Below are 57671 nucleotides of genomic sequence, written 5' to 3'. Positions count from 1 at the left end.
CGTATGCCACCATGATTGAGTAAAACCATATCAATAGTTTGCTTAGTTCTTTTTTCAAAAACTGGATTGCACATTTCAAAAACGGCATCAGCCATAAAGTTACCAATAGCTGTATTAAGTTCTCCATCATTTTTAGAATAGGTGTCTGCAGCAAATGCTATTACACTGTCTAAATCTTTGTTGACGCTTTCACGATAGGGTTTAATGTAAGCTTCAATTTTAGCATTAGTTTTTAAGCTGTCAGTAATGGCATTTCTCTTGCCAATGATTTTATCAAGTGAATAATCTTGTTTGCAGGCTGTTATAAAAACTGCCATTACAAACATTAAAAAAAGTCTATTTCTCATCTAATAACTTATGATATCTTAACAACAAAGTGAATACACTTTTGTTAAATTTGCACAAAGGTTAAAGATAAATGATTTTAAAAGCATTTAAGGAAAAATCAAATCAAAAATATATTAACAAAACGCTATCTAATCGTAGTGTTGAGGTTAGCTTAGATAAAATTAAGTCTGTAGGTGTGCTTTTAAATGATTCAGAATATTGTAATTACGAAGACATTGAAGCTTTTATTGATAGCTTGGGAATCGTATCTGCAAAACGTAGTTTCTATACGTTTTCAAAACAAAATCCTGAAAATCATAATCAATGGGATGCAGTTTATGGACCAAAAGATTTTGGATGGAACGGGAAACTTAAAAATATAGATTTGCAAAATTTCACAGATACTAAGTTTGATGTCTTAATCTGTTATTTTTTAGCAGAAGAGAATGAATTAAAGCAAATTGCAGCCATGTCTAAGGCAAATTTTAAAGTAGGCATTTCTAATAGAGATGAGCGACTTTATGATTTAATTATTGAGGTAAAGCCAAAAGATTTTGAGATTTTTAAACTAGAACTAAAAAAATATTTAACCATACTAAATAAAATATAATGACCAAGTTTGTAGGTACAGGTGTCGCTTTAATTACACCATTTAAAAAAGATTTGTCTGTCGATTACGATGCTCTAAGTAGACTAGTGGAGCATAATATTTCTAATGGTGTTGAGTATCTGGTTATTAGTGGTACTACAGGAGAGAGTGCAACTATAAACAAAGAAGAAAAAACTGCAATAACTGCACACATAGTTAAAGTTAATAACGGTCGCGTACCTTTGGTTTTAGGTATTGGAGGAAATAATACCCAGACTGTTATTGAGGAAATAAACACTACAGATTTATCCCAGATAGATGCCATTCTTTCTGTATCTCCATATTACAGTAAACCTACCCAAGAGGGGCTTTATCAGCATTTTAAGGCAATTTCAAATGTTTCACCTAGACCAATTATATTATATAATGTTCCAGGTAGAACTTCAAAAAATATGTTGCCAGAAACGACATTGCGTTTGGCTCGAGATTTTGAGAATATTATAGCAGTTAAAGAAGCAGGTAATGATATAGGTCAATACTTAGAATTATTGAGAGATAAGCCAGAAGATTTTCATATCATCTCTGGAGATGATGATTTGGCATTAGCAGTAGCTTTAGCAGGAGGCTCTGGAGTTATTTCAGTAATAGGTCAAGCCTTAGCAAAAGAATTTTCAGAAATGATTAGGCAAGGTATTGCAGGTAATGCAAAAGAAGCCTATAAAACTCATTTTGATTTGATAACAATTACTAATCTTATTTTTTCTGAAAATAATCCAGCAGGTATTAAGTCTGTTCTTAGTGCTTTAAATATAAGTGATTCTTATGTGAGATTACCTTTAGTTGAAGCTTCGGAAAGCTTGAAAAAGTCAATTGAAAATGAACTAAAACGATTAGGGAAACGTTAAACTTCTTGTAAAGTCAATCATAGACTTAAATAACCCTGTATTTTAGAGTAAATTTTTGTTTTTAAAATCCGTTATTAATGCATACTTTTGCACACTGTTTTAAATTTATGAGAAGAGCATTTTTTATTTTAGTATCTGTTTTGGTTTTAACCTCTTGCAACGATTTTCAGAAAGCAATGAAATCTGAAGATATTGCTTTAAAATTCAAACTAGGCGAAGAACTGTATGAAGCTGGGAAGTTTAAAAAAGCCAATAGACTTTTTGAACAAATTGTGCCTAAGTATAGAGGTAAGCCTCAAGCAGAGAAGCTCATGTACATGCACGCTAAGTGTTTTTATGAAGAAGAACAGTATTACCTATCTTCATATAGATTTGAGCAATTTGTTAACTCATACCCTAAAAGTGAAAAAGCTGAAGAAGCAGCTTTTTTATCTGTAAAAAGTTATTATGAAGAGTCACCAATTTATTCTAAAGACAAGGAAGAAACAGTTAAGGCTATAGAAAAAATTCAGCTTTTTGTGAATAATTACCCAGATTCGAAATATCTTCCTGAAGCTAATAAATTAGTCAAAGAATTAGATTTTAAGCTTGAGAAAAAAGCATTTGAGATAGCTAAGCAATACAATAGAATTTACGATTATAAAGCATCAATAAAGTCATTTAATAATTTTTTATTAGACTTTCCAGGAACATCTTTAAGAGAAGATGCCTTATATTACAAGTTTAATTCAGAGTATAACTTGGCAATATTAAGTATTGAAGACCTTAAGCTAGAGCGTATTAAAACTGCGCTAGCTGATTATAATATGCTTGTAAAAGCTTACCCTAAGACAAAATATCTAGACGAAGCAAGTAAAATGAAAGCTGAGTTAGAAGATGTAAAAAAAGAAGAGATTTAAAGTTAATCATTATAAAAATGGATTTAAAAAAGACAGACGCACCGGTAACAACTTTAACTTACAACAGAAACGAAATAGATGCTCCTACAGACAATATCTATGAAGCTATTTCTGTGATAGCTAAACGTGCTGAGCAAATTAACACGGATATTAGAAGAGAATTAGTTGATAAACTTGAAGAGTTTGCTACATACAATGACAGTTTAGAAGAAATATTTGAAAACAAGGAACAAATAGAAGTTTCTAAATTTTACGAAAAATTACCTAAGCCACATGCATTAGCAGTTAAAGAGTGGTTAGAAGATAAGATTTACCACAGAAATACTGAGGACGATACTCAGGAATAAAAATTAAATGTCTATTCTTAAAGACAAAAATATTTTACTAGGTGTAACTGCAGGAATTGCAGCATATAAAACAGCACATTTAGTAAGACAATTCATAAAAGCAGGTGCCAATATCAAAGTAGTGATGACGCCTGCTTCTAAGGATTTTATAACGCCACTTACACTTTCTACACTTTCTAAAAACCCAGTTTATTCATCTTTTACTAATGAAGATGATGATAATACCATGTGGAATAACCATGTAGAATTGGGACTATGGGCAGATTTATTTGTTATAGCACCGGCAACTGCAAATACAATGTCTAAAATGGCAAATGGCACTTGCGATAATTTATTACTGGCAACATACTTATCAGCAAAATGTCCTGTCTATTTTGCTCCAGCTATGGACTTAGACATGTATAAACATGAATCAACAAAAATATCTTTTGATAAACTTAACTCGTTTGGTAATATCATAATACCTGCTACAAGTGGAGAATTAGCAAGCGGTTTAGTAGGTGAAGGGCGTATGGCAGAACCTGAGGATATTGTAGCTTTTATTGAAGCTGATATTTTAGATAAACTTCCTCTCAAAGGCAAAAAAGTTATAGTTACTGCAGGACCAACATATGAAGCATTAGACCCTGTAAGATTTATTGGGAATCATTCTAGTGGAAAAATGGGTTTTGAGATTGCTAATGCTGCTGCAAATTTAGGCGCTGAGGTAATTTTAGTTTCTGGTCCGACACATCAAAAAACATCTCATAGTTTAGTTAAAGTGCACCCAGTTGTAAGTGCGCAAGAGATGTATGATGAAGTGCATAAGCATTACAAAGGGGCAGATATTGCTATTTTATCTGCAGCTGTTGCGGATTATAGACCAAAAGAAATAGCAGATAAGAAAATAAAAAAGTCTGATTCTACGTTTACTATTGAATTAGAAAAAACAAAAGATATTCTTAAATCTCTTGGACAACAAAAAGACCAACAATTTCTGGTAGGTTTTGCTCTAGAGACTAACAATGAGTTAGAACACGCAAAAGGAAAACTAGAGTCTAAAAATTTAGATTTAATAGTCCTAAATTCTCTTAGAGATAAAGGAGCCGGTTTTGGAGTATCCACAAATAAAGTTACATTTATAACCAAATCTAATGAGGTTATAGAAAACGAACTTAAATCTAAAGCTGAGGTAGCTAAAGATTTAATGTATCAAATTTTAAAGCAAGTCAATGCGTAAATACTATTTTATACTTTTTCTTTTTGTTTCTGCTGTAACAATGGCTCAAGAGCTTAATTGCACAGTTACAGTTGTAGCACAACAAACCGGTAATGATAATAATCAAGTCTTTAAGACTTTAGAGCGCCAGTTAACGGAATTTGTAAATAATACGCAATGGACAAATAAAAATTTTAAAGTCCAAGAGCGCATAGATTGTAGTATGGTTATTAACGTACAAAACTATAATAATGACACTTTCTCTACAACGCTACAAGTACAGACTTCAAGACCAATTTATGGCTCTACTTACAGTACGCCAGTTTATACATTTAATGATAAAGAGTTTGGGTTTCAATATTTAGAATTTCAGAACTTAGTTTTTAATCCAAACCAGTTCGAATCTAATTTAATTTCGGTATTAACATTTCATATATATATGATTTTGGGTATGGATGCAGATACATTTACGCCAAACGGTGGTGATGAATATTACAGACAAGCGCAAACAATTGCTAATTATTCTCAGCAAGGAAATTCTAGAGGATGGAAACTAGAGGATGGTTTACAGTCTCGTTTTGCGTTAATTGATAATATTCTATCTCCAACGTATAAAGAGTTTAGAAGTTCCATGTATAAATATCATAGAGAAGGTTTGGATTTAATGCAAAAAGAAGTTAGAGGTAGTAAGTCGGCTATAGCAGAGTCATTAATAGATTTGCAAAAAATGCATTCTCGCAGACCAAATTCTTTTTTAATGCGAGTTTTTTTCGACTCTAAAGCTAATGAAGTGGCAAGTATTTTTGGTGGTGGTCCGAGCGTAAATATTACCAAATTAGTAGATGTACTTAATAGGATAGCTCCAATCCACGGTTCTAAATGGAGTAAAATTAAATTCTAAATTATTCTATACCCTTATTTTATTTTATAGTATACAAAGTGTAGCTTTGTATATAATCAATTCTTGCATTTGTGTTAACGACTTTACGTATTAAAAATTATGCTTTAATCGATGAGTTAGAAATCTCTTTTAACAATGGGTTTTCTATTATCACTGGCGAAACAGGTGCAGGTAAATCAATTTTATTAGGAGGATTATCACTTGTGCTAGGAAAAAGAGCTGACTTAAGTCAAATTAAAGACAGTTCTAGCAAATGTATTATAGAAGCAGTTTTTGATATTGCTAATTATGATTTAGAAACGGTTTTTGGTCAAGAAGATTTAGATTACGACCCGCAAACTATCATTAGAAGAGAAATATTACCTTCTGGAAAGTCTAGAGCATTTGTCAATGACACACCAGTAAATTTAGATAGCTTAACAAATTTAAGCAGTTATATTTTAGATATTCATTCACAGCACCAAACACTTCAGTTGACGAATGACTCGTTTCAGTTTAAGGTGATAGATGCCTTAGCTAACAATACAGATTTACTCAAAGATTACTTAGTTCAATTAAAAAAGCATAAGATATTAGAGCAACAATTACTTGATTTAGAAACTTCTCTAAGTGTATCAAAGAAAGAGTACGATTATAATATGTTTTTGTTAAATGAATTGGTTGAAGCACAACCTGAAGGGATAGATCTAAAAGATTTAGAAGCTACTTACGAACAGTTAAGTAATGTTGAAACTATCCAAGAGGCTATAGGTTATTCAAAATCTCTTTTAGAATCTGAAGACATAGGTATCATTGACCGAATAAAAGAAGTAAAGCGCAAGCTTAATACTATTTCAAGCTTCGGAAAACAATATAATTCTATTGAAGAACGTGTAGAGAGTGTTGTTATTGAGATGGATGATTTAGTATCAGAATTAGACAACCTACAAGATCAATTATCAACAGATCCAAAAGAGCTTCAGTTGGTAAGTGACAAATTACAATCTATAAATAATCTGATACAAAAACACTCGGTATTTGATGTTTCAGAATTAATAAAACTAAAAGAAGAGCTAGAAGTTAAAGTCAACAAATCCGAAAATTTAGATACTGATATTTTAGATAAAAAATCAGAAATTAAAGCTTCAGAAAAAGAACTCAATACAATTGCATCTAAGATTCATAAGAATCGATTAGCTGTAGTCCCAAAATTTAAATCAAACCTTGAAGGCATTTTGATGCAATTAGGCATGCCTAATGCCAAATTTAATATAGAATTTACGGAAACAGATAAATTTTTGATTAATGGTAAGGATGAGTTGCAGTTTTTGTTTATGGCAAACAAAGGCAGCCAGTTTACTGAGTTGAAAAAATCAGCATCTGGTGGGGAATTATCTCGCATAATGTTGGCCATTAAGTCTATATTGGCAAATTATGTAAAACTCCCAACTATTATGTTTGATGAAATTGATACTGGAGTTTCTGGGGAAGTGTCTAATAAAATGGGAGATATAATGAAAAGCATGAGTAAAAATATGCAAGTGTTTTCAATTACACATTTACCTCAAGTAGCCTCAAAAGGTAACTGGCATTATAAGGTTTATAAAACAGAAAAAGATAATGCTACGCATACAGATATGAAGCGCCTAACACAAGATGATCGAGTGGTAGAATTAGCGCAAATGTTGAGTGGCGCACACATTACAGAATCTGCTATAGCACATGCAAAACAATTATTGAATTAATACTATATTTGAATTATTATTTAGACCGCAAACAACTAACATAAACAATTATGTCTTATAATTTATTAAAAGGAAAAAAAGGAATCATTTTTGGGGCTTTAGACCCTAATTCTATAGCATGGAAAACTGCAGAACGTGTTCATGAAGAAGGCGGAGAGTTTGTTTTAACTAATGCGCCTATAGCAATGCGTATGGGGCAGATTAATGACTTGGCAGAAAAAACAGGTTCGCAAATTATTCCTGCAGATGCAACATCAGAAGAAGATTTGCAAAATCTTGTCGAAAAATCTATGGAGATCCTCGGTGGTAAAATTGACTTTGTATTACATTCTATTGGCATGTCAGTTAATGTCAGAAAAGGAAGGGCATATACAGACCAGAAATATGATTGGACTCAAAAAGGGACTGATGTTTCTGCTATGTCTTTTCACAAAGTGATGTCATCACTTTACAAAGCAGATGCTATGAACGAGTGGGGAAGTATAGTCGCTTTAACCTATATGGCTGCACAACGTGTATTTCCTGATTATAATGATATGGCAGATAATAAAGCGTATTTAGAAAGTATAGCACGTAGTTTTGGATACTTTTTTGGACGTGATAAAAAAGTTAGAGTTAATACCATTTCGCAATCACCTACACCAACAACAGCTGGTCAAGGTGTAAAAGGCTTTGATGGCTTTATTTCTTACGCTGAAAAAATGTCTCCTCTTGGTAACGCTACAGCTTTAGATTGTGCTAATTATACAGTAACACTCTTTAGTGATTTAACTAAGCGTGTAACATTACAAAACCTATATAATGATGGTGGATTTAGCAACATGGGTGTTAGTGATGCCGTGATGGATGCCTTCGTTGAAAAAGAATAGAAGAGCAATTGTTGTGTCTTTAAGGCAGATACAATTTGTAAATTATTTTAATTTAAAAGCCACTGAAACAGGTGGCTTTTTTATACACAATACTTACATTTGTTGATATGGAACCATTGCGTTATTCTTTTATAATTCCTGTCTATAATAGACCAAAAGAAATCGAAGAACTTTTAGAGAGTTTTTCGAAGCTTAAAGGATCTATTAGTTTCGAAATAGTAATAGTAGAGGATGGATCTACGCAAACTTCGGAACATGTTATTTCTGATTATAATGACAAATTAAATATTTCATATTTTTTTAAGAAGAATTCTGGACCTGGAGATTCTCGTAATTATGGGATGAAATATGCTAAAGGCAACTATTATATTATACTTGACTCAGATGTAATACTTCCAGAAAATTACCTTATTGAAACAGATAATTTTTTGAATAATAAATTTTATCATTGTTTTGGCGGTCCAGATGCAGCGCATAGTACATTTAGCAATTTGCAAAAATCTATAAATTTTGCAATGACATCTTTTATTACCACTGGCGGCATTCGTGGAGGGAGCGAGGCTTTAGAGGATTTTCAGCCGAGAAGTTTTAATATGGGATTATCTAAAGAAGCTTTTATAGCTACAGGAGGATTTGGCAAAGTTCATCCAGGAGAAGATCCAGATCTAGTCTTAAGACTTAAAGCTTTAAATTATAAAACAACCTTATTAAAAAATGCCTATGTCTACCATAAAAGACGAATCTCATGGCGTAAATTTTACAAGCAGGTAAATAAATTTGGGCAGGTAAGACCAATTTTAAATAAGTGGCACCCAAGTTCTAAAAAAATCACTTATTGGTTCCCTACGATTTTTACATTAGGGATTTTATTATCGACTCTATTACTGTTTTTACATATATACATTCCAATTTACGTATATGGCTTTTATTTTTTACTGGTTTTAATACTTTCTACAGTATCTAATAAGAACATTTGGGTTGGTTTCCAATCTTTATTAGCCGTTTGTGTCCAGTTTTTTGGATATGGCTATGGGTTTTTAATCTCTACTATAAAACTAAAGGTATTAAAAGGAAAACCAGAGAAGATTTTTCCTAAATTGTTTTTTAAATGAAAAAGCTAATCTCAAAAAAAACGTTTAGTACCCTAAAAAAGAGAAATATTAAGTTATTTGGTTTTTTTTTAGTCGCAGCATTTTTGTTTTTAATGCTTACAAAATTTTCTGAATCTTACACGCAAGTAGTTTATCTTAATCTAAAGCTTACTAATTTAGAAGATGAGATAGTTATATTAAATGATTCTTCTAACATTGCAGAAGTTACAGTAAAAGCAAAAGGTTTTAATCTTTTAAAATATTTGTTTAGTAGTACAGTATCTCTAGATATAGATGCTCAAACTGAAGTTTTTAAAAAAGACAAATCATTGTTTTGGGATGTTAGTAATAACAGATACAGGCTTATACAAGAATTTGGCAATACTGCAGACATATTAAGTGTCAAGCCAGATACAGTTGAATTTCATTACGATGTCCTTTCTTCAAAAAATGTCCCATTAATATTAGATAATGATATAACTTATGCTGAGGGATACGATGTCGTTGGGCAGTTAGAATTATCTCAAGATTCAGTTAAAGTAATAGGCTCTAAGCAAGTTATTGATTCTATTAAAGAAATTGTTACTGAACCGATTGTGCTTGCAGATATAAATAAAGATATAGACGCATCTATTGCTTTGTTAAATAATAATGGCAATAAGATTAGCTTAGTACCAGACAAAATAAAAATTAATGGTGTAGTAAAGCGTTTCACTGAAGGAAAACTAAATATACCAGTTAAATTGGTTAATGTGCCATTAGGAAAAAAGATAAATTATTTCCCTAAAAATGTTGATGTCGTTTACTATGTTGATTTAGATAATTATAATATAGTAAAGCCCCAAAATTTTGAAGTTATATGCGATTTCAAGGAGTTTAAAGATGAAAGTAAGCGCTACTTAGATTTAAAATTAACAAAAACACCGCTTTTTGTAAAACGTGCTCGTACTTTGCAGAACAGGATAGAATTCATTATTTCGGATTAATGCAAGAGTCAAAAGAACATATAATTGTAGGTATTACTGGTGGTATAGGTAGCGGAAAAACAACGATTTCAAAATATTTCGAAAAATTTGGCATACCTACTTATCACGCAGATAAAGAAGCAAAAGCTTTAATGAACCGTTCAAAGGTTATTAAGAGGAAACTTGTTGCATTATTTGGAGAAAAGGCTTACCAAGAAAATAAGCTTAATAGAGCGTTTTTACGTCAGCAAATATTTAAGGATAAAGCACTTTTAAAACAAATGAATAGTATTGTGCATCCAAAAGTTGGTGCTCACTTCAAGAGATGGGTGAGAAAACAAAAAGCACCATATATACTAAAAGAAGTCGCTATAATTTTTGAAAATAATTTACAAGCTCAATACGATTACATCATAACGGTAGTAGCTGATGAAGAAGAACGAATAAAAAGGGTAACTAAAAGGGATAATACATCCCGTGATACTGTAAAAGCTATTATTAACAATCAACTTTCTGATCAAGAAAAAATTAAAAATTCCGACTTTGTTATCCATAATAACAGTTTAGAAGAAGCAAAACTTCAAGCTATAACTATACACGAGCAACTTCTAGCAACAATCAAATAAGTCAAATTTTAACATTTGTGTTAATGTAAGGTTAAACACAATTTATGCTAAATGTTAAAATGTTAAATTTGAACCGATGAACAAAAAGCTTTTCGTGTTATTGGTGGTATTAATGAGCTTATCACTCATTGGTATAATTTTCGTTCAGTCATTTTTTATTAATAAGAGTTTAGAGAATGAGCGTCAACAGTTTACATTAAATGTAAAACGATCGTTGAGCTTTGTTTCAAAGTCTATTGAAGATATAGAGTTTAGAAATTATTTCGAAAAAATTCAGCCCTATCTTCAGGACTCTAAAGAGCCTGACTCTACGCTTATTCAACGTTTATTTGTAGCGTTAGAGGATGAAGAAAATGACCAAACAATTGTTCACCAAAATATAATATTAGAAGAGCGTTTTAAAATACCATCATTGTTCTTTGAAATAGATGCAGATAGCATGAGCGTTAGTAAATTAACTAGCGAACGTGTTACGGAAGTATATAGTAATAGTGCGTTAGATAGAGGTTCTACAACACCTTTAAAGCAGTATAGGCAAGTTAATAGTATGCCTACAGATGCTCAAAAATTTTTGCAAAAAGAAACTTTTAAAGAGCTGATGTCTGTTTACGATTATCCTATAAACAAAAGGATTGGTCCTGAAATTGTTGAAATGCTACTAAAAAAAAATCTTAAAAATGAAGGTGTTGACATAGATTTTGAATATGCCATATATGATCAAGATCTCTCTACACAAATAAGGAGTGACAATTTCGATAAAACGGTTAGCTCATATGGCGTTCCAATATTTCTAGATAATAACAATGAAAGTACGTTTAATTTATGGGTGGATTTTCCTGAACGTAATAAGTTTTTGATTTCTTCTATTCTTTGGATGATAGTTTTATCAATCATTTTTACAAGTGTAATCATAGTAGCTTATACAAGTGCTATATATCAATTAATAAAGCAACGTCAAATATCACAGATTAAGACAGATTTTATTAATAACATGACACATGAGTTTAAAACGCCTATTGCAACAATAAATTTAGCTTTAGATTCTATCAAAAATCCTAAAATTATTGGTGATAAAGAAAAGGTGTTGCGATACTTAGGTATGATAAAAGACGAGAATAAACGTATGCATGCTCAGGTAGAAAATGTCCTCAGAATATCTAAGCTTGAAAAAAATGAACTCAATATTAGTAAGGAACGCTTAAAGCTTCACGACATAGTTGAAGATGCAATGACGCATGTACAATTAATTGTCGAAGATAGAAAAGGTTACATAAAACTGCATCTTGATGCTGCAAAATCATCAGTTTTGGCAAATGAAACACATTTTACTAATGTGATTGTGAATGTTTTTGATAATGCCATAAAGTATTCTAATGATGCGCCCAAAATAGATGTTTTTACAGAAAATATTGGAAACAATGTTCTCTTGAAAATTTCAGATCAAGGTAGCGGCATGTCAAAGCAAGTACAGAAACGCGTGTTTGAAAAATTTTATAGAGAACACACAGGGAATGTGCACAATGTAAAAGGTCACGGTTTAGGCCTTGCCTATGTAAAACGAATAATAGAAGACCATCAAGGTCATATATCAGTAGAAAGTGAAAAAGGAAAGGGAAGTACCTTTATAATAAGACTCCCATTAATATCATAAGACTATGGAAGAACAAAATAAAAAAATACTGCTAGTAGAGGACGATCCAAATTTCGGAACAGTTCTTAAAGACTATTTAATCATGAACGACTTTGATGTTGTCCATGCTAAGAACGGTATGGAAGGCTTTGAAAAGTTTAAAAAAGACGATTATGACCTTTGTATCCTAGACGTAATGATGCCTTACAAAGATGGTTTTACATTAGCTAAAGAAATTCGTGAAAAAAATACGGACGTACCAATTGTTTTCCTAACGGCTAAGGCTATGAAAGAAGATGTGCTTAAAGGTTATAAAGTAGGAGCAGACGATTATTTAAATAAGCCTTTTGATAGTGAAGTCTTATTAATGAAGATAAAAGCAATCATGCAGCGTAAAGCTACTGATAGTGTTGCAGATAGCAAACAGTTTGAGTTTGTTATTGGTAGATTCCATTTAAACTCTAAGCTACGTTTCTTATCTTTTGATGGTGGTGACCCAGAAAAATTATCACCTAAAGAAAATGAATTATTAAGATTATTGGCACTTCATGAAAATGATTTAATGCCTAGAGAATTAGCATTAACAAAAATATGGAGAGATGATAATTACTTCACGTCTCGTAGTATGGATGTATATATCGCTAAATTACGTAAGTACTTAAAATTAGACCCAAATGTAGAAATTTTAAACATTCATGGAGAAGGTTTCCGTTTGGTTATAAATAAATAATTTTTACAGTGTTAATTAAAAAACCAGCTATTTTGCTGGTTTTTTTATGCTGTTTTCTATGTGCTCTATGACTTTATTTACATGTGTTTGATAATCAAACCATGCAATACTTTCATCTTTTCTGTACCAAGTCAGTTGTCGTTTTGCAAACCGTCTTGTATTTTTCTTAATTTCTGATACAGCAAAATCTAAAGTCCATTCGCCTTCAAAATATTTGAATAATTCTTTATAGCCTACTGTATTTAATGCATTTAAATCTTTATGTTTTTGCAAAGCTTTGGCTTCATTTAGCAAACCATTCTCTAGCATAATATCTACACGTTGATTTATTCTATTATAAATAGTTTCTCTATCTGCCTTAATACCAATACTAATAGTTTCAAAAGGTCTCTTCCGTTTAGAGTTAGACAAAAAGCTTGAATAGGGTTTACCAGTACCTAAACAGATTTCCAAAGCTCTGATTAGTCGTTGAGGATTATCTATGGCAATGGTTTCATAACTTTTTTTGTCTAAAATTTTTAGTTGTTGTTGTAGGCTATTTATACCTTCAGTTTGGAGTTTTTTATTTAGACTTTGTCTTATATCTATTGCAACTTCTGGAAACTCGTCAAGCCCATTAATAAGAGCATTAGAATATAAAGCAGAGCCACCAACCATAATTACAACATCATGTTTTTTGAATAGTTGCTCTAATAATCTCATTGCATCTTTCTCAAATTGACCTACATTGTAGATGTCATTGATTGATATATGCTGAATAAAATGATGTTTTGCACTGCTTAGTTCTTCTTCACTTGGAACTGCAGTACCAATGGTCATTTCTTTAAAAAATTGCCTAGAATCTGAAGAAATAATTTCAGTATTAAAACAATAAGCAAGTTTAATACTAAGTGCTGTTTTGCCAATGCCAGTAGGGCCAACAATTGAGATAAGAGTTTTAGATCTCATGTAAAGAATTTCCACAATTATGACAAAACTGCGCTTCATCACGATGATTGCTTGCTAAACAATTTGAACATGATTGTGTATTAGTTTGCACGTCATTTTTATTTACTTTTGTCATTTCTGAAGATACAATCCCTGTTGGAACAGCGATTATTCCATAACCCATAATCATAATTATTGAAGCTATAAACTGCCCTAAAGGTGTAATAGGAGCAATATCTCCATAACCAACGGTAGTTAATGTTACTATAGCCCAATAAACACTTCTAGGTATGCTTGTAAATCCACTCTCTTTACTTTCTACAAGATACATTACAGTACCAAGAATAATACACAAAATGACAACAAAAGATAAGAAAACTGCAATTTTTGCACGACTTGTTTTAAGAGCTCTAACAAAGTTTGTAGATGCGCCTATATATCTAGTTAACTTTAATATTCTAAAAACTCTTAATAGTCTTAAAGCTCTGAATGCAACTAATGAGTGAGAACCAACAAATAGTAATGACAGGTATTTTGGTATAGTGGATAACAAATCTATTATGCCATAAAAGCTAGTAATATACTTCAGAGGCTTTTTTACACTTATAATTCTTGCGATATATTCTAAAGAAAAAAGTATGGTAATTATCCATTCAGAAGTATCAAGGAAAAAATGATATTTATTATCAATCCATTCAACACTCTCGAGCATCACCAATACAATACTAGCAATAATTGCCACAAGCAAAACAACATCAAATAGTTTTCCTGAGTGCGTATCCGCTTCATAAATTATTTCATGAAGTTTAGATCGCCAATTATGTTTAGTTGATGATTCCACGATTTAAATGTACAAAAAGAAAGTTTACTGTTTCTCTAATACAATAACTGTATTGTTTTGAATTTCAACAATTTTACTCAAAAAGTTTTTTAAGTATTCATAATACTCAATTTCATATATAGCTTTATTCAGAGAAATTTTTAAAAAAACAGAAAGCTTATTTAAATTTTTTGAACATGAAAAAGTAGCTATTCCAGTTTTATTAGGTAATGCAAAAGTCATATTTTTAGGCACTTCTACTACTTTTAATTTATCCTTTAAATCTATCTCAATTAGATATAAATAAGACTGTTTGTAACCAAAATCTATTGGATAAGTTCTTTGCTGAAGTTTAAAAGGGTTTTCTTCGAAAAACTTATAAATAAATGGATTGAAGAAAATTTTATCACCTATAAATTCTTCCTCATGGGTTAATTCTATTTCTTCAGAAAACTTATTATCCTTAATGTCTTCAGACAATACATTGTGTGTCTCAATAGTTGCAGTCTGGAAGTCACTTTTCAATGATTCTAAATATAGTTTGGGGTTTTCGCTATATTCTTTTTTCTTATTATGTGATTTATAGCCAGTCACATCAATCTTCACTTTACCTATTAGTAAATCATCATCAGATATTTGATATTTAGCACCAAATTGAATGGTAGAGTATTTTTTAGGTGAAATATCTTCCCAATAACTTGCATATTCAATATCATAGACTCTTCCATATTGATTCAAACAATAAAAAGGCAATTCTCCAAAGCTTAGGTAGGGGTTTGTAGCATCTAAAAAATACACTTCATCATCTATAACTAACTTGACAATTGAATAATTAAAATCAGTGATTACAGGATAGACTTTTGTTGCTAAGCCATTTTCTCTTGTAGATAAAAGAACAGGATAGGATTCTAGTCCCACACTGTAAAATAGATTTTGAAGGAAAAGATTAATTTCAAAGGCGTTACCCCCTTTTTCTTCGACTAATCGCTTTATAGATGCATCATATCTACCAGCTTTATTATTCCAACTATAGTTGTCTAATACAAATTGGTAAATAGCTTTAGCTTTTTCTAAATTATCTGGAATATTTGATATTGAAGTAGGTAATATGCCCTTAACTAATTTTTTCTTATTTATTTGTCTACCAAAATCAGAGTCTGCCTTTAATTCATTATCTACATCTTCCCAAGTTTTAGTTATTTTATCTACATATCCGTCAAATCTTCTTAATACACTTAATTCATACTCAATTCTTGAGAGGTAGTTCTCTTTTGTGGTAGTATGTTTTTCAGCTTTGTATGCAGGGATATCTGTCATAATATATTTATATATACCACAATTTGCATATACACCTCTACCTGCATCTAAGCATTGATTTTTTATACTATTTTCATTTACTTTTAAAGGAAGCGAGCCTACAAGTTTTATATTATATTCATAATTGCCTGGGATACTTGCATTGAACTCACTGTAAAGTGAAGGAATGTCTAGTTGAAAATACCAAGGTTGATATTTATTAATATAAGATGTGGTTTTTGTATAACTGTATGTAATTATACTTCCTACTTTTACATTTGGAAAAGCAATTCTTACAATTTCCCAATCTTCATTTTTCTCTCTATAAATAGCATTCTCTTCTAATTTAGATACTATTAACTCACCGTTTTCTATGTTATAAACTCTAGCAGAAATATCTTTTACTGCCTCTTTAGGATTTTTGCCAACATATAAGGGAATTTCAATTTGACCTCTATCTAGTCCATCTTTTGTTAGAATTTTTAGTTTTTGTTTAAATTCAACATTTAGTCTCCATGTTTCCTTATTGAAAAATGCATTTCCGTAATCATATATCATTAATGCTTCAGCTGTTGGGTCTTTTGGAAATGTATTTAACGTCAATTCTGGTTTAGTGACTCTCATTCCAATCTCATAATCTTGAGAAAATGATGTAAAGAAAAACAAAATTAAAATCCAGAAACAGAATTTTTTCATATTTAAAAAGTTGTAATTTTTAGTCTTTTTTTATGTCGCCTAACATAACTCTGAATAATGTGCTGATGATCTTTGTTGTTGGACATTGGGGTTATTAAAGATAGTAAAACATCAGTGTTATTTATTTGATGATTCAAATCAAAGAATCCTAGGCCTTTAAAAATGCCATTTTCTACAACAACGACACTTTTTTCATCAATATATCGTCCTCTATCAATAATGAGCATGTTTTTATTGTCGTATCTATGAAACTCGATAAGCTTGTTGACTTTTTTATTATAGTTTTCTGTGGACTCTGCTTGAACACAGGCACCTGCACATTCTCTAACCTCATATTTAAAACAGCTTGAATTGGTTTTGTATAAGCCTATTAGCTTTTGGCATAATTCGTATTTGTCAGCAATACTATGCATAAAACTTTTAGCACTTTGCCTATTTGTAAATGTTGTTATAGGTAATTCTTCTCTATTAGCTTTATCTACTTTGAGATTAATATACCCGTTTTGGTCAGTAAATTGGTATAAGGCATGTGTAAAAATAGTTTTACGAAGTGCTCTATTGAGAATGGGTTTGTTTTTTTTTATTTCTTCGCTTTCTTTTAAAAGTGCTACAAGCTCGCTGCCAGTCCGTTCATAAGTCACAGAACTTACTAAAGTTTGAATTTTCTTTGACTTAGAATTTGTACCAGTAAAATGTTGAGTAATTCTTTTTTTTATGTTATTGCTTTTACCAATATAAATAATATCACCATCTCCATTATGAATATAATATACACCAGTTTCTGTTGGTAACTCCTCAATAATAGATTTTAGGTTGGCCGCTATTTTAGATTTATGTTCTGTTTTTACAGTCTGAGTAATAATTTCCTTTTTAAGGTCTTTATTCAGAAGCATTTTAAAGAGCTTAACAGTAGCTTTTGCATCTCCATCTGCACGATGTCTGTCACTTATGGCTATACCTAAAGATCTAGTGAGTTTGCCTAAACTGTAAGATGGCATATCCGGAATTAACTGTTTAGATAGTTCTACTGTGCAAAGTGTTTTTCTTTTGAAAGGAAAGCCTAAACGTTGAAATTCGGTTTTTAAAATTCGGTAATCAAAAGAAGAATTATGTGCTACAACAATACAATCTTCAGTAATCTCGACAATTCGCTTAGCCACTTCGTAGAATTTTGGCGCATTACGAAGCATTTTATTATTAATACCAGTAAGATTAACTACAAATGGCTGAATTTCTTTTTCAGGATTTACTAGGCTAATAAATTGATCGATAATTTCGTGACCATCAAATTTATATATGGCAATTTCTGTTATGCCTTCTTCATTAAATTTTCCACCAGTGGTTTCTATGTCTAATATTGCGTAAATTTGTCTAGAAATGTAATTTATAATTATTAGGAAAGATAGGAGTATTTATAGAAGTATCAAAGACCATTTAATTGTAATTTCTAGCACCAAAAATACTGCTACCAACTCTAATCATATTACTGCCACATTCAATAGCTAGTTTATAATCACCGCTCATACCCATTGATATAATTTCTAATTGGCAGTTTTTTAATTTTTGAGTTTTTAAATTATCAAAAACTGATTTTAGATATTTAAATTCATCTTTAACTTGTAGCATATTATCAGTAAAGGTTGCCATGCCCATCAAACCAATAATTTTAATATTTTCTAATTCTGAAAATTCATCTGAAGCGGTAATTTTTTTTACATCTTCTTCAGATAAACCAAACTTACTATCTTCTTCAGCGATTTTAATTTGAAATAAGCAGTCAATTATACGACCATGTTTTTCTGCTTGTTTGTTTATCTCTTTTAGCAGTTTTAAGCTGTCTACGCCATGAATTAAATTCACAAATTCTGACATATACTTTACTTTGTTACGCTGTACATGACCAATCATATGCCATTGAATATCTTTAGGCATTTTTTCCCATTTCTCAGCCATTTCCTGAATTTTATTTTCACCAAAAATACGCTGACCAGCATTATAAGCCTCCATTAAATCTGATATGGGCTTTGTTTTAGAAACGGCAACAAGTGTTACAAGTTCTGGTAATTGAGATTTTATATTTTGAAGGTTGCTTTTAATACTCATAGCGAATTCTTAAAACTCATAAATAGTAACACCACTTCTTAATTTTGGTTCAATATAGGTGCTTTTTGGGGGCATTTTTAAACCTTCGTCAGCAATAGCCTTCATTTGTTCTATAGTTGCAGGGATCATACCAAATCCAACTTTAAACGCTCCAGTATCTACCATACTTTTTAAGTTTACGATATCTTTTTTTCCACTTAAATAATCTATACGTGTATTGTTACGTAAATCATTAATCCCTAAAATAGGTTTTAGGACAGTTTGATAAAGTAATTGGGCATCTAAATCATCTAATGATGTTTTAAAGTCATAATTATGCTTGCGTAAATATAACGAGTAAAATTCACCATCTAGATACATGCTAAAATGATGTGGTTTTGACGGTTTGTATGGCATAATACCACGATTCTCTATACGATACATTGTATCTAGTCGAATTAGAAACTCTTCTTTTGTTAATCCGTTTAAATCTTTGACGACTCTGTAAAATTCATGGAGTCTTAATTCGGATTCTGGAATTAAAAAACTCATAAAGTAGTTATAGGTTTCTTCTCCCGAATGATTAGGATTCTCAGTCTTTTGATGCTCACAAAGTAAAGAAGAGGATGATGAGCGGTGATGCCCATCAGCGATGTAAAGTACTTTCATTTTTGCAAATGCATCAGAAATAACCTTGATGTCATTTTCATTATCGATTTGCCAAAGGTAATGTGTGTCACGATATGTGGTGGTAAATTCAAATTCAGCACGTTGCTTCTGAATTTCAGAAATTATAATTGAAATAGCATCATTATCAGGATAGGTGAGAAGTACAGGCTCTGCATTAAACCCCACTGTATTCAGATAATCTTTAAACACAATTTCGCGACTTTCTATGGTGTCTTCGTGTTTTTTAATGACGTCATTTTTATAATCTTCAACACTAGCCGCAGCTACAATACCATTAAAAATCTGATGATCTCTATCTACAATGCGATAGATATAAAATGCGGCCTTTTTATCTTGAACAAAAACACCATCTTCTTTAAATTCTTGATACCTGTTTTTTACAAGTTGATAACGTTCTTTTCCTGAGATTTCCTTGTCATATTTATAACCAGGATTAACAATATGTAAAAATGAATATGGATTATAATCCAGTCGAGCTTCGCGTTCTGCTTGGGTGTAACTTTGGTAGGAGCGTGAAGCTACGAGACTTACTTTATCTCGCGTTGGACGAACAGCTTTAAACGGAATTATCTTGGCCAAATCATTATAATATTAAGCAAACTGCTTTGCTACTTTTTCTGCTTTTCTACTTTCGGAATAATCATAGAAGCCTTCACCTGATTTTACACCAAGTTTACCTGCCATAACCATATTTACTAATAATGGGCATGGTGCATATTTAGGGTTTTTAAAGCCGTCATACATCACATTTAATATAGAAAGACAAACATCAAGACCAATAAAATCTGCTAGCTGTAATGGCCCCATTGGATGCGCCATACCAAGTTTCATAACGGTGTCAATTTCCGTGACACCAGCAACACCATTGTATAGTGTTTCAATAGCTTCGTTAAGCATTGGCATTAGAATACGGTTAGCGACAAAACCTGGATAATCATTTACTTCTGTAGGGACTTTACCTAATGTTTTAGATAGCTCCATAATAGTATTAGTGACGTCATCACTAGTATTATAACCCCTGATGATTTCAACTAGTTTCATGATTGGTACCGGATTCATAAAATGCATACCAATAACCATTTCCGGTCTAGAAGTTGCCGCACCGATTTGTGTGATTGAAATTGAGGATGTATTTGTGGCTAAAATAGTATCCTCAGGACAGGCCTCATCAAGTTCTTTAAATATCTTGAGTTTTAAATCTAAATTTTCTGTTGCCGCTTCAACTACTAAACTGGCATATTCAACACCTTCAGCTATACTTGTAAAGGTTTCTATATTTCCTAAAGTTTCAGATTTTTCAGCTTCAGTTATTTTTTCTTTGGCTACCATTCGGTCTAAATTTTTAGCAATGGTATCCATACCTCTTTTTAATGAGGCTTCGCTAATATCTATTAATTGTACTTTAAAACCAGATTGGGCAAATGTGTGGGCAATTCCGTTACCCATTGTTCCTGCACCTATGACTGCTACGTTTTTCATTGAAAATTATATTTTGCTCTTATTTGATAAGAATTTATTTGAATTGTTTTATGAGAATTAAAACTGATTGATAATCATATTAGCTACACGCAATGCCTCAGTACCATCATGCAATGTTACAACAGGTTTGGTATTATTATTAATAGCGTCTGCAAATGTTTCTAATTCATCTAAAATAGCATTGTTATTCTCTATTTCAGGGTTATCAAAATAGATTTGCTTTTTTATGCCTTCAGCATTTTGAAGAATCATATCAAAATCACCAGGATTTTCTGGGGCATCTTTCATTTTTACGACCTCGCATTTCTTTTCTAAGAAATCAACCGAAATGTAGGCATCTTTCTGAAAGAAACGGGTCTTACGCATATTTTTTAACGAAATACGACTTGCTGTTAAGTTTGCAACACATCCGTTTTTAAATTCTATGCGAGCATTTGCAATATCAGGAGTTTCGCTAATAACAGAAACACCGCTTGCCGAAATATGCTTTACAGGAGAATCAACAACACTTAAGATAATATCAATATCATGAATCATTAAATCCAATACAACAGGCACATCTGTTCCGCGAGGATTAAACTCAGCGAGACGATGTGTCTCTATAAACATAGGGTTCTCTATTTGGTCTTTTACGCCAATAAAAGCAGGGTTAAAGCGCTCAACATGACCAACTTGTCCTTTTACACCATGCTCAGCTACTAAAGTTCTTATGGCTTCTGCTTCTTCTACAGTATTTGTAATGGGTTTTTCTATAAATATGTGTTTACCACTAGCAATGGCCTGTTTTGCACAATCGTAATGGCTAAGTGTTGGTGTTACAATATCTACAACATCTACAGCTTCAATTAAAGCTTCAATTGTATCAAAGTATTTGTAACCAAACTCTTCAACAACTTTTTGAGCATTTTCTGGGTCAGCATCGTAAAAGCCGACTAAATTATATTTATGAGATTGATTGAGTAATCTTAGATGAATTTTTCCAAGGTGACCAGCACCGAGAACACCAGCATTTAGCATGTTTTTCTGTTTTTCACAAAAATAATCGTTTTCATTGAGAAATATGAAAATGAGCTTATAAAAAACGATTAATTATATAATGGTTTGAAGATTAAAAATATGTTGGAATTTGCTGTTTGTTGAATTACTTTAGCAACAACTAAACTACCATTTTGAAAGATACATTTAAGCATCAAGGTATGCGCCAACAATTGGTCGAAACACTTGTAAAAAAAGGCATTAAAGACCAAAACGTGTTAGCGGCTATTGGAAAGATTCCAAGGCATTTGTTTATGGATTCAGGATTTATAGACCATGCGTATCAAGATAAAGCATTTCCTATTGCTGCGGACCAGACGATTTCTCAACCCTATACTGTAGCTTTTCAATCTGAATTAATGGCCGTGAAACGCGGAGATAAGGTCTTAGAAATTGGAACGGGTAGTGGTTACCAAACTGCTGTTTTGTTAGAACTTGGTGCTAAAGTATATAGTATTGAGCGTCAACAAGAATTATTTAAGAAGACTTCAAAGTTTTTACCAAAGATAGGTTACCGTGCTAAGAAGTTGGTTTTTGGCGATGGTTATAAAGGTCTTGAAGAAGAAGCACCTTTTAAAAGTATTATTGTCACTGCAGGTGCACCTTTTGTGCCTAATCCATTGCTATCTCAATTGGAAATAGGAGGACGTTTGGTGATACCAGTAGGTGAGGATATACAAATAATGACCCTTTTCATAAGAAAAGGGCCTAAAGAGTTTGAAAAGCATGAACTTGGCGAATTTCGCTTTGTACCGCTTTTGGAGGATAAGAACTAGTTTACCGCTTTTTTATATGCAGTTTGTCCGCCAACGACTGGTAAAGTAATCGAGGTTTTATCTAGTTTAATAGACAGCTCTGTTCCTGCTTTTGGATGTAGTGTAAATTCTGGGTCACTAGAAAAAATCATAAGACCTATTTGCTGTCCCTTTTTTATAATTTGGTCATCTGGTTGTAAATCGAAATTTACAGTGTAAAATTTCCCTGGTTTTAAATTTTCCTCGTCAGTTAAGGACTTATGGTTTTTTGGGTCAGCCCAACTTCTGGTGATTAAGTTGTCTGTGATTTTTCCTTCTTCTAGTGGTAATGATACCAAGTAAACCGATAGGTTCGCTGCTTTTTTACTGCTGCTCAACGTCATACTTACTTTAGGGACTCCAGAAATATGCAAATCTTCTTTTAATGGATTCGTAACATATAATAAGCGGTTTTGAGATGTTTCAGCTTTTGCCAAATCTTTCCAAGAAAAACTGACATTGTCAGTGAGTGTTTCAGTGACTTTTTTCGCTTTTGATGTTGTCAAGCTTCCAACTTTATTTCCACCAGAAGTTAAATTTAAAGTCACAGCTTCAGCTTCAGGATTTGGATAATCTTTGTATGCTGTTGGTTTTTGCCTGTCATCATATTCTCTTACGATATAGGCTTTGTTTTCTTCATTATTAATACCATTATCAATACCATGTAAGTATTTTGTAAACCATTTGTTCATCATTGATGTCGGAGGCGGTCCTCCATGACCGTTTTGATGGTAGTATATTGCTGTTGGTAAGCCCATGTCTTTGGCTTTCATGTATATACGATAGCTATGTTCTGGCATAACATTCCAATCATTAAAACCATGAGACATCAACATTGCAGCTTTCATGTTCTTCATTTTTGGTAAATAGTCGCGGTTGTACCAAAAATCATTCATATCTCCCGTTTCACGGTCCATACCGTTCATTAATTCTGTATCTCTGATTGTTTTATTGTTGTAAGCACGTTTATCTTCATCACCACTATGTACAAAATCATAAAGCACATCTATATCTTCGCCTAAATAACCACCTGGAGAGCGTACCAAACCATTAGAGCGGTAATAATGATATGAGGATGTGTTTGGTGCAATAGGTATGATAACTTCTAAGCCATCAACACCAGTTGTGGCAGCTGCTAACGGAAGTGTTCCATTATAAGATGTACCAGTCATTCCAACTTTTCCAGTAGACCAATAGGCTTTAATCTCTTCATTTCCGTTGCGCTGAGTAAACCCTTTTGCCTTACCTGTCAACCATTGTACAACTGCTTTGGGCGCTAACTCTTCGTTGAGACCACCAATTGTAGGAGCTCCATCAGATAAACCTGTTCCAGGAGAAGATGAGTGTACAACAATATAACCTCTCGGTACCCATTTTCTTATGTGAGAATTTGAAATTATTGGTCGTTTTCCTCGACGTTTTACTTCTGGATGATGACGCTCTTTGGCAGATGCTCCCAATTCGATTTTTACATCCCACATGGTTCCAGGTTCGTCACCAGCTACACCAGCAAAATAAGGACTTGTGACATAAATAATAGGTAATTTTAATCCTTCAGATTCTGTTTGTTCAGGTCGTGTCACTGAAACATGCATACGGTCTAGCTCACCATCACCATCGGTATCAAATTCTGTTTCTACCCAAAGGTCGTGTCTTAAATATTTTGAGGCATCGCTAAACGCTTCAACAATTTGTGCTTCACCATCTTTAAAAATTGGTTTAGCTTTTTCTTGTGAAATAGATACAAATGAAATTGAAATGGCTATAAAGGCTAATACTTTAGCCGAAAATGAATTTTGCATGAGTAAAGGTTTGTGTTAAGGATGCTAAATGTAAGTACTATATCGCAGACGTCAAATGACTTTAGGATTTGTTTTGCGATTGATACAAAACGAATTATTGTTTTGGTAGATACTCACTAGGAATAGGTGAGGCTTCAGATTCTTGCATCCAATAAATATTTACAATCCACCAACGCTTAGCATCATTTAGTAATTGAATACTATTAATACCTCGCATAAAAGGGGTGGTATCACTCTTGCTTCTAAACGATTCGTATGTACTAAATACTTGCGTAATATTACCAAAAGTATCAGCTGTTCGGTTAAGTTCTACTTCATGAAAACCATTTTCGTACAACCATTTTCCTGAGGTTTTTATGTAATCTTCTGGAGACATATATCGGGCAATGGTTTGACCTTCTCTATTCTTTCCTGTAGGAATCAATTTTGCATCTGGATGAAATAAATGTTTAAATAGTTCCCAATTGCGCTCAACACCTTTATCTCCAGAGATGACACTGTATAAGGTTTCGATGGTGCTGTCGAGCGTGGCTACATTTTTGGAGTAGTCTTGAGTTTTTTCTTGAGCAGGAAGATTAAGCCCTATTGTAAGAATAAAGAGAAGTATTAATTTTTTCATGATTCAATTTTTAACTTAGAAAAATTTCAAACCAAAAACAAATGCATCACCCAGATACCCATTTTGGTATGACCTAATATAATCAAATCTTAAAAAACGCCATTTGCCCCAACCAATATTGTCTAAGCCAATAGTAAATTCTTGATAAGGCTTGTTATCTGGTGTTGCTAGGTTATGCGCACCAACAACGAGGTTAAAATTTAATTTATTCAATAATGGAATCTTACCTAAAATAAAACCATTAAAATCATGTTCAGCATGCATTTCTAGATAGCTATCATTAGTGCTTAAATCGTAATAACCTAGATTGTTAAAGACATTGGTGTAGTTGCCGCGACGACTAAAATTAATTTGGTTACCATTAAAATGTTGAAAATCCATAAAGGCAATGTCATCAGCATTAAAAAACTTTCCACCTCTTATGTTATAGGCAAAACGTCCTTTGTTTCCAATAGTGAAAGATTGATATAATCGCGCTTTGACTTGATCAAAATTATAATCGCTATTTGTAGCGCCTAGTCCTTTTTCATAACCCACAAAAAGTGTTGGATACTTACTACTAGATATATTGAACTTACTATCTGGATAACTCAAGTAATTCTGACCAAAATTGATTCTTGCCGAAACATTGAATTTTATAATATTATGATTTTCAAATGATGCAACACCAAAAGCAGTTTCGTTTATTGGGTTATTGCTTGTATAGGACTTATTATCTTCAGGATAGAACGTTTGGTCAGTAGTATTGAAAAGCGCATTTCGTTTCTCATAGCTGATATCTGAGTACAGCCTAAAACCATTAAACAATTCTTCGGAATAATTAAGCTGTACAAATTGGCGTTCGTAAATCTTTAAATAGTTTTCTATAAAGCCTAACGAAGCCACTGTATTTTCGATTGGACTAATTGGATTAGACCCATTGAATTGTCTGGTTTCTACTCCTCCTGAAAGCGTTAAAAATGAACGACTAATATCATTGAATTTATAAGTTAGAGACCCTCTTGCACGCAAACGCTTATCTGAAAACCCGTAGTTAATAGAACCATTAGCAGAGAAATAACGCTTAAAATCGTCATAATTTTTTCTGTAAAATACGTTTGCTCTAGCATTCCAACCTTGTACAGTGTTAAACTGAATACCACCAATTGGGATATCAAAACCAAGGCGGTAATCTTTATGAGAATTTTGATAGGTATACCCTAAAAGGTCACCAAGTTTAAATTTATTTCGAGCTCTGTCTATAGAATCGAGGTATGGTTTAGACTCTTTTACGAGCTGAATACTATCCTTTTTTACATAATCTACTTTTTCTTCTTTGGTTAACGGAACTGGTCTAATGGTATTCCAGAATAAGGAGTCTTTTTTATTGGCTTCGCTTTCAAAAGCTACCAATTCGCGCCCAAAATCTTTCTTGGTGAGTGGTAAATTAAATTCGTAATTACTGTAAACCGCTGTGAAACGACCATCACCTTTAATACCAAATATACCATAGCTAAAGTCTATACTTTGAGAAATTAAAGCCCATATGCTATTTGCTTCGGAGTAAGAGAAGTTTTGTTTTAATGTTATGATATCTGCAACAGGAATTCTAGCTTGCTCGCCTGTGATGTCTAACTCTAAAGCATATAAAGTCCATTGGTCTTCTACTATATATATGTAACCCGAAAAAATAGGGTCGTTCTCACGTTTAGGAGTTACTTTTATTTTATTGATGAGGTTTCCACGATCATCATAGAAAACGCCATCTAAATTGTAACGGTAGTATCCAAAAGCATTGTTAGCAATAGGAGAGATAATTTCGTTCCCAAGAGAAATAGTATTGTTGTACAAGTTAAAATCTACATCTTGTGCATTGTTGAAGCTAAAACCGTTGTCATCGCCACTTACTTTTGATGCGGTAATCTTTTCTTTAAGACGGTTTGGTCTTAAATATTGAATTTTCGAAATCGTTTCAGATAGGTAAAGAATACCGCTACGAGTAGAATCTAAGCCTTCAATTTCTACTTCTTGTCCAAAAAACTTCTCAGGCGCGTCTTTTATTCGCATTAAACCACGAGAATAAAAATCTGCTTTATAACTTTCTATCTTTTCAAGATTTTCTTTTCGTTTGGCTATAACTTGGCGCATAATGACATTTGCCGGATTCTCTTCAGCATTAATAACGACTTCATCCAGCGATACGTTTTCTTCTTCTAGGGTGATGTTTAGAGTAAAAGGCAATTCCGTAATATTAATGGTTTTTTTAACGGTTTTGTAACCTAAATACTGAAACACTAGATTATAGCTTTTCTTTTCAGTGATATTAAGCTCATAATAACCAGCATCATTGGTCGTAGTTCCTTTGTAAGTGTTCTCTATAAATACATTTACAAACGGAAGCGCTTGATTTTTGTCATCTGTAATGTTTCCTTTGATTTGTGAAAAAGCTATTAATGAAATAAAAATGAATAGAATTGAAAGTAAAGATTTTTGCATGTTTTTTAATTGATGGTTCAGTTATATAGACGCAGGGTTTATAAAAAGGGTTGCCTACAAAAATCAAACTTAGATTAAAGTCTTACGAGTTAACGTTAGAGGTATGCTAAATTTATTTAAAATTTTTCTTAATTCGGTCTAAGTTGCGCTTGTTATCACGATCTTTAATGGTCTCGCGCTTATCGTAGAGTTTTTTTCCTTTAGCTAAGGCAATATCTAATTTAGCCAATCCTTTTTCATTAATAAATAAACGTAATGGGATAATAGCATTTCCTTTTATATTGACTTCTTTTTCTAACTTTTTCAGTTCACGTTTGTTGAGAAGAAGTTTGCGAGTCGCTTTTGGCGCATGATTGTAGTAATTGCCATGCGCGTATTCTTCAATAGTCATGTTTATAACAAAAATTTCGCCTTGCTCATTAAATTCACAGAAGCTTTCGGCAATAGAAGCTCTGCTAGAACGGATGGATTTTATTTCTGTTCCAGATAACACAATTCCAGCAGTATACCTATCTAGGATTTCGTATTGGAATTTTGCCTTTTTGTTAAGTATGTTAATCTTCTGTTGCATCTGTGGCAAATTTAGTTTTAAAAGTTATAAGTGAAAAGTTATAAGCGAAAAGTTTATGGACGCTATCTTGCAAGGAATAGTATATTTTTACGACAACAAAATTTTAAATTTTAACATGAAATATTTATATATCCTCTTACTATCATTACTATTTATAAACTGTAAGAATAACACCTCTAATGTTGAAGTAAAAACTTTAACGGCTGATGAAATAGTTAATAAATCTATTAAAGTAGCTGGTGGAGATAAGTTTGAGAATTCTAATGCGGTATTTAATTTTAGAAATAAGGAATATTTTATTTCTAGAAATAATGGAAATTATCATTTTGAAAGAAGGTTTCAAGATAGTTTGACTGCAATACATGATATATTAACTAATAATGGATTTGAAAGAACTAGAGAAGGTGTTCTGAAAGTTAGAGTTGCAGATAGTATGGTGTCAAAATACATAAGTAGTATAAACTCGGTACAATATTTTGCATCATTACCTTATGGTTTAAATGATAAAGCTGTTAATAAGACACTAATAGGCGAGGAGCATATTAAAGAAAATGACTACTATAAAATACAGGTCACATTTGACCAAGAAGGAGGTGGTGAAGATTTTGAAGATGTTTTTATCTATTGGATAAATAAAGCAACCTATAAACCAGATTATCTGGCGTATTCTTATAACGAAGATGACGGCAAAGGCATGCGTTTTCGAGAAGCTTATAACGAGCGCTATGTCAAAGGTCTTCGCTTTGTGGATTATAACAATTACAAAAGTGAAGCACCAGACATAAAGCTTCAGGATTTAGCGAAGGCTTTTGATAATAATCAACTAAAACTACTTTCTAAGATAGTACTCGAAAATGTTGAGGTAGATTTAATTGACCTGTAACAACATAGATGATTTGTCGCCATTGGTAATGGTGACAATATATAATCCACCGTTATTATCATCAGACATCATATCGTATTTCTTCTTACCTAATAAGCCATTAGTAAATAGAGGTGTGGTATTACTATGACCAACAATTAATACTTTTTTTCCTTTCGTATCTTTCATGAATTGTTTCATATTCATGTTGCGAGGGTCATAAAGTTGTAACTCTAAGCCAAGAGACTTTGCAGTTGGTAAAGCGGTTTCTTTAGTGCGATTATAGTCTGTAGAATACACTGCGTCAAACTTTACATCTTTAAGTACAGTTGCCCAATTATCGGCGCGTTTTAAGCCTTTTTCAGTTAAATGAGGATTGCGGTTGGTTTTATCTGAACGGTCTTTTTCAGCATGTCTAATAAGGTAGTAAGTCGTTGTACTTTCGTCTTTATATTCTTTGAGGAATGGGCCTTCCCAGATGACTTGCTCAATCATCCATTTGTTATCGTCTTTAGATAACAAGACATAATCTAAACCCCAAGCGCCTGTAACTCTTGCTGTAGCAATATGATTGGCAATTTCCAAAACTTTAACACCGCGCATTTCAGTTTCGGTACGCGTCATACCTTGGTCTTTTATGCGTTGTGCTAATGCCAAAGCTTTGTCATAAGGCAAATCTTGATAATAGTTGTAGTCTCCAGTTTCTTTATCTTTTAAGTAACCAAACTTATAAAGTCTTGGTTTTAGAGCTGCCTTTAATTTTAAAGTATCGCCTTGATAAAAACCATCTATGTAATTATTTAATGTGGTCTCAATTTGGGTTTTGTCGGATGCTTCTTGTCCAAAAGCAAATAATGTAATACATATAAAAAGTAAGGTGGAGTAGAGAGATTTCATGGTAATATTAAAGTATTATGGTTACTTCAAATATATACTAGAAAATTAGAGTTACTAAAAATGCTATGTTAAAATATAATTTTCTTAGCCCCTTAGATATGTATTAAAAGATCAGTTGGCTACTTTTAAATTTTGATTATTCATCATAGCTACGCTAGCCGAAGTGCCTATTCTATCAACACCAGCTTCAAAATATTTTAAAGCTGAAGCATAACTTCTAATGCCACCAGATGCTTTTATTTTTGCTTGACCTTTTACTGTTTTTTTCATAATCTTCACAGCAGTTAGGGTAGCACCACTTCCAGAAAAACCGGTTGAGGTTTTTACAAAATCTGCTTTTGCATCAATGCAAATTTCACAAGCTCTAACAATTTCATTTTTTGAAAGCTCACTAATTTCTAAGATAACTTTTAAGGGTATTGCGCCAATTGCAGATTTAACATCATTAATGTCTTTTAAGACAGCAACATAGTTTCTACTTTTTAGAAACCCAATATTCATCACCATATCAATCTCTGTTGCGCCATTTTCTATGGCTTGTTTAGCTTCATAAATTTTTGCTTGAGTGGACATAGCACCTAGAGGAAAACCAACGACTGTACAAATGCCTACTGGTGTTTCTTTTAATACTTGCTTAGCTATAGGAATGTAACAACTATTAACACAAACAGAATGGAAGTTATAGGTAATAGCTTCATTACATAGTTTTATAATCTCTTTTTCTGTGGCTGTAGATTTTAATAATGTGTGGTCTATATGTGCGTTTAATTCCATGATAATACTTCAAAAAAAGGTTGGTACTCTATTAAGAGTAAAGGGAAAACTTTGACAAGAAACTAACCTTGCCTTAAAGCTGTATTGGAATTAATTAGCTCGACAAAATTAACAATTTATCCGATAAAATGAAAGTATTTGTTGGTTTTTTACTATGCATTTCATCGAATAATTTGTAAATAATTGTAAATTAATTTGTTAAATGTTAAGATTTGAAGCTTGATAGTCGCTCTTCAAAAGTGTTTTGCTCTATTGGATTTATGATACTATTAAATAAGTTAAGCATATCTTCAGAATGCATTTCTCTTTTTTGTGTCATTAGATTGTAATGTGTAAAACCGCACCAAATAATAGATTTTAATTGAGTTTTGTCTTTATTATACATTCTCATTTCTGCTTTTAGATGACTATCGTCAAAATATATAAGTTGCGATTCGATAATTACAGTTTCCATAAGTAAAGCTGGTCTTAAATAAGCGATTTGGTTGCTATTAGATACCCAACTTTTACCTTGAAATTTTGCCATTTTATAAATATCTAGATCATAAGCGTTTATTAATTCATCTTCACGGTGATTCATATAATAGTCTATGTATTTGCCGTTGTTTAAATGATTAAATGGATCACAATCTTGAAATCTAATTTTTGTTTTACTCTCTACAGTTTTTGGTAAGTTCATTTTTTAGTTGTTTTTAAAATATACCAATCGGTATATTATTGATTAAAAAAATATTAAGCTTTTAATTCATTAGTAATCATATCTTCTATTTGTTTCATGGTATCTTTCATGTAGAATTCATCGTCCATAGTATAGGTCATAAAAATAGCGCCTTGAATCATTGAATCTATTCGTTTTGCGTATTGCATAGCATTAATTTCTATAGAAATCTCACCAGCTTCTATACCATCTTCTATAATGGTTGCAACTTGGTCTTGAATTCGCTCAATAACAACCCTAACTTTTTCTAACAACTCTGAGTTTTGATTGTTCGCATCTACACCTATATTTAATACAGGACAACCACCATATGTTTTACTCAAGCTATAGTAGTTTTTATAAAAATCTGCTATGAGATATAGTTTTTGAATAGGAGATTCACTCTTTTCAATATAAGAAGAGATATGAGACATTAACTTTTTAACTGTGTGTTTAAAAGCAGCTACAGCTAATTCTTCTTTATTTTTAAAATTACCATAGATGGCACCCTTAGTTAATCCAGTGGCCTTAGTAACATCACTTAGACTTGTAGCTGCATAACCATTTTTATTAAAAATTGGTGCAACTGTCTCTAAGATATGTTGTTTTGTATATTCTGCTTTTGTTAGCATAATTCAAATATAAAAAAAATATACCAATTGGTATATTTTTTTTATTCTGACATAAAATTATACAGTTTATTTAACAGCTTCAACGGTGTATCCTTCTTTTCGTAATAATTTGATAACTCCATTTTTACCTGCTAGATGTCCAGCTCCAACACCAAAAAAAGTTGGCTGTTCTTTTGCAAATTCACCTATTTTTGGAATCCAGTTTTTATTTCTGTTATCCAAAAGAATATCTTGATATTCAGCAATAGAAGAATAATTCTCGTCATTCATCATATCAATCATCTCCGTAATGTCTTCTTTTTTATAGGTATCCATCATCTTAGAAAAAGTGGCTTTGTCATAAGCTAAATCATCTTTTGCAGAGCGGACTAAATCTTTTGCCTGCTCTTTATATGGTATTTTATCAAAAACATTTAATTGGTCTTCTATAGTTTCTAGTCCTTTTATGTCTTCACCTTGCTTTTTTGCAACTTTTAATAATTCTTCTTCAAAGGACTGCATTGGGCAATCAATAAGATTTGGATATAATGCAGCAGTTAAGAAGAAAGGTTTCATGTTTTGCATCATCTCTACTGACATACCCATATGTTTTTTAAACATCTGGTCAATGGCTTTATAATCTTCTTCAGAAACTAAATCTTTTAATGTTTGTCCATCTTTCATATACATGTTCTGCATCATTTTTGTTTGCATATCGCCAGAATCCATATCTAACTCTAAAACCACTTGTGTGGTTTCATCCAATGCTTTTTTAACATCATCATCTAATGTTGCATCACAAGTGATGTGTATGGTACCAAAAAGATAAGAAGGCTGCTCTAGACCATTTCCTGTAATTTTCCAGAGTGTAGAATTTTCTAACTCCTGCGCATTACCTGTGAATATTGAGATGATAGCAACTAATATTGCAGAACATAAAGTTTTAATTTTTTTCATAGTTGAATTTGTTTTGAAGATAAGTAGTGGTAATTGTAATCTTGTTACAAGTTTTTCAAAATTTTGAAAAAATAAAAAGGCAGCGCTACTTTAGTTTGGACGTCTCAAACGTATTTTTGCGCTGCCTTAAATTGTCTGCCGCTAAGCAGACCAACCAATCATTATATAGACTGTTTAGCGGCTCATTTGTTACAGAAATAGTTAAAATTCTTCGATAACTAAATCGCCTTGGTTTCTAAAAACCAGTTGACTATCAAACTCGTCAAGTAGAATAATGCTACTTGTTGTTACCTTTCCTGCGAGTATTTCTTTGCTTAACTGATTTAAGACTTCTTTCTGAATGACTCGTTTTACTGGCCTTGCGCCATATTCTGGATTATAACCTATATCTGCTAAATATGCTTTTGCCTCATCAGTAGCGTCAAAGGTTATACCTTGTTGCGCAATCATTTTGGTAACTGATTTTAATTGTAAATCTACAATGTCTTTAATATTATCTTTTGATAATGGCGTAAACATAATAGTATCGTCTATACGATTTAAAAATTCTGGTCTTACCGTTTGTTTTAATAAGCCTAGGATATCAACTTTTGCTGTTTCCATTGCTGAAGGGATATCCTTAGTTGCTTGAAAACGCTCTTGTATAATATGACTTCCCATATTAGAAGTCATGATAATAATTGTGTTTTTAAAATCTGCAACACGTCCTTTATTATCTGTCAATCTGCCTTCATCTAATACTTGCAATAAAATATTGAATGTATCCGGATGCGCTTTTTCAATTTCATCTAATAAGACTACAGAATAAGGCTTTCTACGTACAGCTTCTGTTAATTGCCCACCTTCATCATAACCCACATAACCTGGAGGTGCACCAACCAAACGACTTACGGCATGACGTTCTTGATATTCACTCATGTCTATGCGTGTCAATGCATTTTCATCATCGAATAAATATTCGGCTAATGCTTTTGCTAATTCTGTTTTACCTACGCCAGTTGTTCCTAAAAATAGAAATGTCCCTATGGGTTTTTGTGGGTTTTGTAATCCTGCTCGAGAACGTCTCACGGCATCACTTACAGCAATTATAGCTTCTTCTTGTCCAACAACACGTTTGTGTAGTTCATCCTCAAGTTTTAGCAGCTTTTCACGTTCGCTCTGAATCATTTTGGTTACAGGAATGCCAGTCCACTTGGCAACGACATCTGCAATATCTTCATACGTCACTTCTTCTTTAATCAAAGCGGTTTCTTGTTGTTCAGCCAATTGCTTTTGAAATTTTTCTAAAGACTCAGTAGCGTCTTTTATTTTTCCGTAACGGATTTCTGCTACTTTGCCATAATCACCATCACGCTCGGCACGCTCAGCTTCTAGCTTATAGTTTTCGATATCTTGTTTTATATTCTGAACGTTTTCAACGACCTCTTTTTCATTCTTCCATTTGGCATTTAATTCGTTGCGTTCTTCTTTAAGATTTGCTAATTCAGCTTTAAGAGATTTCAGTTTAGTTTCGTCCTTTTCTCGCTTTATCGCTTCATGTTCAATTTCTAATTGCATGATTTTTCTATCCAGAACATCCAACTCTTCGGGTTTAGAGTTGATTTCCATGCGCAATTTAGAAGCTGACTCGTCCATTAAATCAATGGCTTTGTCTGGTAAAAAACGATTAGTAATGTATCTATTTGATAATTCTACAGCACCAATAATGGCTTCATCTTTAATGCGTACTTTATGATGCGTTTCATATTTTTCTTTAATACCACGTAGTATAGAAATGGCACTTTCTGTATCAGGCTCATAAACTGCTACTTTTTGAAAACGTCGCTCTAAAGCTTTGTCTTGCTCAAAATACTTTTGGTATTCGTCAAGAGTCGTAGCGCCAATGGCTCTCAATTCGCCTCGCGCTAAGGCAGGTTTAAGAATGTTTGCTGCATCCATGGCGCCTTGTCCACCACCAGCACCAACAAGTGTGTGTATTTCGTCTATAAATAAAACGATGTCTCCTTCACTAGTAGTGACTTCTTTGATAACAGCCTTAAGACGCTCTTCAAATTCCCCTTTAAATTTTGCACCTGCTATTAACGCACCCATATCTAAGGCAAAAATTTGCTTATCTTTTAAATTTTCTGGGATATCTCCATCAATAATTCTGTGCGCTAAACCTTCAGCAATAGCAGTTTTACCTGTTCCTGGTTCGCCAACTAAAATAGGATTGTTTTTAGTACGACGAGATAAAATTTGAAGTATTCTACGAATCTCTTCATCACGTCCAATAACAGGGTCTAATTTTCCATCTTGTGCTAATTGGTTGAGGTTTTTTGCATATTTATTTAACGAATTATAGGTGTCTTCTTGACTTTGAGATGTAACTCTATCGCCTTTGCGTAACTCTTCGATAGCAGCTTTGAGAGCTTTCTCAGTAACGCCCTGGTCTTTTAATACCTGTGCAATTTTACTTTTAGATTTGAATATGGCAAGCAATAAATGTTCAATAGACACAAAATCATCATTCATCTTTTTTGCGATGATTGATGCCTCGTTTAGGACTTTACCAGCTTCACGAGATAGCATAATGTCAGCTCCTGAAACTTTAGAAAAACTGTCTAAAGTTGCGTCTAGTATTTGTTCTAGTAAATTGACATTTACATTCAGTTTTTTGAGTATAAACGGCAATACATTCTCATCAACATTAAGAATACCTTTAAAGATATGCTCATTTTCTATTTGTTGATGCCCATAACTCTGCGCAATTTGCTGCGCTTGTTGTATGGCTTCTTGTGATTTAATTGTATAGTTATTAAAGTTCATAATCTTAAATGTTTCTTTTTCTGTTAGCCATATTTCAATTATCTTACCAACGCAGCAAAGACGACAAAATGTCCGTAAACACTGCATTTTTAATGACTTTTTGTCTGAGTGTAAGTCGAAATTATTTTTTCGACTTAATTAAAAAAGAGGAAATACTATGGGACTATTTAATAAATTATTTAATTCTTCATCAGAGCCTAAAGAAGAGAAAATTTTGCCTTGGCAAGCCTTGACTTCGGTTAATCAATTAGCGGAAATTGAAAAGCGTTCTCAATCTAAAACACAATTGGTATTTAAGCATTCTACGCGCTGTGGTATTAGTCGTATGGTGATGAACCAATTTGTGTCTATGTATGCTATAGATATCAATGCCGATTTATATTACTTGGATTTATTAAACTACCGCGATGTCTCTAATGAAACAGGTTATAAGTTTCAGGTATTACATCAATCGCCACAGTTATTAATTATACGCAATGGCGTTGCTGTTGCGCATGCTTCACACGGCGCTATTAATGAGTTGGAATTGGCAAAGTTTGTCTAGTTTAGTTTACTGATTATAAGCTTGTAAAACGCTAGCTTCATGTATTAGTTGATAAATTCAATTAAAACTAAGCTTACCGTAACGATAAGCGAAACTTTATAATCTTTATCTAAAATCTATCGTACAGCTATTTGCAGTACCAAACCACTTCACACGATTTTTTGATGCGGTCTTATAAATAAAATCTCTAATCATCCTTGGTATAAATGCTAATAATGCAGCAACACGTTTCCATTTAGGGATTTTAGATATAATTCTTAAGAAACCATCAGAGTGCGTTTTTACGCCATTGCTGTCGATTAAAATAACAGTTTCTAATTGCTCTGTCGGAAATCCATATTCTCTAAGTAGATCTTGTCCGTAAGCCGATTGAAAGGCAACAAATTGAAACAAATCTTCTGGTGCAAATTTTAATAGCCAGCCTATAACGCCGTTACAAAGGTTACATTCGCCATCAAAAATTATAATATCTTTTTCCATTATGCTATTAATTAACTGGTTAACAAAACTGTAGACGTAATGGCGTTAATTAACTTTCAATTCTAATACATTTTTTAAATCTTTTTTATGATAAATGTTAGTTAGTATTCCTGTTTAAAATCGTATCTTAGAGATATCAGTTTAACCCCAAAAATAGAATGATTATGACGGTAAATTTTCAGTATGTAAACACAGATGTAAGTGAAACACTTTCGCAATTCACAAAAGAAAAATTGGAGAAATTAAATAATAAATTTGAGTTTTTAATATCGGCTCAAGTCTATTTTAAGCATGATGATAAGGATCACCAAGCCGGAAAAATTTGTAACATAGAATTGAGTTTACCAGGACCACGGATTTTTGCAAAGTCTAATGAAAGAGAATACGAGCTGGCAGTAAGTGCTACCATAAATGATTTAAGACGTCAGCTAGAAAAACGAAAAGAAATTTATAAAATATATTAATTCTCAAACTTAAATAATCTAAAGCCTGTAATTCTATTGCAGGCTTTTTGTTTTTAATATGGATTTTAAAATTCGCTCAATTAATACATATCTTTACTTCAAATAAAAATTAAAATTTCATGATACGTCGCTTATTTATTTTAAGTCTTTTAGTTGTTGGTTTCTCATCTTGTAAAAACGATAGCGCAACAACTTCAAATAAACCTGAAGAAAATATACCTAATACAGAATTCGCTGCTCTTTTAGAAGATTACAGTAAACAAGGTTATGCGCTAGACCCAATGGTAGCAACTAATGCTGGCGACATGAGTTACAATACCGAATTTCCTAATTTTTTATCTGCTGATTACAAAGCAAAAAAGAGAGCGTATTATGAGTCGTTTAAAAGTCAACTTTCAAAAATTGATATTTCTACTTTAAACGCAACTGAGAAGATGAGTCATAATGTGCTAAACTGGGATATAGATATTAATCTTGAGGCCATGCAGTTTAAAAAAGACCTCATGCCAGTGGATCAAATGTGGTCTAAAAATTTAGATTTCAACCAGTTAGCTTCGGCAAGTAATGCACAACCTTTTAAAACTGTTCAAGATTATAAAGATTGGACAACGCGTGTAGATAACTATTTGGTATGGTTAAATGCTACAATTGATAATATGAAAAAAGGAATGGCAGAAGATTATGTGTTACCACAGTCTTTGATTAAAAAAGTGATTCCACAGTTTGAAACTTTAGCAAAAGGAAATGTTGAAGACCATTTATATTATTCACCAATAAAGAATTTTCCTGAAGATTTTTCTGATGAAGACCGTAAGCAAATCACTGCAGATTATAAAGTGATGATTGCAGATAAAATTATGCCAGCACATCAAAAAATGGTCGATTTTTTAACTATTGATTATTTACCAAAAGGAAGAACTTCGAGTGGAATTAACGCTACGCCATTAGGAGACGATTATTACAATCACCAAATAAAGCTTTACACAACAACGACTATGACTGCAGACGAAATCCATAATCTTGGATTAAGAGAAGTGGCACGTATTCGTTCAGAAATGGAAGCTGTAAAAAAAGAAGTTGGTTTTGATGGTGATTTAAATGCTTTTTTTGAACATGTAAGAACTAAAAAAGAATTGATGCCATTTACAGAACGTTCTCAGGTCATTGCGTTTTATGATAGTATTCATAATGTTATGAAGCCTCAGATAAACAAATTATTTGGTAAACAACCAGTTACTGCTTTTGAGGTGAGACGTACAGAACCATTTAGAGAGAAATCAGCTGCTGCAAATTACAGCCCAGGATCTTTAGATGGAACTCGACCAGGGATTTTTTACACACCGATTCCTTATGTAGAAACGTACAATATTTTTGATAAAGAAGACTTGTTTTTGCACGAGGCTATACCAGGTCATCATTTTCAGATTGCCTTGCAGCAAGAAAATGCAGAGCTACCAACATTCAGAAAAACATTGTGGTATAGTGCTTATGGAGAAGGCTGGGCACTTTATACAGAATCTATGGGTAAAGAACTTGGGTTATACAAAGATCCATATCAGTATTTTGGCATGTTAAGTTCAGAAATACACCGTGCTATTAGACTTGTGGTGGATACAGGGCTACACGCTAAAGGTTGGTCAAGAGAAAAGGCCATACAATATTCTTTAGAAAATGAAGCCGAATCTGAGCGTGCTATTATTAGTGAAATTGAACGTTATATGGCCAATCCTGGACAAGCCTTATCATACAAAATTGGACAGTTGAAATTGATTGAATTGAGAGAACGCGCATCTAAAACTCTAGGTGATAAATTTGATATTAAAGAATATCACAATCAAGTGTTAGAAACGGGTTGTATTCCACTGCAATTATTAGAAGATAAGATTGATGCATGGATTGAAGCAAGCAAATAAGACATTAAGTCATACTACTTTTAGAATGAGTTTTATCTGTGATGATAAGGCTCATTTTTTAATATGGTAAAACCTCTGTACAATTGCTCAATAAAAAATAAGCGCACCATTTGGTGAGAGAATGTCATTTGTGAAAGTCCTAGTTTACCATTTGCTCGTTTGTAAATGGCATCAGAGAATCCATAAGGGCCGCCAATTACAAAAATGAGTTGCTTAATTCCAGAATTAAGATGTTTTTGTAAGTAGTTACTAAAGGCTATAGAATTCATTTGTTTGCCATTTTCATCTAATAGAATAAGAACATCAGATTTTAATGTTTTTGCTAAAATAAGCTCGCCTTCTTTTTCTTTTTGTTGCGTCTCAGATAAGTGTTTTACGTTTTTTATATCAGGAATAATTTCTAGATTAAATTTAATATAAAAACCCAAGCGTTTCTGGTAGTCTTCGATTAATGCTAAAAGCTGTTTATTATCTGTTTTGCCAATGGCGATAAGTTTTATTTGCATGCTCAAATTTACAATTTCATTTTTTCTCATTCAATTCGTAATTCTAAAATCGCATATGGTAAATGTATTTGCTATTTTTACGTTAAATAAGATGACTAATGATTTCAAAAGAACAATTCGATAAAGAAATAGAACTCATAATTGCAAATGCTATTCGAGAAGATGTCGGCGATGGTGACCACAGTTCTTTAGCTTGTATCCCAGATTCAGCAAAGGGAAAAGCGAAACTTTTGGTTAAAGATGAAGGCATTATTGCTGGCATAGAATTCGCTAAACAAGTATTTGCTTATGTTGATGAAAATATGAAAGTCGACACCCTAATTGAGGATGGTTCTAAGGTTAAATATGGCGATATCGCTTTTTATGTAGAAGGTGCTTCTCAATCTATTTTAAAGGCAGAGAGACTTGTGCTTAACGCTATGCAGCGTATGAGTGCGATTGCTACAAAGACCAAAGTATTTGTGGACTTATTAGAAGGTACAGATACTCAAATTTTAGATACACGGAAAACAACACCAGGTATTAGAGCGCTAGAGAAGTGGGCTGTGAAAATTGGTGGCGGTACTAATCATAGATTTGCATTGTATGATATGATTATGCTTAAGGATAATCATATCGATTTTTCTGGAGGTGTTGCAAAAGCGATAAATAAAACTAAGGCTTATTTAAAAGAGACCAATAGAGATTTAAAGATTATTGTTGAAGCCAGAAATCTTCAAGAAATACAAGAGATTTTAGACTGTGGCGGTGTTTATAGAATCCTCATAGATAATTTTAATTATGAAGATACTCGCAAAGCTGTTGCCTTAATAGGCGATAAATGTCTTACGGAATCTTCTGGAGGTATCAATGAGAAAACAGTTAGACATTATGCAGACTGTGGTGTCGATTATATTTCGTCTGGTGCCTTAACACATTCGGTTTACAATATGGACTTAAGTCTTAAGGCTGTTTAAAAAATCAATAACTATTTATGCCTAAATCAATAGAAGATAAACTTAAAAAAATCCCAGGAATTAATGTTTTGGTAGGTGTTTGCCTAAAGATTAAACTTCCTGGTTTTGAAGGTTTATCACTTTATGATTTATTGGAATTGTATGGTTTGGGAATTGTAAAAGGAACATTGACAACCCGGGCTAGTGCGATTGCGTTTAGCTTTTTTACAGCAATCTTTCCGTTTTTACTGTTTGTTATTATTTTGATACCTAATATTCCTATTGAAGGCTTTCAAACCGAATTTTTAGATTTTTTAGAGTCTTTTTTACCACCTCAAACTTCAGATTTTTTTGTGTCAAATATTTTTGAAAACCTAGAAGGTAATAAACAAGCTGGACTTCTATCTTCAGTGTTTTTATTGTCTATGTTTTTAATGGCTAATGGTGTAAATGCAGTGTTTTCGGGTTTTGAAAACTCGTATCATGAGCAATTAACACGTAACATATTTCAGCAGTATTTATATGCTTTAGGTATTGCATTGATATTAGCATTTTTAGTGTTATTTACAGTTGCTGTTTTTGGGTATTTTCAAATTTATGTACTAGGTCCTATTTATGAGAGCTTTAGTGGTGAAGCATTATCAAAAACTGGAGTTGCTTGGATACTATTTGCCAAGTATATGTTCTTTATTGTTATGGTATATATAGCCACGGCCACGTTATATTACTTTGGAACAAAAGAAGGCAGACAAACACGGTTTTTCTCTATTGGAGCCTTATTAACCACACTGCTTATTATTTTAACATCGTACTTATTTGGAATTTATATTGACAATTTCTCAAAATACAATGAACTTTATGGTTCTATAGGTGCATTATTAATCTTGTTGCTTTATTTGTGGTTAAATTCCAATATTTTATTGTTGGGATATGAGCTTAATGCTACATTAAGAGGACTTCATAAATTAAATAGTAAATGATGAAACATATTTTATGGCTTATATTATTTTGTTTTATATCAAACTTGCATTCGCAAAGTATTCTTGGTAAATGGAAAACTATTGATGACGAAACAGGAGAAGAAAAATCTATAGTCAATATTTATATGAAAGATGGGAAGTATTTTGGAGATATCGTTGAGTTAATCAATCCAAAACAGTCCAATCCTTTATGCGACGTTTGTAAGGGTGAAAATAAAGACAAGCCCGTTTTGGGTATGACCATCATTAAAGATATGGAATTGAGTGATGATGTCTATGAAAGTGGTACAATCCTTAACCCTTCTAATGGTAAAGTCTATAAATGCCAGCTCAAACTTGAAGAGAATAACAATCTATTACAGGTTAGAGGTTATGTCGCGTTTTTTTATAAAACACAATACTGGAAACGCGTTAACTAATGGCAAATTTTGTCGATGTTATATTGCCTATTCCTCTTCAAAAAGCGTTTACGTATCATATTACTGAGGCTGAAGCTGATTTTCTTAAACCTGGAATGCGCGTTGCTGTGCCTTTTGGGAAAAGTAAGATTTATACGGCATTGGTTTACAACATTCATAATAGCCCACCAACAGCTTACGATGCAAAAACCATTCATCAAATATTAGATGATAAACCATTAGTTACCCATACACAATTAGAACATTGGCAATGGATTTCTAGGTATTACATGTGTAGTTTGGGAGAGGTAATGCGAGCAGCAATGCCAAATGCTTTTATTCTTGAGAGTGAAACTATAATATCTAAGGTTGAAAATATTGAAGTCAAAGACTATGAATTAAAGGATGATGAGTTTTTAATCTATGAAGCATTATTGCATCAGTCATCATTGAAGATTCAGGATGTTGTTGCCATACTCGACAAAAAGAGAGTCTTACCTATAATTAACACGCTGGTTGAAAAAGGGGTGGTAGAGTTGCAAGAAGAGATTTATCAAAAGTACACGCCGAAATTAGTACGCTATGTAAGATTGCATCCAAATCATAAAACTGAAGAAAAGCTTCAAGACTTATTAGAATTGTTAAGTCGAGCAAAAAAACAACGAGAAGTTGTTTTAAGCTTGTTTCAAATGGAAGCGATTTCTAATCAACCTATAAAAGTTTCTGAGCTAGCAGCACAAAGTGGCGCAACTTCGGGAATTATTAAAGCTTTAATTGATAAAAATATACTTGAAGAGTACCATATCCAAACAGATAGAGTAACTTTTGATGGCGAAGCTGAAGCTCATGAAAAATCACTCAATGTGCATCAACAAAACGCCTTAGATGCCATTAATTCATCTTTTGAAAAAAAATCGGTTGTGCTATTGCATGGTGTGACATCTTCTGGTAAAACGGAGATTTATATAAAACTCATTGAAGCGCAATTAAAACAGCAAAAACAAATATTATATCTATTACCAGAAATAGCACTAACGACACAATTAGTATCTCGATTACAAGATTATTTTGGTGAAAAGGTAACCGTATTTCACTCACGCTATTCAGGTAATGAGCGTGTTGAAGCTTGGAACAATATTCTTAATGATTCTGAAAAAGCACAAATTATAATAGGAGCGAGGTCAGCATTGTTATTACCATTTAAAGACTTGGGATTAATCATTGTGGACGAAGAACACGAACAATCTTACAAGCAATTTGATCCAGCGCCAAGATATCATGCTAGAGACGCTGCCATAGTTTTAGCAAATTTATTTCATGCTAAAACCTTATTGGGTACTGCTACGCCAAGCATAGAGAGCTATTATAATGCTTCTGATGGTAAATACGGTTTAGTAGAGCTTACAAAACGTTACAATAATGTTTTAATGCCAGATATAGAATTGGTCGATTTGGCCGATAAGTATAAACGTAAGCGTATGAAAGGTCATTTTAGTGACCGGTTAATTGAAGAAATGACTGAAGCTTTAGATGGAGGCTTTCAGATCATATTATTTCAAAATAGGAGAGGTTTTTCGCCAATAGTAGAGTGTACAACTTGTGGACATTCACCTCAATGTCCTAATTGCGATGTGAGTTTAACCTATCATCAATATAGAGACCAATTGCGATGTCACTATTGTGGCTACAACTCTGCAATGCTTAAGAATTGTCAAGCGTGTGGAAATATTACGCTAGACACAAAAGGTTTTGGGACAGAACAGATAGAAGAAGAAGTAAAGGTCTTATTTCCGGATAAACGTGTTGCCCGAATGGATTTGGACACTACCCGAGGTAAATATGGTTTTGAACGTCTCATTACTAGATTTGAGCAACGTGAAATAGATATTTTGGTTGGCACTCAGATGTTAACCAAAGGTTTAGACTTTAGATATGTAAAATTGGTAGGTATACTTAATGCAGATAATTTACTCAACTTTCCAGATTTTAGAGCTCATGAACGCAGTTATCAACTGATGGTACAAGTTTCTGGAAGATCAGGAAGAACAGATTTGAGAGGCAAAGTTTTAATCCAAACGTATAATCCACATCATAATATTTTACAGCAAGTCTCTACTAATTCTTATACTGAGATGTATAAAGAGCAATTGGATGATAGGCATAATTATAAATATCCGCCGATTTATAGATTAATAAAAATTACATTAAAACACAAGGACTATAACCGTGTAAACTTAGCAGCTGATTGGTATGCAAAATCCTTAAACCAACTATTTAAGACTAATGTTTTAGGACCAGAGTTTCCACCGGTATCAAGGATTAGAAACCAATACCTTAAAAATATTCTGATAAAAATTCCTCAAAAGCAATCTTTATCAAAAACAAAAGAAGCTATCAGTAAAATACATAATAGCTTCTTGAGTATAAAAGACTTTAGGTCTGTGAGAGTAGTCATTAATGTAGATAACTACTAAATAGTATTTACATGTTATTTAACGCATCAACAAGTTGCGTCTTTTTATTTCTACTCAGGGGAATTTCGTAAGCACCAACTTCAACATTTTTACTATTAAAGCGGTCTATCTTATCAAGATTTACGATATAAGATTTATGGATTCTTAAGAATTTACCTTCTGGTAATTCTTTTTCAAAAGCTTTCATAGTTGATAACACGACTAAGCTATTTTCTTCAGTAACTACCTTTACGTAATCACCAAGTGCTTCAATCCACTTAATATCTCTGATATAAACTTTACGTTTTTTAAGATTACTCTTAACAAAGATGTGTTCACCTTCAGTCTCGTTAAAGTCTAATTTTAGTTTATGTTGCTCTATTGCTTTTTCAACAGCTGTATTGAAACGTTCTTTAGTAATAGGCTTCTGTAAGTAATCCGTAGCGTCATAGTTAAACGCTTTAAAGGCATACTCCGTCTTACCAGTAACAAAAATAATTTGGGGCTTATTATTAAGTACGTCTAGTAATTCAAAACCATTAAGAACAGGCATTTCAATATCTAGGAAGATTAAATCTACTTTTTTAGTGTTTAATCCATTTTTAGTTTCTAATGCACTGCTATATTCAGCAACGAGATTAAGGGACTCGTGATTTTCTATAAGTTTTACGATAGATAATCGCTGAATTGCAGAGTCATCAACAACCACACAGTTTAAAGTCATAACATTCTTCATTTTTAGGTTAAGCTTCGACAATAGTACAAAAAATTCGGACAAATACCAAAAAACATCGACAAAGTGTAAAATTTAGTCAAATTGTTCGATAAAATGCACACTTAAAAATTAGCTATAAATAATTGGTACACTTTTAAATAATGTGTATTTTTGCACCCGTTTTAACAATAAACAAAACAATTTAATTATGAATCATTATGAAACTGTTTTCATCTTAAATCCCGTTTTATCTGATGACCAGATAAAGGAAACAGTAAAGAAATACGAAGATTTTCTTGTTTCTAAAGGAGCTAAGATGATAGCCAAAGAAGATTGGGGCTTAAAAAAGTTGGCCTACCCAATCCAAAACAAAAAGAGTGGTTTTTATCACTTATTTGAGTACACTGTAGCTGGTGAAGCTATTGAGCCTTTAGAGTTAGAGTTTAGACGTGATGAGCGTTTTATGCGTTACTTAACTGTAAAATTAGACAAGCACGCTGTGGCTTGGGCTGAGAGAAGAAGAGAAAGAAACAAACAAAAAGCGTAATTATGGCATCTATAGATCAACAAGCAAAAGGAAAAAAGGATGGTGAGATTAGATATCTTACGCCATTAAATATAGAGACTTCTAAAACTAAGAAGTATTGTCGTTTCAAAAAATCTGGTATTAAGTATGTAGATTACAAAGATCCAGATTTCTTATTAAAGTTTGTAAACGAGCAAGGAAAATTATTACCAAGACGTTTAACAGGAACATCTTTAAAGTACCAAAGAAAAGTTTCTGTAGCGGTAAAAAGAGCAAGACACTTGGCATTAATGCCATATGTAGCTGATTTATTAAAATAAATTTATCATAACAATGGAACTTATATTAAAACAAGACGTTGAGAATTTAGGATTTAAAGACGATATTGTAACAGTTAAGAACGGTTATGGTAGAAACTTTTTAATTCCTCAAGGACAAGCAATTTTAGCTACAGTATCTGCAAAGAAAGTTTTAGCAGAGAACTTAAAGCAACGTGCTTATAAAGAGCAAAAATTAATTGATGATGCTAAGGCAATTTCTGACGCATTAAGCAATTTGGAAATTAAAATTACATCTAAAGTTGGAGCTGGAGACAAATTATTTGGCTCAGTAAACAATATTGATGTAGCAGACGCTTTACAAAAACAAGGTCATGACATTGAAAAGAAATATATCAATGTTATTGGAGGTAACGTTAAGCGTATAGGAAAATATAATGCAGTGATAAGATTGCATAGAGAAGTGATTGTTGACTTACCTTTTGAGGTAGTTGCAGAAGCATAATCTCTTTTTTTAAAATTTTAAAACCGTTTAGTTAATCCTAAGCGGTTTTTTTATTCACACAAAATAAAACGTCTATGAGGTATATATACACTTTAGTGTTCTTGGTTCTATTATTGGGTTGTAAGACTGAAAATAAAAGCGTCGCATCAACAGATTCGGTATTGTTAGAAACATTCCGTTACACTAACAATAAAGCGCCAAAAATTAGTGTGCATCGTGGTGGGAAATCCATAAAGAATTATCCAGAAAATTGTTTAGAAACAATTCAGTATGTAAATGCTAATATGGATGCCATTTATGAGATTGATGTCGCTAAAACTAAAGATGGAAAATTGGTCTTAATGCATGACAATTCTATTGATAGAACTACTAATGGAACAGGTTTGGTTATGAACCAAACATATAGTCAGCTCAAGGAATACAATCTCGTTGATGATTTTGGAAATGTCACAAAATTCAGAATACCATTATTTGAAGATGTTTTAGAATGGAGCAAGCAAAACAATGTAGTACTTAGTGTAGATATAAAAAGAAGTGTACCTCAAAGTGAAGTCATTAAAGCCATAAAAGATGCTAAAGCAGAAGATGTTTGTATTATTATAACCTATGACTTAAAACAAGCCAAAAGTGCTTTTGCGCTTGCACCAGATATGATGTTATCAGTTTCTGGAAGAAATGATAGAGAGGTTGAGGCTCTTTTAACTTCTGGTATACCTACAAAAAATATGATTGCTTTTACAGGTACGCGGTTATCTGATAAATCATTGTTCGAAAAATTGCATGATAATGATATTCTATGCATGTTGGGAACACTTGGTAACTTAGATAAAAGGGCAGAAGCTAGAGGCGATAAATTATACAGCGATTGGTTAAATCTTGGTATAGATATGTTAGCTACCGACAGACCTTTTGCAGTTGCCAAAGAACTAAAGAAATAAGATTATTACAATGAAATATTCTAGGCTTACAAAAGAACAGTTTGAAGAACTCCACCAAGAGTTTATTAACTTTTTAGCAACACAGTCTATTACTGCAGATGAGTGGAAAGACATAAAAGAAAACAAGCCTGAAGCAGCTGAGCAGGAATTAGATGTATTTAGTGACTTGGTTTGGTTTGGTGTATTAAGTAAGGTTGAATATCTAGAACACATTTCACCACAGCAAATACACCTGTTTAAATGTCGAGAAAAGGATATGCATCTTATTGCGCTTAAGATTAAAAATCCAGCCATAGACTTTACAACAAAAGAAGGGTTTCAATGGTTAAGAGACAATCTATTATCAGATAGTATTGAGTTTTTTAATGCTAAAAAGGACTATTCTGATGATAAATATATGGATATCTTTAAAATCATTCAGCAAGGTGCTAACATTACTAAAGGCGAATTGTTTCAGTATTTTGAAAAGCTAATAGGACAAAAGTCTTAGTTTAGACATTAGACATTAGACATTAGACATTAGACATTAGTCATTTTTATTACTCGTATCTCAACGACTCTATAGGGTCTAGTTTAGCAGCTTTTGTTGCAGGATATACACCAGAGACAACTGCTACAATAAAGGCAATGGTGACACCCCAAAACATGGCAAACCATGGTGTGGAGAATTTAAGGTCAAATACCGATGCAAGAAGCCATCCTATAAAGATACCAAGTATAATTCCCAATAGCGCACCTAATTGCCCAATAACAACAGTCTCAATAAAAAATTGGGTGGCAATAGTTTTACGTTTAGCACCTAATGCTTTTCTTACGCCAATCTCACGAGTACGTTCGCTAACAGATACCAACATAATGTTCATTAAGGCAATAGTAGAGCCAAAGATGGTTACTATGCTAATAATCCAAGCGGCCCAATACAGGTAACTAGAAATATTACTAATTCTGTTTATTAAATCTTCGCTGCGCTCTAAACCAAAATCGTTTTTTTCAACAGGGTTTAATCCTCTAACATTTCTAAACGTAAGTATGGCATCATCTTGGGCACCTTCTAACATGTCTTTTTTATCGACTTTTACACTAAGGCTATAATTAATAAAAGGATTGGTAAAAATAGAACGGGCTTTTTGTATCGGAAGAATAACCCTTAAATCTTGATTATTACCAAATGTGGCGCCTTTCTCTTTTAAATGCCCAATAACTTTAAATTTCGAACCTCTAACGCTAATTGTTTGCCCAACAGGATTCACGTCTTTAAATAAGGCTTTTACCAAATCACTACCAATAACGCATACCGCATTGTTGTTTGTAATATCAAAAACATTAAAACCACGACCATCCTCAATCTCTAAACCAGAGTTTTCTAAAAAGTGTTCATTTGCCCCGAGAACTCTAACTTCTGGGTCCGTTTTTTTAACCTCGGTTTTTATTTCGGCAGCTCTAGTACCTATGAACGATACTGATGTTTTTGTAAACGGAAAATCATAACTATCCTGAAAGTCTTTTACATTTCTATAAGTAATTACTGGATTTATTTTCTGGCGTTCACGACTACTTTGACGTTGCGTGTTAAACTCGTAGCGTTGAATATTAAACGTGTTTGCACCCATAGAGGAGAAGTCACTAGAAATGGTATTTTCTAAAGCAGAAACACCACTCAGAATACCTACAAGTGCCATAATACCTATTCCAATAATTACAACTGTGAGTATAGTTCTTAGTAATTGCCCTTTGATAGAACCAAGTGCAATTTTTATATTTTCTTTAAAAAGAGAAACTTTCATTTTTAAGCCTAAAGTTAGAGTCGGTTTGCTATAAGACTACTTAATGCCAATAAAGTTACTACAAATTTAAAATTACTTGGGTTTGCCTCTAAAATTTATAATATTTTTGTGACAAATTGAGACTAACAAAAAGAATTTCCACCTTCGTGGGAAATTACTATGGCACAAAAACCAAGCATACCAAAAGGCACTAGAGATTTTAATTCTGAAACTGTTGCAAAACGTAGTTATATTACTGAAACTATAAAGCAGCAATTTAAGGTATATGGCTTTCAGCCAATAGAAACTCCGAGTTTCGAAAACTCTGATACCTTAATAGGTAAATATGGAGAGGAAGGTGATCGCTTGATTTTTAAGATTTTGAATTCTGGGGAATATCTCAAAAAAATCTCTGATGCTGATTATCAAGAGCGTTTAGAATCAAAACTTACGCCAAAAATCTCTGAAAAAGCGTTGCGCTATGACCTAACCGTACCTTTTGCACGTTATGTTGTACAACACCAAAATGAGATAGAGTTCCCGTTTAAACGTTACCAGGTACAGCCTGTATGGCGTGCAGACCGTCCACAGAAAGGCCGTTTTAGAGAGTTTTATCAATGCGATGCCGATGTTGTAGGAAGTCGGTCTTTATTTCAGGAAGTAGAATTTATTCAACTTTACGATGCTGTATTTACAGCACTTAATCTCAAAGGCGTCACTATAAAAATTAATAATCGTAAAATTTTATCTGGTATTGCTGAGGTTATTGGTGCACAAGACAAATTGATTGATTTTACTGTTGCATTAGATAAGCTAGACAAAATAGGTGAGGAGAAGGTAAAAGAAGAAATGCTGGCTAAAGGTATTTCTCAAGCCGGCATAGATAAACTACAGCCTTTGTTTGGTCTTTCTGGCAATTTTGGCTCACAGATTGAAAGTCTAAAATCTATTCTTGAGTCTTCAGAAATTGGATTAAAAGGCATAGAAGAGTTAGAGTTTATTAATACCGCAATTGCTACACTGCAACTAAAAACGGCAGGGCTTCAACTCGATGTCACCTTAGCTCGTGGGCTAAACTATTATACAGGTGCAATTTTCGAAGTTTCTGCACCAGAAGGTGTAAATATGGGTTCGATTGGTGGTGGTGGCCGTTATGATGATTTAACAGGTATATTTGGACTTAAAGATATTAGTGGTGTTGGCATTAGTTTTGGTTTGGACCGTATTTATTTAGTTCTTGAGGAATTGAGTTTATTTCCAGATTCAGTAAAAGAGAATACAAAAGTTTTATTTATCAATTTTGGAGAGGCAGAAGCTATGGAATCGCTAAAAGCGGTTTCTACTTTGAGAAGTAAAGGTATCAATGCTGAGTTATATCCAGATTGGGTTACATCTGGTAAACAAATGAAGAAGCAAATGAATTATGCTAATAAGCGTGATATCCCTTTTGTTGTTTTAGTTGGCGAAGAGGAGTTGAAATCTAATCGTTTTGCTCTAAAGAATATGACTTCAGGAGAGCAAGAAACGATTAATCTTGACGATTTAATCTCTAAATTAAAATAAAAAACGCCTCCATTATGGAGACGTTTTTAGTTGAGTTTAAGTTTTTTTATGGATTAATCTACCAATACTTTTTTAGATACCGAACCGCTTACAGTATTTAATTTAATGATATAAGCTCCAGAACTTAAGTTCCCAACATTGTATTCTGTCATGTTTCCAGTTTTAATGTCTTCTATCGCAACAACATGTTGTCCTAAAAGATTAAATATCTGAATGTCTTTTACGTCTAACGCATGAGGATTAATGAGTATGACTTTGTCTATTGAGTTTGCATAACGTACATCTAATTTTTCATTATTTAAGATGTCATCATCTGTACCTAAACTTTGGTTCATGTTCCTCTCGCTAAATACAATTTCAAAACGAGTGTCATAGTAACCTGCACTCAAGAAAATTTCGTAATCACCTTGTCTTAGGTCGTGATAAAAGCTCAATTCTTTATCATGAACATAAATGTATTGTTCTTCTTCAAAATTGATTAACTCATCAATTTTAATAGTGTTATTACCATCTTCAGAAGTGTAAACTATAAGTGGAAAACTATTATTTTCACTTGTTAAATCTGAGGATTGTATTACGTAAAAGTCATTCTCGATAGCCCAGAACATATCATCATTTTTAAATTCATATGTTTTGGCATCATATCCCCAATCGACACCAGGTGTTGTGTTTTCATCAATAGTTAATAATAACTGTCTGTGTTGTCCACTAACAGAATCAAAACCAAGCTTAACCTTATGTCTTGTATCAATTTCATCGGTAATTTCATTTGAAGAAGTTTCAGCTTCTTGGTTATTAGACCTAAAAGTCACTCCATTTGCTATAGATTCTTTTTTAAATATACGTTGTCCGTTATTGAAATTTATGTTTCCACCATTAGCGGCTACTACGAAGAAACCTTGTCCAACAGGGATGTATCTACCAGGAGCTTTAGTGCCAGAGCCTGTGGATGATACGTCAGGGTCTGAAGTTCCAGTTAAGCTAAATGGCGCAGCTAAGCTACCTGCTAAATTATATGTAGCATAACCACCTTGATAATTAGCTAATATATGGTCAGAACCACCCCAATGTTCCCAGAAATATAGCGTACCACTAGTTGTAGCATCTGCTTCTGGAGTAACGCCATCTTCATAATATAGGGTAGGGCCGTTGTCAATAATAAATTGTCTAGCATCAATAGCTGAGGCATACGGGTTACCTACTAAATAATCATTGTACTGATTAATTGTAAGATTAATATCTGCATTATTAGGTTTTCCTAAGAATGTATAATTCTGTTCAGTTCCAGTAGTTCCTGGGCCTTTCATAGTAAACCCTTCACCAGGCTCTATTGCTCCAGTACGTCTTACATGTTCCCATTGTGAGTAATCACCATCTGTATTATTGGCAAACTTCCAAATCCAATAATCAGCAATAGTAACAGGCGAACCAGGTGCGCCATTATAACCTGCATTAGAGAAATTAACAGCAGTGCCATTATCTAGCATGATATCTGTTACTGAGTAAGAATATCTATGCTCATTTACAGTATTAGTAGGGTCTATACTAGTTTCTCCTACAGGAGCAGACCAATAGTTGTAATGATAAGTATTTGTTACACCTTGCTGATCTTTTTCAAGTTCACCAGAAGGACCTAAAATTAAATCACTATCTGTGGTTTGTATTAATTGCGACTCACCTTCGAGATCTAATTTGCCATTCATTTCTAGATAATGTGTTACAGTGTAACCAAAACCTGTTTTTGCTACGTTATCACCATCAACAGTAACAGTTCCACTACTTAAAACATGTGCAAGTACTGTTCTATTACCTTCATTATCATTTCCATCTGGGTCAGGTGCATTTACTACAGTGTCATCTACTAAAGATGTATTATCTATAGTTATGTTATGATTTGTCTCTACAATATTCCAGTCTACATACATTTCATTATCTGCTAATGCACGTGCACCTGGAATGGTTTGCATAGAGCCATTTGTCCAAGTTGTAGCATCTGTCCAATTTCCATTTTGAGTTGAAATATACGGAAGTGGTGCAGTTTGAAAATCTACTGTTCTTAACTGTCTTAAGTAACCTATTAAGTCATTTCCTGAATCATCATTAGTGTTGGTATATGTATACCTAGACATTGGGAAATAAGCTCTAAGGTTTGTAAAATCTAAACCAGAAGCATCATTCTTTGATGGTAATATACTATTGTCATCAAAGTATTTACCAATTGTACCTGCATTGTCTTCCAATTCTTGATTCATTAAAAATCTTAATTGGCTTTCAGTTAGAGCGGCATTCCAAACTCTAACTTCGTCAATATTACCATCAAAATATGCTGTTGCACTACCATCTCTACCAGCAGCACCTATTAAGAATGATCTGTTTGTATCTAAAGGAAGAGGTAAAGTCTCAGTAGTTTCTAAAACACCATCTATATATAATCTTGCAGTTGTACCATCATGGGTCACAGCAATATGATGCCATTCATTCTCAGGAATTGCTACACTAGACTGTATCGTTCTTGTAGAACCATTAATCCAGTTCATTTCTACTCTATTTAAAGAGTTGATTTTTAAATCATAACCTTCAGTATAGGCAACATCTCTTTTTGAGACAATAGACGTATTAGTTGAACCAGATTCTCTTTTAATCCATGTAGATATGGTGAATACACTTGCGCCTGGTGCAACTGTATCATCAGAATCTTCATCTAAGTCTAAATTATCTTCAACATCTATATAGTTTTGAGCACTAGCATCAAAATTAATTGATCTTTCTACTATGATTTCTGGAGCATATCCAAACGTTATAAATCTTTCAGAGTTTGCTGGAAAATCGTATTCAGCTAATAAATTACCACTACCATCTGAAGACATTACTCTATATTGAGCTGTAGGTGTAAATACTCCTGTTTCTGAAATAAACATTAAGTAATTTCCTGGAGGTGTAATATTTCTTACAGCATTTTCAGGAATTGATATTTGAACTCTTGATACATCACCAGTTTCCACAACTTTCCATATACGTTGCATACCAATGAATTGAACATTGGTATTCAAGCCAGTTATATTATCACTCATATCAACAGCAACAGTAGATGGGGCAGCATCTAGGCTAGCATTATTATTTCCCCATACTATGAAGTTCTTATCTGTAAATGATGATGTTGAGTTTACTGTTTTATTTCCCGAATTAGTGGTTTCAATACTTGTTAATCCCATGGTTACGATACCTCTAGTTTCACCAGTACCATCAACAATGGAGTTAACACTACTAGATTGTCTCTGGTCTAATACTGATACATCATCTCTACCAATACCAGCGATATCAAAGTTATATCCAGAATTTGCTGATACATCCCATATGACTGAACCATCACTATCTACATAATCCAAGTTACCTTCTTCGATAACACCAGCTGTAATAGTTGGTTGTAAAGTAATACCATACTTTATAGCTAAATAGGATTGGATTCTATTACGTTCTTGCGTAGCATTTGCATCATTTTTTCTGGCATTATAAGTTATAACTTCAGCTATACGACCATCAAAACTTCCTTGAAAATATTGACTTCTACCTAACCAATAACGTGTGTTATTTACAGGTGCAAAATCACTTATATCTGATGTAACATCACCAACTTGATTGGCATTCATATATACTTCTATATCAGTATCAGTTGCATTATGTCGAGTATTAATTATATGAACTTGATTAAAGTTTATATCAGCATTTGTTGTGCCTCTACCATATCCATTACCTGCTGAGTTACTTGTACCAATAGCATATCCAAACTGTTCTCCTGTAAACCTTTGAGAATAATTACCATAACCAAATCCTGTAACGTCCTCTGAAAAAGTGTCTCCAGTAGGATCTGTAGATGTAAAAGTATCTAATGGTAGTATTGCAGATGATACAGCTGGGTCAGGTATTGCCACTATAAATATATCATTACTGTTGAAGCCAGATGTACTATGTAATACTTTATCTCTTGTATCAATATAAGTCATATCTGAACCAGCTGTAGTATGATCGTTTTCAAAATCTATTACTGGATTAAAATTTATATTTCTTGCAGCACTGTTTCTGTAAATTGGTTCTAATCCTGGCCCTTCAGTTTTGGCGTCATGACCTCTACCATTATCTATCCAACTACTTACTAAGCTTCCATCTGTTCCAACATTAGAACCGTCTAATTGATCAGCTTTTAACCATAACTCCAGATTACCAGTAATTCCTCCTGGTCCTAAAGTTGGTGTTGAATAGTTCATTCCAGTAATATTGACATCATCGATGTAAACTAAATCAGTAGTATCTGATGCTTCTGACCTAATTCTAAATCTTGAATTTGTACCCATAGTATAATCTGTAGCCAATATTGTTACTGTTTTGCTATAAAAAATAACAGTATCGTTGATGTCGAAGTCGCCTCTTACAGGTGAAGCTCCTTCCACATCTCCAGCTTCGAATGTTCTAACAGTAGTCCATGATGCACCATCGTCAGAGCTATAGTCTACATGAAATAATTCATCTTGTTCAAAATTGATTGCTGTAAAGAAAAACTCAAAATCAACTTTATCATAACTACTTAAATTCATTATTGGTGAACAAAATGAAGATCCATTTCCAGAGTTTGAGCGTATGTTTAAACTATAATCGTTATCATAAGATCTAGCAGCGTTATTCGCTAAAAGGGCATCAGAACCTCCAGAAGACCAACCATTTAATCCAGTTTCAAAACTTTCAGAATACGGTAAGGTCACAGTAGTTGAACTACAGAATGGTGTTACACCAAAACCTTGAGTATTAAAATCATATATATTTCCTGGAGCATTACTATTGCTGTTAATTGTAATTACAGCAGAAGAAGCTCCAGCATTATTTGCCGTGTAAGTAACAGTAAATGTAGTGCTAGAGCCAGCAGTTATTGTGGCTGGAAGCGTAATTCCAGAAACAGCAAAATCAGTGGCATTATCACTTACAATAGATGTAATATTAAGATTTGATGTACCTGTATTTTGTAAAGTATACGTTTCAGCTGAAGAGTTTGTAATAAGTATATTACCAAAGTCAGTACTATTTGTTAAAGAGGGACTATTACCTCCGCCGTCACTTATAATATTACTACCACTATCTACAACAGATAGATTTGGTCCAGAGCTTACTGTTGTTATGGATATGTCATCAATGGCCATGTCACTGGTAAAATCTCCACCGGTAACACCATTAAATCTAATCCTTATTGTTTGTCCAATATATGGGGTTAAGCTTGCTGTACCTTGACGCCATGCTTCTCCATTACTAGTTTGTTGTTCCCCTGATAGTGTTAATATAGGGGAAGACCAAGTTGTACCTCCATTAGTACTTACTTCTACATCTAACGTCCCCATATTTGTACCATACATATGATAGTAAAAAGAAAATGTTGCAGATGTATGACTTCCGGTTAAGTCAATACAGTTACTTATTAAATTAAATTCGGAATTAAAATTTGGAGAACTACCTTCAGTAAACATATACCATGAACCTTCGCTAGCGGCACTTGGTCCAGTACCACCAGATGTCGTGCCTCCAGTATTCCTTAACCAATCTTTATTATCACCTGTATCTTGAGTCCAAGCACCTAATCCAGATTCAAAACCTTCTGAGTATGGAAATGTATTTATTGGAGCGCAAGTACCAGAAGTTTTTATACTTATATCATCGTAGACATTCCATTCATTAGTACTATTGTTTTGTCCTATAAATCTAAATGCTGAGTTTGATGCGAAAGTATAACTACCAGAATTTATTGTTGCTGATAATTGGGTCTGGACGCCACCTCCAAAGAAATCTGTACCTCTTCTGAAGGTTGCAATTGTAGACCAAGACGAACCATCATAATACTGTATATCAAATCCGTCACCATCTTCTTGATTAGTACTATTAACATGACAGAATGAAATCTCAACATCTGTATAAGATGTTAAGTTGTAGTCTGGTGAAGTAACAGAAGCTCTTGTGTCCAAGTCATAATCATAGTAGGTATATAATGCACCAAAGGCTGTACAGCTATTGGCATTAAAATTTCTACCTGAGTAAGTTCCAGGAAAAGTCCAACCTTCTTGATCGATACCAAACTCATGGTAAGCAATAGTTACTTGACTAAAAGAGCTTTCAGCCAAAAAAGTGAATAGTAAAAAAAAGACAAACGTCTTTACTGAGTAAGCGTAATAAGTTTTCATAAAGCGGTTAAATTTTATAGTTTGGGACTATATTACGGTACAAACATACCGACAAACTCTATGAAATGCAAATAAATTCGATGAAATGCAATTATTTATTGTAAGTATTTGATTATCAGTGATATATTTTTAATAAAAAAGCGACAAAACTTTAAGTTTTACCGCTTTTTTTATAATTTTTAGATTAGTATTTGATTAATCTTGAGCTAAATACACTATTTGAAGATGTGTTAGTAATTCTAATTATGTAAGGCGCAATTTCCAATCGGCTGAGACCATTAAGATTAATCTCATTATTATTTACACCTTTTACTTCATTAAATACTCTTCGTCCATTTAAGTCGTAGATTACAATATCAAAAGTATCACCAGATAATTTTGTAGGAACCTTAATAACGATATTATCTCTAAATGGATTTGGCGAAATACTAAAGACTTCAAGTTTATCATCATCAATATCTAGTGTCGTATCTTCTACAGTTATAGTAGCATTACACATTGAAGAATTGCCATTAACATCCGTAACTGTTAATGTAATTACATTATCTCCAATATCTGATGATGTAAATGCAGTTTGAGATACTGATATAGAAGCTACTCCACAATTATCATTTGATCCATTATCAATATCGTTAGCAGTAATAGTAGCATTACCTGTACCATCTAGTTGAATTGTTATGTCTTGAGTAATACAAACAGGATTTGTATTATCTTCCACGGTTACAGTTTGTGTATCTGTAGCGGTATTACCAGCGGCATCAGTTACGGTCCATGTTACGGTAGTATCTCCTAATGGGAATGT

53 protein-coding genes (1 of these 53 running past the window's edge) are annotated in these 57671 nt (G+C 32.9%); 28 read left to right on the top strand and 25 right to left on the bottom strand.

Going from position 1 to position 57671, the window contains the following annotated elements; translation table 11 throughout:
• On the bottom strand, positions 1-347 hold the start of the coding sequence (locus tag IEV10_RS13760) for a 5'-nucleotidase C-terminal domain-containing protein (RefSeq protein WP_188375315.1). 412 nt of this gene lie to the left of the window's left edge; 347 of the gene's 759 nt are visible here — the first part of the coding sequence; its start codon is at positions 345-347; its stop codon lies off the left edge, out of view.
• Positions 348-418: 71 nt separating this feature from the next.
• Here IEV10_RS13760 and IEV10_RS13755 point away from each other — a divergent pair, with 71 nt between their 5' ends.
• The 13 genes from IEV10_RS13755 (at position 419) to IEV10_RS13695 (ending at position 12801) form a co-directional block, all read left to right on the top strand.
• Entirely contained in the window at positions 419-937 is a 519-nt protein-coding gene (locus IEV10_RS13755) for a DUF6913 domain-containing protein (protein ID WP_188375314.1), read from the top strand.
• Entirely contained in the window at positions 937-1821 is an 885-nt protein-coding gene (gene dapA / locus IEV10_RS13750) for a 4-hydroxy-tetrahydrodipicolinate synthase (protein ID WP_188375313.1), read from the top strand. The genes IEV10_RS13755 and dapA overlap by 1 nt, the downstream gene beginning before the upstream one ends.
• Positions 1822-1928: 107 nt before the next feature.
• Positions 1929-2720 carry an outer membrane protein assembly factor BamD gene (locus tag IEV10_RS13745; protein WP_188375312.1) on the top strand — a complete coding sequence of 264 codons (792 nt, stop codon included), beginning with the start codon at positions 1929-1931 and terminating at the stop codon, positions 2718-2720.
• A gap of 17 nt (positions 2721-2737) precedes the next feature.
• A complete protein-coding gene (locus IEV10_RS13740; RefSeq protein ID WP_188375311.1) occupies positions 2738-3067 on the top strand; it encodes a DNA-directed RNA polymerase subunit omega in 330 nt (109 codons plus the stop codon).
• A 7-nt stretch (positions 3068-3074) separates the two neighbouring features.
• A complete protein-coding gene (gene coaBC, locus IEV10_RS13735) occupies positions 3075-4286 on the top strand; it encodes a bifunctional phosphopantothenoylcysteine decarboxylase/phosphopantothenate--cysteine ligase CoaBC (protein WP_188375310.1) in 1212 nt (403 codons plus the stop codon).
• Positions 4279-5166, top strand: coding sequence for a type IX secretion system protein PorD (gene porD / locus IEV10_RS13730; protein WP_188375309.1), 888 nt, complete (start codon positions 4279-4281; stop codon positions 5164-5166). Before coaBC ends, porD begins: the two co-directional genes overlap by 8 nt.
• A 71-nt stretch (positions 5167-5237) precedes the next feature.
• Positions 5238-6890 carry a DNA repair protein RecN gene (gene recN, locus IEV10_RS13725; protein ID WP_188375308.1) on the top strand — a complete coding sequence of 551 codons (1653 nt, stop codon included), beginning with the start codon at positions 5238-5240 and terminating at the stop codon, positions 6888-6890.
• Positions 6891-6940: 50 nt separating this feature from the next.
• A complete protein-coding gene (locus tag IEV10_RS13720) occupies positions 6941-7759 on the top strand; it encodes an enoyl-ACP reductase FabI (protein WP_188375307.1) in 819 nt (272 codons plus the stop codon).
• 107 nt (positions 7760-7866) lie between these two features.
• On the top strand, positions 7867-8871 hold the full coding sequence (locus IEV10_RS13715) for a glycosyltransferase family 2 protein (protein ID WP_188375306.1): 1005 nt from the start codon (positions 7867-7869) through the stop codon (positions 8869-8871).
• The gene (locus IEV10_RS13710; RefSeq protein ID WP_188375305.1) at positions 8868-9836 is read left to right on the top strand and encodes a CdaR family protein; all 969 of its coding nucleotides are present in this window, start codon (positions 8868-8870) and stop codon (positions 9834-9836) included. Before IEV10_RS13715 ends, IEV10_RS13710 begins: the two co-directional genes overlap by 4 nt.
• Positions 9836-10441, top strand: a complete 606-nt coding sequence (coaE, locus tag IEV10_RS13705; RefSeq protein ID WP_188375304.1) for a dephospho-CoA kinase — start codon at positions 9836-9838, stop codon at positions 10439-10441. Before IEV10_RS13710 ends, coaE begins: the two co-directional genes overlap by 1 nt.
• 76 nt (positions 10442-10517) lie before the next feature.
• The gene (locus tag IEV10_RS13700) at positions 10518-12092 is read left to right on the top strand and encodes a sensor histidine kinase (RefSeq protein ID WP_188375303.1); all 1575 of its coding nucleotides are present in this window, start codon (positions 10518-10520) and stop codon (positions 12090-12092) included.
• 4 nt (positions 12093-12096) lie between these two features.
• Complete coding sequence (locus IEV10_RS13695) at positions 12097-12801, top strand: response regulator transcription factor (RefSeq protein WP_188375302.1); 705 nt, start codon at positions 12097-12099, stop codon at positions 12799-12801.
• 27 nt (positions 12802-12828) lie between these two features.
• Here IEV10_RS13695 and miaA read toward each other — a convergent pair whose 3' ends face one another.
• From miaA to IEV10_RS13655, 8 genes are all read right to left on the bottom strand, one after another.
• Entirely contained in the window at positions 12829-13749 is a 921-nt protein-coding gene (gene miaA, locus IEV10_RS13690) for a tRNA (adenosine(37)-N6)-dimethylallyltransferase MiaA (protein WP_188375301.1), read from the bottom strand.
• A complete protein-coding gene (locus IEV10_RS13685; RefSeq protein ID WP_188375351.1) occupies positions 13739-14572 on the bottom strand; it encodes an ion transporter in 834 nt (277 codons plus the stop codon). Before IEV10_RS13685 ends, miaA begins: the two co-directional genes overlap by 11 nt.
• A gap of 21 nt (positions 14573-14593) precedes the next feature.
• Entirely contained in the window at positions 14594-16540 is a 1947-nt protein-coding gene (locus tag IEV10_RS13680; RefSeq protein ID WP_188375300.1) for a DUF3858 domain-containing protein, read from the bottom strand.
• A gap of 2 nt (positions 16541-16542) precedes the next feature.
• Entirely contained in the window at positions 16543-17907 is a 1365-nt protein-coding gene (locus tag IEV10_RS13675) for a 3'-5' exonuclease family protein (RefSeq protein ID WP_188375350.1), read from the bottom strand.
• Positions 17908-17974: 67 nt separating this feature from the next.
• Positions 17975-18643 carry a YggS family pyridoxal phosphate-dependent enzyme gene (locus tag IEV10_RS13670; RefSeq protein ID WP_188375299.1) on the bottom strand — a complete coding sequence of 223 codons (669 nt, stop codon included), beginning with the start codon at positions 18641-18643 and terminating at the stop codon, positions 17975-17977.
• Between the two features lie 9 nt (positions 18644-18652).
• A complete protein-coding gene (locus IEV10_RS13665) occupies positions 18653-19891 on the bottom strand; it encodes a DUF1015 domain-containing protein (RefSeq protein ID WP_188375298.1) in 1239 nt (412 codons plus the stop codon).
• Positions 19892-19903: 12 nt separating this feature from the next.
• Positions 19904-20791 carry a 3-hydroxyacyl-CoA dehydrogenase family protein gene (locus IEV10_RS13660; RefSeq protein ID WP_188375297.1) on the bottom strand — a complete coding sequence of 296 codons (888 nt, stop codon included), beginning with the start codon at positions 20789-20791 and terminating at the stop codon, positions 19904-19906.
• A gap of 57 nt (positions 20792-20848) precedes the next feature.
• A complete protein-coding gene (locus IEV10_RS13655; protein ID WP_188375296.1) occupies positions 20849-21808 on the bottom strand; it encodes a Gfo/Idh/MocA family protein in 960 nt (319 codons plus the stop codon).
• Positions 21809-21960: 152 nt separating this feature from the next.
• Between IEV10_RS13655 and IEV10_RS13650 the strand changes: the two genes are divergently transcribed.
• Complete coding sequence (locus IEV10_RS13650) at positions 21961-22602, top strand: protein-L-isoaspartate(D-aspartate) O-methyltransferase (protein WP_188375295.1); 642 nt, start codon at positions 21961-21963, stop codon at positions 22600-22602.
• Here the strand turns inward: IEV10_RS13650 and IEV10_RS13645 are convergent.
• From IEV10_RS13645 to smpB, 4 genes are all read right to left on the bottom strand, one after another.
• On the bottom strand, positions 22599-24422 hold the full coding sequence (locus tag IEV10_RS13645; RefSeq protein WP_188375294.1) for a Xaa-Pro dipeptidyl-peptidase: 1824 nt from the start codon (positions 24420-24422) through the stop codon (positions 22599-22601). The two genes, IEV10_RS13650 and IEV10_RS13645, sit on opposite strands and share 4 nt — an antisense overlap.
• A gap of 94 nt (positions 24423-24516) precedes the next feature.
• On the bottom strand, positions 24517-25041 hold the full coding sequence (locus IEV10_RS13640; RefSeq protein ID WP_188375293.1) for a hypothetical protein: 525 nt from the start codon (positions 25039-25041) through the stop codon (positions 24517-24519).
• A gap of 15 nt (positions 25042-25056) precedes the next feature.
• Complete coding sequence (locus IEV10_RS13635; protein ID WP_188375292.1) at positions 25057-27516, bottom strand: DUF5686 and carboxypeptidase regulatory-like domain-containing protein; 2460 nt, start codon at positions 27514-27516, stop codon at positions 25057-25059.
• Between the two features lie 112 nt (positions 27517-27628).
• Positions 27629-28087, bottom strand: coding sequence for an SsrA-binding protein SmpB (smpB, locus tag IEV10_RS13630; RefSeq protein WP_188375291.1), 459 nt, complete (start codon positions 28085-28087; stop codon positions 27629-27631).
• A 115-nt stretch (positions 28088-28202) separates the two neighbouring features.
• Between smpB and IEV10_RS13625 the strand changes: the two genes are divergently transcribed.
• Positions 28203-28970: a DUF6503 family protein gene (locus IEV10_RS13625; protein WP_188375290.1), complete on the top strand. Its 768-nt coding sequence runs from the start codon at positions 28203-28205 to the stop codon at positions 28968-28970.
• Here IEV10_RS13625 and IEV10_RS13620 read toward each other — a convergent pair.
• The 6 genes from IEV10_RS13620 to clpB all read right to left on the bottom strand — a co-directional run bounded on the left by IEV10_RS13620 (position 28956) and on the right by clpB (position 35693).
• Positions 28956-29846, bottom strand: a complete 891-nt coding sequence (locus IEV10_RS13620) for a histidine phosphatase family protein (protein ID WP_188375289.1) — start codon at positions 29844-29846, stop codon at positions 28956-28958. The genes IEV10_RS13625 and IEV10_RS13620 overlap by 15 nt on opposite strands.
• A gap of 111 nt (positions 29847-29957) precedes the next feature.
• Entirely contained in the window at positions 29958-30620 is a 663-nt protein-coding gene (gene deoC / locus IEV10_RS13615) for a deoxyribose-phosphate aldolase (protein WP_188375288.1), read from the bottom strand.
• A gap of 205 nt (positions 30621-30825) precedes the next feature.
• Complete coding sequence (locus tag IEV10_RS13610; protein WP_188375287.1) at positions 30826-31299, bottom strand: acyl-CoA thioesterase; 474 nt, start codon at positions 31297-31299, stop codon at positions 30826-30828.
• 53 nt (positions 31300-31352) lie between these two features.
• Positions 31353-31949, bottom strand: a complete 597-nt coding sequence (locus tag IEV10_RS13605; RefSeq protein ID WP_188375286.1) for a TetR/AcrR family transcriptional regulator — start codon at positions 31947-31949, stop codon at positions 31353-31355.
• Between the two features lie 66 nt (positions 31950-32015).
• Positions 32016-32885 (bottom strand): TraB/GumN family protein, encoded by an 870-nt coding sequence (locus tag IEV10_RS13600; protein ID WP_188375285.1) that lies wholly within the window; start codon positions 32883-32885, stop codon positions 32016-32018.
• Positions 32886-33086: 201 nt separating this feature from the next.
• A complete protein-coding gene (gene clpB / locus IEV10_RS13595; protein WP_188375284.1) occupies positions 33087-35693 on the bottom strand; it encodes an ATP-dependent chaperone ClpB in 2607 nt (868 codons plus the stop codon).
• Between the two features lie 157 nt (positions 35694-35850).
• Here clpB and ytxJ point away from each other — a divergent pair, with 157 nt between their 5' ends.
• A complete protein-coding gene (gene ytxJ, locus IEV10_RS13590; RefSeq protein ID WP_188375283.1) occupies positions 35851-36237 on the top strand; it encodes a bacillithiol system redox-active protein YtxJ in 387 nt (128 codons plus the stop codon).
• A gap of 105 nt (positions 36238-36342) precedes the next feature.
• Here the strand turns inward: ytxJ and IEV10_RS13585 are convergent, their stop codons facing one another.
• On the bottom strand, positions 36343-36717 hold the full coding sequence (locus IEV10_RS13585; protein WP_188375282.1) for a thiol-disulfide oxidoreductase DCC family protein: 375 nt from the start codon (positions 36715-36717) through the stop codon (positions 36343-36345).
• A gap of 164 nt (positions 36718-36881) precedes the next feature.
• On the opposite strand from IEV10_RS13585, the gene IEV10_RS13580 reads away from it, so the two are divergent.
• Entirely contained in the window at positions 36882-37181 is a 300-nt protein-coding gene (locus IEV10_RS13580; RefSeq protein WP_188375281.1) for an HPF/RaiA family ribosome-associated protein, read from the top strand.
• 119 nt (positions 37182-37300) lie between these two features.
• Positions 37301-39094 (top strand): DUF885 domain-containing protein, encoded by a 1794-nt coding sequence (locus tag IEV10_RS13575; protein ID WP_188375280.1) that lies wholly within the window; start codon positions 37301-37303, stop codon positions 39092-39094.
• 32 nt (positions 39095-39126) lie between these two features.
• Here the strand turns inward: IEV10_RS13575 and rlmH are convergent, their stop codons facing one another.
• On the bottom strand, positions 39127-39600 hold the full coding sequence (gene rlmH, locus IEV10_RS13570) for a 23S rRNA (pseudouridine(1915)-N(3))-methyltransferase RlmH (protein ID WP_188375279.1): 474 nt from the start codon (positions 39598-39600) through the stop codon (positions 39127-39129).
• A gap of 98 nt (positions 39601-39698) precedes the next feature.
• Between rlmH and nadC the strand changes: the two genes are divergently transcribed.
• The 4 genes from nadC to priA are packed head-to-tail and all read left to right on the top strand — an operon-like array spanning position 39699 to position 44387.
• The gene (nadC, locus tag IEV10_RS13565) at positions 39699-40556 is read left to right on the top strand and encodes a carboxylating nicotinate-nucleotide diphosphorylase (protein WP_188375278.1); all 858 of its coding nucleotides are present in this window, start codon (positions 39699-39701) and stop codon (positions 40554-40556) included.
• 17 nt (positions 40557-40573) lie between these two features.
• Entirely contained in the window at positions 40574-41515 is a 942-nt protein-coding gene (locus IEV10_RS13560) for a YihY/virulence factor BrkB family protein (RefSeq protein WP_188375277.1), read from the top strand.
• The gene (locus IEV10_RS13555; RefSeq protein WP_188375276.1) at positions 41515-41934 is read left to right on the top strand and encodes a DUF2147 domain-containing protein; all 420 of its coding nucleotides are present in this window, start codon (positions 41515-41517) and stop codon (positions 41932-41934) included. Before IEV10_RS13560 ends, IEV10_RS13555 begins: the two co-directional genes overlap by 1 nt.
• Positions 41934-44387 (top strand): replication restart helicase PriA, encoded by a 2454-nt coding sequence (gene priA, locus IEV10_RS13550; RefSeq protein ID WP_188375275.1) that lies wholly within the window; start codon positions 41934-41936, stop codon positions 44385-44387. Before IEV10_RS13555 ends, priA begins: the two co-directional genes overlap by 1 nt.
• Positions 44388-44394: 7 nt before the next feature.
• Here priA and IEV10_RS13545 read toward each other — a convergent pair whose 3' ends face one another.
• Positions 44395-45090 (bottom strand): LytR/AlgR family response regulator transcription factor, encoded by a 696-nt coding sequence (locus IEV10_RS13545; protein ID WP_188375274.1) that lies wholly within the window; start codon positions 45088-45090, stop codon positions 44395-44397.
• A gap of 199 nt (positions 45091-45289) precedes the next feature.
• On the opposite strand from IEV10_RS13545, the gene rpsF reads away from it, so the two are divergent.
• The 5 genes from rpsF (at position 45290) to IEV10_RS13520 (ending at position 47818) form a co-directional block, all read left to right on the top strand.
• On the top strand, positions 45290-45628 hold the full coding sequence (gene rpsF, locus IEV10_RS13540) for a 30S ribosomal protein S6 (RefSeq protein WP_073087486.1): 339 nt from the start codon (positions 45290-45292) through the stop codon (positions 45626-45628).
• Positions 45628-45927, top strand: coding sequence for a 30S ribosomal protein S18 (rpsR, locus tag IEV10_RS13535; RefSeq protein WP_188375349.1), 300 nt, complete (start codon positions 45628-45630; stop codon positions 45925-45927). The genes rpsF and rpsR overlap by 1 nt, the downstream gene beginning before the upstream one ends.
• 13 nt (positions 45928-45940) lie before the next feature.
• Entirely contained in the window at positions 45941-46390 is a 450-nt protein-coding gene (gene rplI, locus IEV10_RS13530; protein WP_188375273.1) for a 50S ribosomal protein L9, read from the top strand.
• A gap of 74 nt (positions 46391-46464) precedes the next feature.
• Positions 46465-47328, top strand: a complete 864-nt coding sequence (locus tag IEV10_RS13525) for a glycerophosphodiester phosphodiesterase family protein (protein ID WP_188375272.1) — start codon at positions 46465-46467, stop codon at positions 47326-47328.
• A 10-nt stretch (positions 47329-47338) separates the two neighbouring features.
• Positions 47339-47818 carry a DUF6495 family protein gene (locus tag IEV10_RS13520; protein WP_188375271.1) on the top strand — a complete coding sequence of 160 codons (480 nt, stop codon included), beginning with the start codon at positions 47339-47341 and terminating at the stop codon, positions 47816-47818.
• Positions 47819-47867: 49 nt separating this feature from the next.
• Here IEV10_RS13520 and IEV10_RS13515 read toward each other — a convergent pair whose 3' ends face one another.
• Positions 47868-49112, bottom strand: coding sequence for an ABC transporter permease (locus IEV10_RS13515; protein ID WP_188375270.1), 1245 nt, complete (start codon positions 49110-49112; stop codon positions 47868-47870).
• Positions 49113-49271: 159 nt separating this feature from the next.
• On the opposite strand from IEV10_RS13515, the gene hisS reads away from it, so the two are divergent.
• The gene (gene hisS, locus IEV10_RS13510; protein WP_188375269.1) at positions 49272-50654 is read left to right on the top strand and encodes a histidine--tRNA ligase; all 1383 of its coding nucleotides are present in this window, start codon (positions 49272-49274) and stop codon (positions 50652-50654) included.
• Between the two features lie 53 nt (positions 50655-50707).
• Here the strand turns inward: hisS and IEV10_RS13505 are convergent, their stop codons facing one another.
• Together IEV10_RS13505 and IEV10_RS13500 are read right to left on the bottom strand one after the other, a co-directional pair.
• Positions 50708-56869, bottom strand: a complete 6162-nt coding sequence (locus IEV10_RS13505) for a DUF8202 domain-containing protein (protein WP_188375268.1) — start codon at positions 56867-56869, stop codon at positions 50708-50710.
• 184 nt (positions 56870-57053) lie between these two features.
• Positions 57054-57671: T9SS type A sorting domain-containing protein (locus IEV10_RS13500; protein WP_188375267.1), on the bottom strand; the 618-nt coding region annotated here is incomplete at its 5' end.

Source organism: Winogradskyella haliclonae, assembly GCF_014635865.1.
GTDB classification, from domain to species: domain Bacteria; phylum Bacteroidota; class Bacteroidia; order Flavobacteriales; family Flavobacteriaceae; genus Winogradskyella; species Winogradskyella haliclonae.
Note: the sequence above shows the minus strand (reverse complement) of the source record. Positions and strands in the feature narration are given on the sequence as shown.

Coding starts and splice junctions, on each gene's coding strand:
- IEV10_RS13755 (WP_188375314.1), top strand. CDS start 419: ATGATTTTAAAAGCATTTAAGGAAAAATCAAATCAAAAATATATTAAC.
- dapA (WP_188375313.1), top strand. CDS start 937: ATGACCAAGTTTGTAGGTACAGGTGTCGCTTTAATTACACCATTTAAA.
- IEV10_RS13745 (WP_188375312.1), top strand. CDS start 1,929: ATGAGAAGAGCATTTTTTATTTTAGTATCTGTTTTGGTTTTAACCTCT.
- IEV10_RS13740 (WP_188375311.1), top strand. CDS start 2,738: ATGGATTTAAAAAAGACAGACGCACCGGTAACAACTTTAACTTACAAC.
- coaBC (WP_188375310.1), top strand. CDS start 3,075: ATGTCTATTCTTAAAGACAAAAATATTTTACTAGGTGTAACTGCAGGA.
- porD (WP_188375309.1), top strand. CDS start 4,279: ATGCGTAAATACTATTTTATACTTTTTCTTTTTGTTTCTGCTGTAACA.
- IEV10_RS13720 (WP_188375307.1), top strand. CDS start 6,941: ATGTCTTATAATTTATTAAAAGGAAAAAAAGGAATCATTTTTGGGGCT.
- IEV10_RS13715 (WP_188375306.1), top strand. CDS start 7,867: ATGGAACCATTGCGTTATTCTTTTATAATTCCTGTCTATAATAGACCA.
- IEV10_RS13710 (WP_188375305.1), top strand. CDS start 8,868: ATGAAAAAGCTAATCTCAAAAAAAACGTTTAGTACCCTAAAAAAGAGA.
- coaE (WP_188375304.1), top strand. CDS start 9,836: ATGCAAGAGTCAAAAGAACATATAATTGTAGGTATTACTGGTGGTATA.
- IEV10_RS13700 (WP_188375303.1), top strand. CDS start 10,518: ATGAACAAAAAGCTTTTCGTGTTATTGGTGGTATTAATGAGCTTATCA.
- IEV10_RS13695 (WP_188375302.1), top strand. CDS start 12,097: ATGGAAGAACAAAATAAAAAAATACTGCTAGTAGAGGACGATCCAAAT.
- miaA (WP_188375301.1), bottom strand. CDS start 13,749: ATGAGATCTAAAACTCTTATCTCAATTGTTGGCCCTACTGGCATTGGC.
- IEV10_RS13680 (WP_188375300.1), bottom strand. CDS start 16,540: ATGAAAAAATTCTGTTTCTGGATTTTAATTTTGTTTTTCTTTACATCA.
- IEV10_RS13670 (WP_188375299.1), bottom strand. CDS start 18,643: ATGAGTATTAAAAGCAACCTTCAAAATATAAAATCTCAATTACCAGAA.
- IEV10_RS13660 (WP_188375297.1), bottom strand. CDS start 20,791: ATGAAAAACGTAGCAGTCATAGGTGCAGGAACAATGGGTAACGGAATT.
- IEV10_RS13655 (WP_188375296.1), bottom strand. CDS start 21,808: ATGCTAAATGCTGGTGTTCTCGGTGCTGGTCACCTTGGAAAAATTCAT.
- IEV10_RS13645 (WP_188375294.1), bottom strand. CDS start 24,422: ATGCAAAATTCATTTTCGGCTAAAGTATTAGCCTTTATAGCCATTTCA.
- IEV10_RS13640 (WP_188375293.1), bottom strand. CDS start 25,041: ATGAAAAAATTAATACTTCTCTTTATTCTTACAATAGGGCTTAATCTT.
- IEV10_RS13635 (WP_188375292.1), bottom strand. CDS start 27,516: ATGCAAAAATCTTTACTTTCAATTCTATTCATTTTTATTTCATTAATA.
- smpB (WP_188375291.1), bottom strand. CDS start 28,087: ATGCAACAGAAGATTAACATACTTAACAAAAAGGCAAAATTCCAATAC.
- IEV10_RS13625 (WP_188375290.1), top strand. CDS start 28,203: ATGAAATATTTATATATCCTCTTACTATCATTACTATTTATAAACTGT.
- IEV10_RS13620 (WP_188375289.1), bottom strand. CDS start 29,846: ATGAAATCTCTCTACTCCACCTTACTTTTTATATGTATTACATTATTT.
- deoC (WP_188375288.1), bottom strand. CDS start 30,620: ATGGAATTAAACGCACATATAGACCACACATTATTAAAATCTACAGCC.
- IEV10_RS13610 (WP_188375287.1), bottom strand. CDS start 31,299: ATGAACTTACCAAAAACTGTAGAGAGTAAAACAAAAATTAGATTTCAA.
- IEV10_RS13605 (WP_188375286.1), bottom strand. CDS start 31,949: ATGCTAACAAAAGCAGAATATACAAAACAACATATCTTAGAGACAGTT.
- IEV10_RS13600 (WP_188375285.1), bottom strand. CDS start 32,885: ATGAAAAAAATTAAAACTTTATGTTCTGCAATATTAGTTGCTATCATC.
- clpB (WP_188375284.1), bottom strand. CDS start 35,693: ATGAACTTTAATAACTATACAATTAAATCACAAGAAGCCATACAACAA.
- ytxJ (WP_188375283.1), top strand. CDS start 35,851: ATGGGACTATTTAATAAATTATTTAATTCTTCATCAGAGCCTAAAGAA.
- IEV10_RS13585 (WP_188375282.1), bottom strand. CDS start 36,717: ATGGAAAAAGATATTATAATTTTTGATGGCGAATGTAACCTTTGTAAC.
- IEV10_RS13580 (WP_188375281.1), top strand. CDS start 36,882: ATGACGGTAAATTTTCAGTATGTAAACACAGATGTAAGTGAAACACTT.
- IEV10_RS13575 (WP_188375280.1), top strand. CDS start 37,301: ATGATACGTCGCTTATTTATTTTAAGTCTTTTAGTTGTTGGTTTCTCA.
- rlmH (WP_188375279.1), bottom strand. CDS start 39,600: ATGCAAATAAAACTTATCGCCATTGGCAAAACAGATAATAAACAGCTT.
- nadC (WP_188375278.1), top strand. CDS start 39,699: ATGATTTCAAAAGAACAATTCGATAAAGAAATAGAACTCATAATTGCA.
- IEV10_RS13560 (WP_188375277.1), top strand. CDS start 40,574: ATGCCTAAATCAATAGAAGATAAACTTAAAAAAATCCCAGGAATTAAT.
- IEV10_RS13555 (WP_188375276.1), top strand. CDS start 41,515: ATGAAACATATTTTATGGCTTATATTATTTTGTTTTATATCAAACTTG.
- priA (WP_188375275.1), top strand. CDS start 41,934: ATGGCAAATTTTGTCGATGTTATATTGCCTATTCCTCTTCAAAAAGCG.
- IEV10_RS13545 (WP_188375274.1), bottom strand. CDS start 45,090: ATGACTTTAAACTGTGTGGTTGTTGATGACTCTGCAATTCAGCGATTA.
- rpsF (WP_073087486.1), top strand. CDS start 45,290: ATGAATCATTATGAAACTGTTTTCATCTTAAATCCCGTTTTATCTGAT.
- rplI (WP_188375273.1), top strand. CDS start 45,941: ATGGAACTTATATTAAAACAAGACGTTGAGAATTTAGGATTTAAAGAC.
- IEV10_RS13525 (WP_188375272.1), top strand. CDS start 46,465: ATGAGGTATATATACACTTTAGTGTTCTTGGTTCTATTATTGGGTTGT.
- IEV10_RS13520 (WP_188375271.1), top strand. CDS start 47,339: ATGAAATATTCTAGGCTTACAAAAGAACAGTTTGAAGAACTCCACCAA.
- IEV10_RS13515 (WP_188375270.1), bottom strand. CDS start 49,112: ATGAAAGTTTCTCTTTTTAAAGAAAATATAAAAATTGCACTTGGTTCT.
- hisS (WP_188375269.1), top strand. CDS start 49,272: ATGGCACAAAAACCAAGCATACCAAAAGGCACTAGAGATTTTAATTCT.
- IEV10_RS13505 (WP_188375268.1), bottom strand. CDS start 56,869: ATGAAAACTTATTACGCTTACTCAGTAAAGACGTTTGTCTTTTTTTTA.